Origin of the sequence: Kitasatospora phosalacinea (genome assembly GCF_000717185.1) — a bacterium.
Classification (GTDB): Bacteria; Actinomycetota; Actinomycetes; order Streptomycetales; family Streptomycetaceae; genus Kitasatospora; species Kitasatospora phosalacinea_A.
Map to the genome: position 1 here is coordinate 1 of NZ_JNYE01000088.1, position 53,624 is coordinate 53,624.

Annotated in this window: 45 protein-coding genes and 1 tRNA gene; 7 read left to right on the forward strand and 39 right to left on the reverse strand. The window is 74.3% G+C overall.

Features of this window, described 5'->3' with window-relative positions:
* Positions 1 to 91 precede the first annotated feature (91 nt).
* The 15 genes from OO57_RS29255 to OO57_RS29325 form a co-directional block, all read right to left on the reverse strand.
* Positions 92 to 1,483 carry an aspartate aminotransferase family protein gene (locus tag OO57_RS29255; RefSeq protein WP_033255715.1) on the reverse strand — a complete coding sequence of 464 codons (1,392 nt, stop codon included), beginning with the start codon at positions 1,481 to 1,483 and terminating at the stop codon, positions 92 to 94.
* Between the two features lie 22 nt (positions 1,484 to 1,505).
* Positions 1,506 to 3,431: a 1-deoxy-D-xylulose-5-phosphate synthase gene (gene dxs, locus OO57_RS29260; RefSeq protein ID WP_033255716.1), complete on the reverse strand. Its 1,926-nt coding sequence runs from the start codon at positions 3,429 to 3,431 to the stop codon at positions 1,506 to 1,508.
* 114 nt (positions 3,432 to 3,545) lie between these two features.
* The gene (gene hpnH, locus OO57_RS29265) at positions 3,546 to 4,571 is read right to left on the reverse strand and encodes an adenosyl-hopene transferase HpnH (protein ID WP_033255717.1); all 1,026 of its coding nucleotides are present in this window, start codon (positions 4,569 to 4,571) and stop codon (positions 3,546 to 3,548) included.
* 3 nt (positions 4,572 to 4,574) lie between these two features.
* Positions 4,575 to 5,243: a hypothetical protein gene (locus OO57_RS29270; RefSeq protein ID WP_063737671.1), complete on the reverse strand. Its 669-nt coding sequence runs from the start codon at positions 5,241 to 5,243 to the stop codon at positions 4,575 to 4,577.
* Positions 5,240 to 7,123, reverse strand: coding sequence for a squalene--hopene cyclase (shc, locus tag OO57_RS29275; protein WP_234337554.1), 1,884 nt, complete (start codon positions 7,121 to 7,123; stop codon positions 5,240 to 5,242). The genes OO57_RS29270 and shc overlap by 4 nt, the downstream gene beginning before the upstream one ends.
* 82 nt (positions 7,124 to 7,205) lie before the next feature.
* Positions 7,206 to 8,279, reverse strand: coding sequence for a polyprenyl synthetase family protein (locus tag OO57_RS29280; RefSeq protein ID WP_033255719.1), 1,074 nt, complete (start codon positions 8,277 to 8,279; stop codon positions 7,206 to 7,208).
* A gap of 86 nt (positions 8,280 to 8,365) precedes the next feature.
* Positions 8,366 to 9,763, reverse strand: coding sequence for a hydroxysqualene dehydroxylase HpnE (gene hpnE, locus OO57_RS29285; RefSeq protein WP_033255720.1), 1,398 nt, complete (start codon positions 9,761 to 9,763; stop codon positions 8,366 to 8,368).
* 94 nt (positions 9,764 to 9,857) lie between these two features.
* Positions 9,858 to 10,715, reverse strand: a complete 858-nt coding sequence (gene hpnD / locus OO57_RS29290; RefSeq protein WP_051778389.1) for a presqualene diphosphate synthase HpnD — start codon at positions 10,713 to 10,715, stop codon at positions 9,858 to 9,860.
* A gap of 41 nt (positions 10,716 to 10,756) precedes the next feature.
* Positions 10,757 to 11,683, reverse strand: coding sequence for a squalene synthase HpnC (gene hpnC, locus OO57_RS29295; RefSeq protein WP_051778390.1), 927 nt, complete (start codon positions 11,681 to 11,683; stop codon positions 10,757 to 10,759).
* Between the two features lie 186 nt (positions 11,684 to 11,869).
* Complete coding sequence (locus OO57_RS29300; protein ID WP_051778391.1) at positions 11,870 to 12,682, reverse strand: ABC transporter ATP-binding protein; 813 nt, start codon at positions 12,680 to 12,682, stop codon at positions 11,870 to 11,872.
* The gene (locus OO57_RS29305; protein ID WP_033255723.1) at positions 12,675 to 13,646 is read right to left on the reverse strand and encodes an ABC transporter permease; all 972 of its coding nucleotides are present in this window, start codon (positions 13,644 to 13,646) and stop codon (positions 12,675 to 12,677) included. Before OO57_RS29305 ends, OO57_RS29300 begins: the two co-directional genes overlap by 8 nt.
* 118 nt (positions 13,647 to 13,764) lie before the next feature.
* Positions 13,765 to 14,649 carry a glycosyltransferase family 2 protein gene (locus OO57_RS29310; protein ID WP_033255724.1) on the reverse strand — a complete coding sequence of 295 codons (885 nt, stop codon included), beginning with the start codon at positions 14,647 to 14,649 and terminating at the stop codon, positions 13,765 to 13,767.
* Positions 14,646 to 15,476, reverse strand: coding sequence for a CDP-alcohol phosphatidyltransferase family protein (locus OO57_RS29315; RefSeq protein ID WP_081974045.1), 831 nt, complete (start codon positions 15,474 to 15,476; stop codon positions 14,646 to 14,648). The genes OO57_RS29310 and OO57_RS29315 overlap by 4 nt, the downstream gene beginning before the upstream one ends.
* The gene (locus tag OO57_RS29320; RefSeq protein WP_033255725.1) at positions 15,454 to 16,515 is read right to left on the reverse strand and encodes an iron-containing alcohol dehydrogenase family protein; all 1,062 of its coding nucleotides are present in this window, start codon (positions 16,513 to 16,515) and stop codon (positions 15,454 to 15,456) included. Before OO57_RS29320 ends, OO57_RS29315 begins: the two co-directional genes overlap by 23 nt.
* On the reverse strand, positions 16,503 to 17,258 hold the full coding sequence (locus OO57_RS29325) for a sugar phosphate nucleotidyltransferase (RefSeq protein ID WP_033255726.1): 756 nt from the start codon (positions 17,256 to 17,258) through the stop codon (positions 16,503 to 16,505). The genes OO57_RS29320 and OO57_RS29325 overlap by 13 nt, the downstream gene beginning before the upstream one ends.
* A gap of 451 nt (positions 17,259 to 17,709) precedes the next feature.
* On the opposite strand from OO57_RS29325, the gene idi reads away from it, so the two are divergent.
* Positions 17,710 to 18,315 carry an isopentenyl-diphosphate Delta-isomerase gene (gene idi / locus OO57_RS29330; RefSeq protein WP_106974143.1) on the forward strand — a complete coding sequence of 202 codons (606 nt, stop codon included), beginning with the start codon at positions 17,710 to 17,712 and terminating at the stop codon, positions 18,313 to 18,315.
* 27 nt (positions 18,316 to 18,342) lie between these two features.
* Here the strand turns inward: idi and OO57_RS29335 are convergent, their stop codons facing one another.
* The gene (locus tag OO57_RS29335) at positions 18,343 to 18,885 is read right to left on the reverse strand and encodes an ATP-binding protein (protein WP_033255728.1); all 543 of its coding nucleotides are present in this window, start codon (positions 18,883 to 18,885) and stop codon (positions 18,343 to 18,345) included.
* A gap of 466 nt (positions 18,886 to 19,351) precedes the next feature.
* Between OO57_RS29335 and OO57_RS29340 the strand changes: the two genes are divergently transcribed.
* Positions 19,352 to 19,439 (forward strand) — tRNA-Leu (locus OO57_RS29340).
* A 128-nt stretch (positions 19,440 to 19,567) separates the two neighbouring features.
* Here OO57_RS29340 and OO57_RS29345 read toward each other — a convergent pair.
* The 4 genes from OO57_RS29345 to OO57_RS29360 all read right to left on the reverse strand — a co-directional run bounded on the left by OO57_RS29345 (position 19,568) and on the right by OO57_RS29360 (position 22,758).
* A complete protein-coding gene (locus OO57_RS29345) occupies positions 19,568 to 20,395 on the reverse strand; it encodes a hypothetical protein (RefSeq protein ID WP_158715263.1) in 828 nt (275 codons plus the stop codon).
* On the reverse strand, positions 20,385 to 21,419 hold the full coding sequence (locus OO57_RS39930; RefSeq protein ID WP_051778392.1) for a hypothetical protein: 1,035 nt from the start codon (positions 21,417 to 21,419) through the stop codon (positions 20,385 to 20,387). Before OO57_RS39930 ends, OO57_RS29345 begins: the two co-directional genes overlap by 11 nt.
* Complete coding sequence (locus OO57_RS29355; protein WP_033255731.1) at positions 21,419 to 22,126, reverse strand: hypothetical protein; 708 nt, start codon at positions 22,124 to 22,126, stop codon at positions 21,419 to 21,421. The genes OO57_RS39930 and OO57_RS29355 overlap by 1 nt, the downstream gene beginning before the upstream one ends.
* Before the next feature lie 203 nt (positions 22,127 to 22,329).
* The gene (locus OO57_RS29360) at positions 22,330 to 22,758 is read right to left on the reverse strand and encodes a MerR family transcriptional regulator (protein WP_033255732.1); all 429 of its coding nucleotides are present in this window, start codon (positions 22,756 to 22,758) and stop codon (positions 22,330 to 22,332) included.
* A gap of 91 nt (positions 22,759 to 22,849) precedes the next feature.
* Here OO57_RS29360 and OO57_RS29365 point away from each other — a divergent pair, with 91 nt between their 5' ends.
* Positions 22,850 to 24,442, forward strand: coding sequence for an MFS transporter (locus tag OO57_RS29365; RefSeq protein ID WP_063737672.1), 1,593 nt, complete (start codon positions 22,850 to 22,852; stop codon positions 24,440 to 24,442).
* Here OO57_RS29365 and OO57_RS29370 read toward each other — a convergent pair.
* Positions 24,412 to 24,822 (reverse strand): Fur family transcriptional regulator, encoded by a 411-nt coding sequence (locus tag OO57_RS29370; RefSeq protein ID WP_033255733.1) that lies wholly within the window; start codon positions 24,820 to 24,822, stop codon positions 24,412 to 24,414. The two genes, OO57_RS29365 and OO57_RS29370, sit on opposite strands and share 31 nt — an antisense overlap.
* 193 nt (positions 24,823 to 25,015) lie before the next feature.
* On the opposite strand from OO57_RS29370, the gene katG reads away from it, so the two are divergent.
* Entirely contained in the window at positions 25,016 to 27,238 is a 2,223-nt protein-coding gene (katG, locus tag OO57_RS29375) for a catalase/peroxidase HPI (RefSeq protein ID WP_033255734.1), read from the forward strand.
* Positions 27,239 to 27,304: 66 nt separating this feature from the next.
* On the opposite strand, the gene ddaH is transcribed toward katG, so the two are convergent.
* The 16 genes from ddaH to OO57_RS29455 all read right to left on the reverse strand — a co-directional run bounded on the left by ddaH (position 27,305) and on the right by OO57_RS29455 (position 47,998).
* Positions 27,305 to 28,114 (reverse strand): dimethylargininase, encoded by an 810-nt coding sequence (gene ddaH / locus OO57_RS29380; RefSeq protein ID WP_033255735.1) that lies wholly within the window; start codon positions 28,112 to 28,114, stop codon positions 27,305 to 27,307.
* 78 nt (positions 28,115 to 28,192) lie between these two features.
* Positions 28,193 to 29,569, reverse strand: coding sequence for an FAD-binding oxidoreductase (locus OO57_RS29385; RefSeq protein ID WP_033255736.1), 1,377 nt, complete (start codon positions 29,567 to 29,569; stop codon positions 28,193 to 28,195).
* Positions 29,566 to 29,913, reverse strand: coding sequence for a hypothetical protein (locus OO57_RS29390; protein ID WP_033255737.1), 348 nt, complete (start codon positions 29,911 to 29,913; stop codon positions 29,566 to 29,568). Before OO57_RS29390 ends, OO57_RS29385 begins: the two co-directional genes overlap by 4 nt.
* A complete protein-coding gene (locus tag OO57_RS29395) occupies positions 29,910 to 30,260 on the reverse strand; it encodes a cupin domain-containing protein (protein ID WP_051778393.1) in 351 nt (116 codons plus the stop codon). The genes OO57_RS29390 and OO57_RS29395 overlap by 4 nt, the downstream gene beginning before the upstream one ends.
* An 85-nt stretch (positions 30,261 to 30,345) precedes the next feature.
* Complete coding sequence (locus OO57_RS29400; protein ID WP_033255738.1) at positions 30,346 to 31,026, reverse strand: response regulator; 681 nt, start codon at positions 31,024 to 31,026, stop codon at positions 30,346 to 30,348.
* A 114-nt stretch (positions 31,027 to 31,140) separates the two neighbouring features.
* On the reverse strand, positions 31,141 to 32,868 hold the full coding sequence (gene tsrT / locus OO57_RS29405; RefSeq protein WP_033255739.1) for a tryptophan 2-C-methyltransferase: 1,728 nt from the start codon (positions 32,866 to 32,868) through the stop codon (positions 31,141 to 31,143).
* A gap of 34 nt (positions 32,869 to 32,902) precedes the next feature.
* Positions 32,903 to 33,943 (reverse strand): acyl-CoA dehydrogenase family protein, encoded by a 1,041-nt coding sequence (locus tag OO57_RS29410; protein ID WP_033255740.1) that lies wholly within the window; start codon positions 33,941 to 33,943, stop codon positions 32,903 to 32,905.
* A gap of 38 nt (positions 33,944 to 33,981) precedes the next feature.
* Positions 33,982 to 35,016, reverse strand: coding sequence for an acyl-CoA dehydrogenase family protein (locus OO57_RS29415; RefSeq protein WP_033255741.1), 1,035 nt, complete (start codon positions 35,014 to 35,016; stop codon positions 33,982 to 33,984).
* Positions 35,013 to 36,329 carry an ATP-grasp domain-containing protein gene (locus tag OO57_RS29420; RefSeq protein ID WP_033255742.1) on the reverse strand — a complete coding sequence of 439 codons (1,317 nt, stop codon included), beginning with the start codon at positions 36,327 to 36,329 and terminating at the stop codon, positions 35,013 to 35,015. Before OO57_RS29420 ends, OO57_RS29415 begins: the two co-directional genes overlap by 4 nt.
* Entirely contained in the window at positions 36,326 to 37,609 is a 1,284-nt protein-coding gene (locus OO57_RS29425) for an ATP-grasp domain-containing protein (RefSeq protein WP_033255743.1), read from the reverse strand. The genes OO57_RS29420 and OO57_RS29425 overlap by 4 nt, the downstream gene beginning before the upstream one ends.
* Complete coding sequence (locus tag OO57_RS29430) at positions 37,606 to 38,880, reverse strand: MFS transporter (RefSeq protein WP_033255744.1); 1,275 nt, start codon at positions 38,878 to 38,880, stop codon at positions 37,606 to 37,608. Before OO57_RS29430 ends, OO57_RS29425 begins: the two co-directional genes overlap by 4 nt.
* Positions 38,877 to 39,974, reverse strand: a complete 1,098-nt coding sequence (locus OO57_RS29435) for an NAD(P)/FAD-dependent oxidoreductase (RefSeq protein ID WP_234337555.1) — start codon at positions 39,972 to 39,974, stop codon at positions 38,877 to 38,879. The genes OO57_RS29430 and OO57_RS29435 overlap by 4 nt, the downstream gene beginning before the upstream one ends.
* On the reverse strand, positions 39,971 to 41,518 hold the full coding sequence (locus OO57_RS29440) for a class I tRNA ligase family protein (RefSeq protein WP_033255745.1): 1,548 nt from the start codon (positions 41,516 to 41,518) through the stop codon (positions 39,971 to 39,973). Before OO57_RS29440 ends, OO57_RS29435 begins: the two co-directional genes overlap by 4 nt.
* Positions 41,518 to 42,804 carry a lysine N(6)-hydroxylase/L-ornithine N(5)-oxygenase family protein gene (locus OO57_RS29445; RefSeq protein WP_033255746.1) on the reverse strand — a complete coding sequence of 429 codons (1,287 nt, stop codon included), beginning with the start codon at positions 42,802 to 42,804 and terminating at the stop codon, positions 41,518 to 41,520. The genes OO57_RS29440 and OO57_RS29445 overlap by 1 nt, the downstream gene beginning before the upstream one ends.
* A 200-nt stretch (positions 42,805 to 43,004) precedes the next feature.
* The gene (locus tag OO57_RS29450; RefSeq protein ID WP_033255747.1) at positions 43,005 to 44,411 is read right to left on the reverse strand and encodes a hypothetical protein; all 1,407 of its coding nucleotides are present in this window, start codon (positions 44,409 to 44,411) and stop codon (positions 43,005 to 43,007) included.
* A 332-nt stretch (positions 44,412 to 44,743) separates the two neighbouring features.
* Positions 44,744 to 47,998 carry a DUF4132 domain-containing protein gene (locus tag OO57_RS29455; RefSeq protein WP_051778394.1) on the reverse strand — a complete coding sequence of 1,085 codons (3,255 nt, stop codon included), beginning with the start codon at positions 47,996 to 47,998 and terminating at the stop codon, positions 44,744 to 44,746.
* Between the two features lie 223 nt (positions 47,999 to 48,221).
* On the opposite strand from OO57_RS29455, the gene OO57_RS29460 reads away from it, so the two are divergent.
* Entirely contained in the window at positions 48,222 to 49,790 is a 1,569-nt protein-coding gene (locus OO57_RS29460) for an alpha-amylase family glycosyl hydrolase (protein ID WP_033255748.1), read from the forward strand.
* Positions 49,791 to 49,796: 6 nt separating this feature from the next.
* On the opposite strand, the gene OO57_RS29465 is transcribed toward OO57_RS29460, so the two are convergent.
* The gene (locus OO57_RS29465) at positions 49,797 to 50,768 is read right to left on the reverse strand and encodes an ArsR/SmtB family transcription factor (protein WP_033255749.1); all 972 of its coding nucleotides are present in this window, start codon (positions 50,766 to 50,768) and stop codon (positions 49,797 to 49,799) included.
* Positions 50,769 to 50,853: 85 nt separating this feature from the next.
* Between OO57_RS29465 and OO57_RS29470 the strand changes: the two genes are divergently transcribed.
* Both OO57_RS29470 and OO57_RS29475 read left to right on the forward strand, forming a co-directional pair.
* Positions 50,854 to 52,209 (forward strand): MFS transporter, encoded by a 1,356-nt coding sequence (locus tag OO57_RS29470; RefSeq protein WP_081974047.1) that lies wholly within the window; start codon positions 50,854 to 50,856, stop codon positions 52,207 to 52,209.
* 83 nt (positions 52,210 to 52,292) lie between these two features.
* The gene (locus tag OO57_RS29475; RefSeq protein ID WP_033255750.1) at positions 52,293 to 53,039 is read left to right on the forward strand and encodes an SDR family NAD(P)-dependent oxidoreductase; all 747 of its coding nucleotides are present in this window, start codon (positions 52,293 to 52,295) and stop codon (positions 53,037 to 53,039) included.
* A 46-nt stretch (positions 53,040 to 53,085) separates the two neighbouring features.
* On the opposite strand, the gene OO57_RS29480 is transcribed toward OO57_RS29475, so the two are convergent.
* A complete protein-coding gene (locus OO57_RS29480) occupies positions 53,086 to 53,505 on the reverse strand; it encodes a VOC family protein (protein ID WP_033255759.1) in 420 nt (139 codons plus the stop codon).
* Positions 53,506 to 53,624 lie beyond the last annotated feature (119 nt).

Genomic DNA, 53,624 nt, shown 5'->3' on the forward strand with positions numbered 1-53,624 from the left:
GGCTCCACACCTACAATCACCACCGCGGACACACCGCACTCGCCGGCCAACCACCCGCCAGCCGCGTCCCCAACCTCACAGGACAGAACAGCTAGCGCGAGCCGACCGCCTGCTTGACCAGGGTGCGGCCGAAGTCCCACATCAGGCCGCTGCCGCGGTGGGCGTCGTCCATCACCTCGGTGAAGGCGTCCACGAAGCGGTCGACCTCCTTCTCGGTGACGATCAGCGGCGGGATCAGCTTGATCACCTCCAGGTGGTCGCCGGAGACCTGGGTGAGGATCCGGTGCCGCTGGAGCAGCGGGACGACCACCATCTGCGCGAACAGGCCCTTGCGGGCGGCCTGCAGCGCCGTCCAGCCGGTGCGCAGCTTGAGCGACTTGGGGCGGCCGAACTCGATGCCGATCATCAGCCCGCGCCCGCGCACCTCGGCGAGCAGCTCGTACCGCTCGGTGAGCGCCGCCAGCCGGCTCCGGAACAGCTCGCCGACCTTCGCCGCGTTCTCCACCACGCCCTCCTGCCGCATCACGTGCAGGGTGGCCAGGCCCGCGGCCATCGCCTGGGCGTTGGAGCCGAAGCTGGCGGAGTGCACCAGGACGCGGTCCATCGAGGAGTACACCTTCTCGAAGATCCACGACTTGCCGAGCGTCGCCCCGATCGGCACGTACCCGCCGGAGAGCGCCTTGGCCGCGCACACCAGGTCGGGCCGGACGCCCTCCTCCGCCTGGTAGGCGAAGAAGGTGCCGGTGCGGCCGACGCCGGTCTGCACCTCGTCGCAGATCAGCAGCGCCTTGTGGGCGTGCAGCAGCTCCTGGGCGGCGGCCAGCCAGCCGGGCGGCGGGGCGAGCACGCCCTTGCCCTGGACCGGCTCGACGATCAGCGCCGCGACGTCGCCCTTCCTGAGCTCCCTCTTCAGCGCGTCCAGGTCGCCGAGCGGGATCGCGGTGTCGGGCAGCAGCGGGTCGAAGCCCTTGCGGAAGCCGCCCTCGCCGTTGACGGAGAGCGAGCCGGCGGTGAGGCCGTGGAAGGCGTGGTCGCAGTACAGGACGCGGCGCCTCCCGGTGGCGTACCGGGCGAACTTGAGCGCCGTCTCGACCGCCTCGGTGCCGCTGTTGCCGAAGAACACCCGGTCCAGCCCGGGGGCCAGGGCGATCAGCTGCTCGGCGAGCAGGCCGGGCAGCGGGGAGCAGTCGAAGCGGGTCAGGTCGGCCGTCTCCAGCTCCATCACCTGCTCGATCGCGGCCCGGACGGCGGGGTGGTGGCGGCCGAGCGCGAAGATGCCGAACCCGGCGAGCATGTCGAGGTACTCGTTGCCCTCGGCGTCGTAGAAGTACGGGCCCTTGGCGCGTTCGTAGTACCGGTCGAAGCCGATGGTGTGCAGCATCCGGGGCAGCTGCGGGTTGAGGTAGCGGGCGTGCAGCTCGTAGCGCTCGCCGCCCCGGGCGGCGAGCAGGGCGGCGAGGTCGAGCGGTTCGGCCTGGGTCACGCTGGTTCTCTCCGATCGGTGGCTACTTGCGCGGCACCCGGGGCCGGTACTCCTGGGCGCCGCTCCGCGTGCCGGGCAGCAGGCGGCGGGCGTAGGCGGCGGTCTGGGCGGCGACGCCGGTGCCGGTGAGTCCGACCTCCTCGAGGATCTCGCCGCGCGAGGCGTGCGCCAGGAACTCCTGCGGGATGCCCAGGTCGCGCAGCGGGGTGTCGACCTCGGCGTCCCGCATGGCCTGGGCGACGGCGGCGCCGACGCCGCCGGCCCGCCCGTTGTCCTCGACGGTGACCACCATCCGGTGCGCGGCGGCCAGCGCGACCAGCGCGGGGTCGACGGGCTTGACCCAGCGCGGGTCGACGACGGTGGCGGTGATGCCGTCGGCGGCGAGCAGCGCGGCGGCGTCCAGGCAGGCGGGGGCCATCGAGCCGACGGCGACCAGCAGCACGTCGGGGCTGGGGCCGGTGCGGGCCAGCACGTCGACGCCGCCGATCCGCTCGATCGCCGGGACGTCGGGGGCGAGCTCGCCCTTGGGGAAGCGCACCACGGTGGGGGCGTCCGTGACGGCGACGGCCTCCCGGAGCTGTTCGCGCAGCCGGTCGGCGTCGCGCGGGGCGGCCAGCCGCAGCCCGGGGACGACCTGCAGGATCGACATGTCCCACATGCCGTTGTGCGAGGCGCCGTCGTTGCCGGTGACCCCGGCCCGGTCGAGCACGAAGGTGACGCCGAGCCGGTGCAGCGCCACGTCCATCAGGACCTGGTCGAAGGCCCGGTTGAGGAAGGTCGCGTACACCGCGACGACGGGGTGCATCCCCCCGGTGGCCAGGCCCGCGGCGGACGCGACGGCGTGCTGCTCGGCGATCCCGACGTCGTAGGTGCGCCCGGGGTGGGCGGCCGCGAACGGGCCGAGCCCGACGGGGTGCAGCATCGCGGCGGTGACGGCGACCAGGTCGGGGCGCTCGGCGCCGAGCGCGAGCATCTCCTGGCTGAACACGGACGTCCAGGAGGCGCCCGCGGACGGGGAGGTCGGCAGGCAGGTGTACGGGTCGATCGGGCCCACCGCGTGGAAGCGGTCGGCCTCGTCCTGCTCGGCGGGCCGGTAGCCGCGGCCCTTGACGGTCAGGCAGTGCACGATGACCGGGCCGCCGAAGTGCCGGGCCTGGCGCAGCGCCTGTTCGACGGCGGCGATGTCGTGGCCGTCGATCGGGCCGAGGTACTTGAGGCCGAGGTCCTCGAACATGCCCTGCGGGGCGAAGGCGTCCTTGAAGCCCTTCTTGGCGCCGTGCAGCGCGTCGAACAGCGGCGGGCCGACCACGGGGGTGCGCTGCAGGGCGTCCTTGCCCCAGGCGAGGAAGCGCTCGTAGCCGCGGGTGGTGCGCAGGGTGGCGAGGTGGTGGGCGAGGCCGCCGACGGTCGGCGCGTAGGAGCGCTCGTTGTCGTTGACGACGATGACCAGCGGGCGGTCCTCGGCCTCGGCGATGTTGTTGAGCGCCTCCCAGGCCATGCCGCCGGTGAGCGCGCCGTCGCCGATCACGGCGACGGTGCAGCGGTCCACGCCGAGCAGCTGGTTGGCCTTGGCGATGCCGTCGGCGTAGCCGAGGGCGGTGGAGGCGTGCGAGTTCTCGATCAGGTCGTGCTCGGACTCGGCGCGCGAGGGGTAGCCGGAGAGCCCGTCCTTGGCGCGCAGCCGGCTGAAGTCCTGCCGGCCGGTGAGCAGCTTGTGGACGTAGGCCTGGTGGCCGGTGTCCCACAGGACGCGGTCGTGCGGGGAGTCGAAGACCCGGTGCAGGGCGATGCTGAGTTCGACCACGCCGAGGTTGGGGCCGAGGTGGCCGCCGGTGCGGGTGACGGCGTCGATCAGGAAGTCGCGGATCTCGTCGGCGAGCAGCGGGAGCTGCTCGGGGTGCAGTCGTCTGAGGTCGGCGGGCCCGGTGATCCGGCTCAGCAGTGGCATGGCGTACCCCTCACGGCCTGGTTCGGTGTGCGTGGCTGTCGTGTCCCAGCCTGCGGCCCGGCGGGCGCGGTCGCCTGTCGGCGTGGGCCGCCCGCGCCGGGCCCTGACGCGCTGTCAGACCACCTTGGGCGGGGCGAGGGTCTCGCGGGCGGCGCGGATCGACTCCTTGAGCGAGCCCATGGTGGCGAGCACCGCGGTCGGTTCGTACCCGCAGTGGGCCATGCAGTTCTCGCAGCGCGGGTCGCGGCCGCGGCCGTACTTGTCCCAGTCGGTCTTCTCGATCAGCTCGCGGTAGGTGGGGACGTAGCCGTCGGACATCAGGTAGCAGGGGCGCTGCCAGCCGAACAGCGAGTAGTTGGGGATGCCCCAGGCGGTGCACTCGAAGTCGACCTTGCCCTCCAGGAAGTCCAGGAAGAGCGGGCTGTGGTTGAGCCGCCAGCGCCGCCGGTTGCCGCCGGCGAAGGCCTTGCGGAACAGCTCCCGGGTCTGCTCGACGCCGAGGAAGTGCTCCTGGTCGGGGGCCTTCTCGTACGCGTAGGCCGGGGAGATCATCATCTCGTCGACCTTGAGGTCGTCGTTGAGGAAGTCCAGCACCTCGACCACGGTCTGCGCGGTGTCGGTGTTGAAGAAGGTCGAGTTGGTGGTGACCCGGAAGCCCCGCCGCTTGGCCTCCTTGATCGCCTCGACGGCCTCCGCGAACGTCCCCTCCTTGGCCACCGAGGCGTCGTGCCGCTCCTCCAGGCCGTCGATGTGGACGGCGAAGGTGAAGTACGGCGAAGGGGTGAACTTGTCGAGCTTCTTGCGCAGCAGCAGGGCGTTGGTGCACAGGAAGACGTACTTGCGGCGCTCCACCAGCTGGCGGACGATCTCGTCGATCTGGGGGTGCATCAGCGGCTCGCCCCCGGCGATGGAGACCATCGGGGCGCCGCACTCCAGGACGGCGCCGACCGCCTGGGCCACCGGCATCCGCTGCTTGAGGACGCCCGCCGGGTGCTGGATCTTCCCGCAGCCCTCGCACTTGAGGTTGCAGGCGAACAGCGGCTCCAGCTCGACGATGAGCGGGAACTTCTTCCGCCCCCTGATCTTCTGCTGCATGAGGTAGGTGGACACGCGGATCGTCTGACGCAGCGGCATGGCCATGGCTTAGCTCGCCTCCTGGGGGAGCGTCGAGGGCTGTGGGTTCGTCAGCGGGTCGGGCGCGGCGGCGACCTGCCGGTGCCACGCGGTGAGGGCGGGGACGGCGGCGCGCAGGGCCTGCCAGGCGCGCACCCCGGCCGGCAGGGTGCCGGGGCGGAGCAGTTCCCGTTCGGGGGTGTCGACGACCACCCGCAGCACGGCCGCGGGCAGGTCGGGGGCGTGCGCGGCGCGGGCGGCGAGGACGGCGGCGGCCTCCATGTCGACGGCGAGCGCGCCCTCGTGGTGCAGCCGGGCCCGTTCGGCACCGCGCACCACGTGGTCGGCGGTGCGGTGGGTGCCCAGGTGGGCCCGGAGTCCGGCCTCCTCCAGGGCGGTGGCGAGCGCGGGCGCGGAGGGCAGCGGGTGGTCGCCGCCCTCGGCGTCGGTGACCCGGTCGGCGACGATCACCTCGCCGGGCCGCACGCCGGGCCCGAGCGCGGCACCGAACCCGGCGACCAGCAGCGCGCCGTAGCCGCCCGCGTCGAGCAGCGCGGCGGCCTTCTGCCCGGCGGCCCGGCGGCCCATGCCGGTGCGGGCCAGCACCGGCGGCCCGCCCGCCGCGCCCGACCAGTCGCCGCCGCGCAGCGCCCAGGCCTCCGGCCCGAGCGCGCACAGCACCAGCAGCGGCCCGTTCACCCCTCACCGCCCCGGCCGAGCGGGGCGTCGTGCACGTAGCGGCCGAGCGCGGTGACCGGGAAGACCAGGCGGTACAGGTGGTAGTTGATGGAGAAGTCCCAGGGGAAGCCGGTGCCGGTGAACTGCGGTTCGTCCCACGTCCCGTCGGGGCGCTGGGTGGCGGTGAGCCAGCCGACGCCGCGCTCGACCGCCGCGGAGTCGCGCTCCCCGGCGGCGAGCAGCGCCATCAGCGCCCAGGCGGTCTGCGAGGCGGTGGACTCGCCGCGGCCGGCCCAGGTGGCCGGGTCCTCGTAGGAGCGCATGTCCTCGCCCCAGCCGCCGTCCGGGTTCTGCCGGTCGGTCAGCCAGGCGACGGCCCGGCGGACGGCCGGGTGGCCGGGGGTGATCCCGGCGGCGATCAGCGCGGGCACCACCGAACCGGTGCCGTAGATGTAGTTGGTGCCCCAGCGGCCGAACCAGGAGCCGTCGGCCTCCTGGTGGCGCAGCAGCCAGGCGACGCCGCGCCGGGTGCGCGGGTCGCGGGTGCGGCCCGTACCGGCGAGCATCTCCACCACGTGCGCGGTGACGTCGGCCGAGGGCGGGTCGATGACCTCGCCGAAGTCGCAGAACGGCAGCTTGTTGGGGAGCTTGCTGGTGTTGTCGGCGTCGAACGCGCCCCAGGCGCCGTCCTTGGACTGCATGCCGAGGTTCCACTCGACGGCCCGTTCGACGGCGCCGACCAGCCGGGCGGTCTCGGGGTGGTCGATCCGGCGCAGTGCGAGGACCACCTCGGCGGTGTCGTCCACGTCCGGGTAGGTGTCGTTCTGGAACTCGAAGGCCCAGCCGCCGGGGGCCAGCCGGGGGCGCTTGACGGACCAGTCGCCGCGGGTGGTGACCTCCTCGTCGAGCATCCAGCTGCCGGCCCGGACCAGGGCGGGGTGGTCGCCGGGCAGCCCGGCGTCGCGCAGCGCGATGGCGGCCAGGCAGGTGTCCCAGACCGGGGACTGGCAGGCCTCCAGCCAGCGCTTGCCGTCCTCGGTGTGGACGGTGAAGGAGTCGAAGGCGGCGAGCCCGGCCTTCATCACCGGGTGGTCGAGCCGGTAGCCCATCAGCCGCAGCGCGATCAGCGAGTAGACGGCGGGCGGCTGGATGCCGCCCCAGCAGCCGTCGGCCTCCTGGCGTTCGACGATCCAGGCGGCGGCCTGCCGCAGGGCCAGCCGGCGCAGCGGCTTGATGGCGTGCCGGTGGTAGCGGTGCATCAGCTGGTCGAGCCGCTGGAACAGGCCGTCCCAGGTGTGCGGCGGGGCGAGCGGCCGCCGCGGGTGCGGGTCGGCCGGGTCGGCGTGCAGTTCGGTGAGGCCGAACGGGGCGGGGCGGACCGGGCGGTGCGCGGACACCACGGTGAGCGGGACGATGGTCTGCCGGGCCCACTGGCCGAAGGAGTAGATGTTCAGCGGCGCCCAGCTGGGCAGGAACAGCACCTCGGGCGGCAGCTCGGGGAGCTCCTCCCAGGGCCACCAGCCGAACAGGGCGAGCCAGATCCGGGTGAACACCCGGCTCGCGGCGATGCCGCCGCGCTCGCGGACGAAGGCGGCGGCGGCCCGCATGTGCGGGGCGTCCGCGGCGTCCCCGGCGAGCCGGAGGGCCACGTACGCCTCGACGGTGGTGGAGAGCTCGGGCGGGCCGCCGTGGAAGGTGGCCCAGGTGCCGTCCTCCCGCTGCCGGGAGCGGATCCAGGCCGCGGTGGCCCGGGTCTGCTCCTCGGTGCGGATGCCCAGGAACTCCCTGAGCAGCAGGTCTTCGGCGTCCATGGTGACGTTGGTCTCCAGGTCGCCCTTCCACCAGCCGTCGGCGTGCTGGAGTGACAGCAGGTGTGCGGTGGCGCGGCTGAGCGCCGCCACTGGTGAGGAATCGTCAGATCGTGTTACTGCAACTGAGGTTTGGGGTCCGAGCCTTCCACCCGCGGTTGCTGTCACTCTTACGTCACCTCTCTCTGACCACCACGAATTCGGCGAGTGCGACGAAGTGCTCGCGCACCTCGTCGGCCATGGGCACCTCGCCGAGGGCGGCGAGGGCGGTGTCGTACTGGCGGCGGGCCTCTTCCTGCGTCCAGGCCCGTCCGCCGGCCTGCTCGATCAGCGCGGCGCGGGCGGCGAGCACCTGCTCGCTCTCCTCGCCGCGGCCGGTCGGGTCGGCCAGCTGCGCGGCCAGCTCGCGGGAGGCGGTGCCCCCCTCGGCCAGCGCGGCGCACACCGGCAGCGACTTCTTCCGCGACTGGAGGTCGCTCCAGTGCGGCTTGCCGGTCACTTCGGTGGCGCCCCAGATGCCCAGCAGGTCGTCCACCGCCTGGAACGCGAGGCCCAGGTGGTAGCCGTACCGCTGGAGCGCGTCGGACACCCGGTCGTCGGCTCCGGCCAGCACCGCGCCGATCGCCGCCGAGGCCGCCAGCAGGGCTCCGGTCTTGCCGCCCTCCATGGCCAGGCACTCCTCGACCGTCACCGCGTCGCGCTGCTCGAAGGAGACGTCCAGCGCCTGGCCGTCGATCAGCCGCCGGGTGGCGGTGGTGATCAGGCGGACGGCGCGGGCGGCGTCCGCCGGGGCGGCCCCGCCGGTCACCGCGGCGTCCAGCAGGACCTCGGTGCCGAGGGTGGCCAGCGCGTCGCCGACCAGTACGGCCTGCGCCGGGCCGAACACCGTCCAGGCGGTGGCCCGGTGCCTGCGCGTCTCGTCACCGTCCATCAGGTCATCATGGAGGAGGGAGAAATTGTGCACCAGCTCGACCGACACGCCGCCGGGTACGCCCACCTGCGCGTCCGCGCCCACCGCCTCGGCCGAGAGCAGGGCCAGCGCCGGGCGCACGGCCTTGCCCCCGTCGCCCGCGGCGGGCTTGCCGTCCCGATCGATCCAGCCGAAGTGGTAGGCGGCGACGGTGTCCATCGGTGCCGCCAAACGGGCGACGGCCGCGCGCATCGGCGGCGTGCAGAGCGTGCGTCCGCGCGCCAGCAGGTCGAGGACGGTCGGGGTGTCCTCGACCGTCGAGCCGGTGCGTGCCTCCACGGGCGTTCCCTCTCGGTGCGTCCGTCCGGCCGCGGCGGGCGGCCGGACGGTTGTGGTGTCGGTGGTCGGGGGGAGGGGGCTCGGTGTCATCGGGGCCACCGCCCGTCCCCCCGGTCGACCGGGAGCCGACCGTGGCCGGCCAGGGCGGCGTCGGCCGCCGCGTGACCGCTGCGCACCGCACCCTCCATGGTCGCTGGCCAACCGGTGGCCGTCCAGGACCCGGCGAGCAGGACGCCGGGCGCTCCGGTGCGCGCGCCGGGGCGCAGCGCGGCGGTGCCGGGCGCCGGGTCGAAGGTCGCGGTGCGCTCCCGGGTGACGAAGAAGTCCAGCACCCGGGCGCCGCGGGCGGCGGGCAGCAGCCGCTCCAGCTCCGGCAGGTAGCGGGCGCGCAGCTCGGCGACCGGCAGGTCGATCTCGTCCTCGACCGCGGACTGCGAGACCGCCAGGTACTGGGCGCCGGGGACGGCCAGCCCGGAGTGCCGGGTGCGGTCGAAGACGAACTGCACCGGGGAGCCGAGCGCCGCGAAGAACGGGCGGCGGATCAGCGGCCGGTCGTAGACCACGTGCACGTTGAGGATCGGGGCGGTGCCGAGGTCGGCCAGCCGGTGCTGCTCGGGGAGCGCGCCGGGCGGCAGCAGGGCGGCCGCGGCGTCCTGGGCGCCGGCCAGCACCACGGTGTCGGCCGTGAGCAGCTCGCCGCCCTCCAGCCGGACGGCGTTCTGCTCGGCGGCCTTCAGCTCGGCGGCCCTGGTCCGCAGCAGCACCCGGACCCCGGCCCGCTCCAGCTCGGCCAGCGCCCGGTCGTGGTGGATCTCGCCGAGCGGGACGTTCGCCGCCCCGATGTCGGCGGCGCCCGGCTCGGAGAGCAGGCCGGTCTTGAAGACCATCGCGGCCAGCGCCAGCGAGGTGCGGTCGGCGGTGGCGTTCAGGGTGGCCACGCCGACCAAGTCCCAGACGGCGGCCACGGCGGCCGGGGTCTGGCCGTGCCGGCGCAGCCACTCGCCGAAGGAGAGGTCGTCCAGCGCCGGGTCGGCGAGGTCGAGCCGCTGCAGGGCGAGCGCGCCGCGCACCACCCGGAGCCGGTCGGCCGGGGAGAGGTGCCGGTAGGTGGCGAGGCTGCCGGCCAGGTGCAGCGGGACGGGCAGGTCGGCGCGGCGCAGCCGGCCGAGGCGGCGGGTGCCGTCGGCGGCGACGGAGAGCACCGGCACGTCCAGCCGGGGCTGGAGGTCGACCAGGCCGTTCGCGCCGAGCCGCTCGACCAGGCCGCGGTAGGCGGTGCAGCAGCGCAGGTAGACGTGCTGGCCGTTGTCGACGGTCAGTTCGCCGCGCTTGAAGGAGAAGGCCAGGCCGCCGAGCCGGGGGCGGGCCTCCAGCAGGGTGGTGCGCACCCCGGCGTCGGCGAGGCGGAGGGCGGCGGTGATGCCGGCCAGGCCGCCGCCGACGACCACGGCGCTGCGGTCCCGCTGCGCTGTCGGCGTGCTCATCGGCCCTCCCGGGTCGCAGTGGACTGTGGGCACGACAACGTGCGCATGCGTCGTGACCCCCCGTTGACACAGCGTGACAGAACTGGCGCGAGAATCAAGAACGCCCTCCGGCGAGCCCGGACAGCGCCACGTACGCCTTCTCCCAGCCGGGCAGCGAGACCCGGCCGCGGAGCACCGACTGGGGGTCGGCGGCGATCCGGCCGAGCAGGCGGTGGTAGATGCCGGCCATCGCGGCGGTGGCGGCGCGGCTGCGGCGGTCGAGCATCGGCAGCAGGCGCAGGCCCTCCTCGAAGGCGGCCCGGGCGCGTTCGGCCTCGAAGGCGACCAGGCCGGTGAAGTCGGCGCCGACCGGGAGGACGGGGAGGGCGAAGCCCTGCTGGCAGCCGAACCGGACCAGGTCCTCGGTGGGCAGGTAGGTGCGGCCGTTCAGGGCGTCCTCGCGCAGGTCGCGCAGGATGTTGGTGAGCTGCAGGGCCAGGCCCAGGGTGTCGGCGTACTCGGCGCCTCGCTCCCGGTCCTCGCAGCCGTAGACGCCGAGCGAGAGCCGGCCGATCGAGCCGGCCACGCAGCGGCAGTAGACCTTGAGGTCCTCGAAGGTGGCGTACTCGACGCCCTTGAGGTCCATCTCGACGCCGTCGACCAGCTCGTCGAAGCCGCCGAGCGGGATCGGGAAGCGGCGGGCCGCGTCCGCCAGCGCGACCTTGACCGGGTCGGTGTCGTCCTCGCCGACCGCGCCCGTGCGGACCTCGTCCAGCAGGGCGCGGGTGCGGGCCAGCGCCTCGGCCTTCTGCTCGGCGGGAAGCTCGCCGTCGCCGATGTCGTCGACCCGGCGGGCCAGCGCGTAGAGCGCCGACATCGCCAGCCGCTTGGCCTCGGGCAGCAGCCGGATGCCGTAGCTGAAGTTGCGGGCCTGCAGGGCGGTGACCGCCTCGCAGTACCGGTACGCCGCCATGACCGGCGCGGACGCCAGTGGTGATGCCCCCACGCGGGCGCTCACCTTCCCTTCGCGAAGAGTGCCGCCGCCCGGCCGGCCAGGCGGCGCTTGTCGGGCTTCGCCCGGTGCGCGAGCACGTCGAACCCGGCCGCCTCGATGGCGTCCAGGGCCGCGTACCCGCCGGCGGTGAATCCCGCCAGCAGCAGTCGGAGCCTCCCGTGAACCGTACCCACCAGCGGCGCGCCGCGGTCGAGCAGGGTCCGGGCCCGGCTCGCCTCCCAGGCGATCAGCTGGCGCACGCCGCGGGAGGCGGTGTCGGCGGCGAGGTCGTGCTCGGTGACGCCGAAGGAGGCGAGGTCCTCCAGCGGGAGGTAGATCCGGCCGCGCCGGAGGTCCTCGGCGACGTCCTGGAGGTGCTCGACGACCTGCAGCGCGGTGCAGATCGCGTCGGACAGCTCGATCCGGTCGGGGGTGGCGCGGCCGGCCAGGGCGAGCACCAGGCGGCCGACCGGATCGGCGGAGAGGGTGCAGTAGTGGCGCAGGTCCGCGTAGGTCGGGTAGCGGGTGGTGGTCTGGTCCACCCGGTTGGCCTCGATCAGGCGGCGGAAGGGCTCGGGGGTGACGGCGTGCCGCTCGATCAGCGGGACGAGGCGGCGCACCAGCGGGTGCCGGGGCTCGCCGGGGTCGGTGCCCAGGACGGTGCCGTGCGGGGCCGGGTCGTCGCCGAGGGCGGTGGCGAAGGCGCGGTCGAGGTCGCGCTCCAGGCCGTCCAGCAGGGCGAGCCGGAAGCCCGCGTCCGCGGGGTCGCCCGGGACGTCCAGCAGCCGGGCGGCGGCGGCCGGGTCGGCGAGGTCGCCGTCGCCCGCGTCGTCGACCAGGCGGGCGTAGCCGTAGACCGCCATCAGGTCGCCGCGCCAGGCGGCGGGCAGGAAGCCGGGGGCGACCGGGAAGTTCTCCAGGTCGGCCTTGTCCAGCGTCACCGCCATTGTCTGGTTATCTGACTTAGTTGAATCCGACACTGCCGTCACTCCCCCGTTCTACACCGGGCCGCACCGCCTCCGCGCCACGGACACGCGTCCGTCGACCCGCCTTCACCCGCCGCACGGCGCAGGGCCGGTGCCCGGGGATCCGCTCCCCGCGCACCGGCCCTGCGCCGTGCGACCCGCTCCCGCTCAGGGGCGGTCGCCCTTCTCGTACCGGCGGACCACCTCGTCGGTGTGCCCGTCCATGATCATCTCGCCGTGCTCGATCCAGATGGTCCGCTCGCAGACCTCGCGGATCGCGTTGTTGTCGTGGCTGACCAGGAAGACCGTGCCGGCCTCCTTGCGCAGCTCGTTGATCCGGGCCTTGGAGCGCTGCTGGAAGCCCTGGTCGCCGGTGGCGAGGGCCTCGTCGATCAGCAGCACGTCGTGGGTCTTCGCCGCCGCGATGGAGAACCGCAGGCGGGCGCCCATGCCGGAGGAGTAGGTGCGCATCGGCAGCGAGATGAAGTCGCCCTTCTCGTTGATGCCCGAGAAGTCGACGATGTTCTGGTACCGCTCGCGCACCTGGGCCGGGGACATGCCCATCGCCAGGCAGCCCAGCACCACGTTGCGCTCGCCGGTCAGGTCGTTCATCAGCGCCGCGTTCACGCCCAGCAGCGAGGGCTGGCCGTTGGTGTAGATGGCCCCCCGCTCGGTCGGCAGCAGGCCGGCGATGGCCGCCAGCATGGTCGACTTGCCGGAGCCGTTCGAGCCGATCAGGCCGACCGCCTCGCCCTTGTACGCGGTGAAGCTGATGCCGCGCACCGCGTGCACCTCGCGGATGGTGGGCGACTTCTTGCGGGTGATGATCCGGCTCAGCGCCGAGGTGGCGCTGCCCTTGCCGGAACCGGCGCCGTGCACCTTGTAGACGATGTGCACGTCGTCCACCACCACGGTGGGGACCCGGGCCTGGTTGTCCACCGCGGTGGCCTCCTTGAGGGTGTCGAGAGCTGCGTCAGCCACGGCCGTACTCCTCCTCGGCCTTCCAGAAGAACACGAACCCGAGCACGAAGGCGACCAGCGCCCACGTCCCGGCCATGATCCAGATGTGGTCCGGCAGGATCAGCGCCTTCGGCAGCGCGTGGCCCTGGGCGTCGTAGCCGCCCGGGTACTTGTGCGGGTCGAAGCTGTCCGGCATGAACGCGTAGCGCATCAGGTCCATGTAGACCGTGGCCGGGTTCCAGGAGTAGACCGTCTGCCAGACCGTCGGCCAGCTCTGGATGTAGCCGGAGACGGAGTACATCACGCCGGAGACGTACATCCAGGTGCGCAGCAGGAACGGCATCAGCTGCGAGATGTCGGAGGTCTTGGCGCCGATCCGGGCCATCACCATGGCCAGGCCGGTGTTGAACATCGACTGCAGCAGCAGCGCCGGGATGATCAGGAACCAGGTCATCGCGGGCATGATGTCGTTCGCCAGCACGATGGCGACCAGCACCACCATCGAGATCAGCAGCTGCTGGAGCTGGATCACGGTGAAGGCGATCGGCAGCGAGGCGCGCGGGAAGTGCAGCGCCCGGATCAGGCCGAGGTTGTCGGAGACCGACCGGGTGCCGGCCTGGATCGCGCTCTGCGAGAACTGGAAGACGAAGACGCCGATGCACAGCCAGGCGATGTACACCGGGACGCCGTCCCGGCTCTTCATGATCACACCGAAGACCAGGTAGAACACCGCGCAGTTCAGCAGCGGGGTGAGCACCTGCCAGAGCTGGCCCAGCTTCGCCGTGGTGTACTGCGCGACCAGGCGGGCGGTGGCGAAGGCGCCGATGAAGCTGCGCCGGGCCCAGAGCTGGCGGATGTACTGGGGCAGGCTCGGCCGCTTGCCGCTGACGGACAACCCGTACTTGTCCGCGAGCTGCTTCGGGGTCAGACCCGCGTCGGAACCCCTTGGTGCGGAGAGGTTGACCGGGTCACTCAGTGTCGACACATTCGTCCTTCAGGGGGTCGTCATCCCCAGCCCCGGGGGGACGGGGCGGGGACCGGGGCGTACCACGGGAGCTCTGGTGCGTTCGCGGTCGGTCCGGGGAGGGCCGATCCGGCCGCGATCAGATGATTGGCGGTCTGCCGAGCCTGGTCAAGCGCCAGACGGTGGACCACTTCATCGGTCGGCGCGGGCCGCAGGGCTCGCTCCAGCCGGCCCGGAACCCGCCGAACCAGGCCCGCAGCCCCTCCTTGGGGGGGCGGCGGAGCACGGTCAGCAGGAACCAGGTTCCCAGGTAGAGAGGCACCAGGGGGGCCGGGAGGTTCCGCCGGGCCAGCCACACCCGGTTGCGGGCCACGTTGTGGAAGTACGAGGCGTGCCGGGCCGGGGAGGTCGCCGGGTGGTGCAGCACCACGTCCGGGCGGTAGTCGATCGACCAGCCGGCGTCCAGCGCGCGCCAGGCCAGGTCGGTCTCCTCGTGCGCGTAGAAGAACTCCGCGGGCAGCTGCCCGGCCTGCGGGAAGACCGCGCTGCGCACCGCGCTGGCGCCGCCGAGGAAGGTGGTGACCCGGGAGCCGTGCAGCGGGTCGCTGGCGCGCAGCCGGGGCACGTGGCGGCGCTGGGTGGTGCCGGTCTCGGGGTCGGCGATCCGGAACGAGACGATGCCCAGCGCCGGGTCGGCCGCGAAGGCCTCGCGCAGCAGCCGCGCCGAGTCGGTGTTCGGCAGCAGGCCGTCGTCGTCCAGGAAGAGCACCGCGTCGACGTCCCGGCCGTCCGGGCCGAACAGCTCGATGCCGACGTTGCGGCCGCCCGGGATGCCGAGGTTCTCCGGCAGCTCGACGGTGCGCACGCCCGCGGGCAGCGGGGGCAGCGGGGCGCCGTTGCCGACCACCGCGAGCTCCACCGGCGGGCCCTGCTGGGCGCGCACCGACTCGATCAGGGCGTTCAGCTCGGCGGGCCGGTTGCCCATGGTGATGATCACCGCGCCGAGGCGGAAGTCGTCGCTCATCGCAGCCTGCTGGAGAGCACGATGGACAGCAGGTGCAGGACGGTCTGCAGCACCGCGATGGCGGCCAGCACCGCGACCGCGAGGCGGGTGAAGAACAGGTCGCCGCGGACCGCGTCGGCGATGCCCGCCGCCAGGATGAACAGCGAGGCCTCGACCGCGCCGACCAGGCGGTGGAACTTCAGCAGCGAGGCGGCCCGGCGGGCCTTGGCCACCGCGGTCGAGCGCGGCACCGAGGCGCTGTCCTCGACGGCGGTCATCCCGGAGCGGGCCCGGGCCACGTCCACCAGGTCGGTCTCGGACTTGATCAGGATCGCGCCGAGCGCGGCCAGCGTGCCGAGGAAGGCCCACTGCCAGGCGGCGTGCGCGCCCTCGCGGTGGAACAGGTCGGCGGCGCGCAGGCCCAGGCCGGTGAGCAGCGCGGCCTCGGAGACGTAGTGGCCGACCCGGTCCAGGTAGACGCCGGTGAGCGAGGTCTGCCGCCGCCAGCGGGCCACCTCGCCGTCCACGCAGTCCAGCAGCAGGTAGACCTGGATCAGCAGGGCGCCGAGGACCGCTCCGGTCAGGCCCGGCACCACCAGCGCGACGCCCGCCAGGACGCCGGTGAGCATCATCAGGTACGTCAGGCCGTTGGGCGTGATCACCGTGACGGTCGACAGGACCCGGGTGATCCGCAGCGAGATCCGCCGCATGTAGAGGCGGCCCGCCCAGTGCTCGGCGCTGCGGCGCTGCAGCATCCCCTCGGGGTGGATCACCGCCCGCAGTTCCTCGATCGACGGGCGCCGGGTGAGGTCGACCGGCGGGCGTTCAGCTGTTGACGGCTTGGACATAGTCGGCGTACGCGTCCCTGATGTCTGTGGCGGAGAGGTCGAGGTGTTCGAGGATGGTGAAGCGCCCCGGTCTGGTGTTCGGAGCGTAGTGCACCGCTTCGGTGAACTCCGCCCCGGTGAATCCGATCTGATCGGCGGTCACCGGGAGGCCGTGGAAGCGCAGGCGCTCCACGATCAGTCCGGACAGTTCCCGCTCGCCCCGCAGGTGGCAGGCGAAGGCGGCGCCGAGGCCAACCTGCTCGCCGTGCTGCGCGGACCGCTTGGGGTACAGCACGTCCAGGGCGTGCGAGATCTCGTGGCAGGCGCCCGAGCTGGGCCGGGTGCTGCCCGCGATGTTCATCGCGATGCCGGACAGTACCAGGGCTTCCGCCAGCGTGGTCAGCAGGTCCGGGTCCTCCAGGGTGCCCGGGTGCCGGAGCAGGTTCTCCCCGGCCGAGCGGGCCATCGCGACGGCCAGCCCGTCGACCGGCTCGCCGGTCACCGCGTGCGAGAGCTCCCAGTCCGCGCAGGCGGAGATGTTGGAGACCGCGTCGCCGATCCCGGCGGCCACGAAGCGCTTCGGGGCCTTGGCGATGACGTCCAGGTCGACCACGATGCCGATCGGGCCCGGCACCCCGTAGGAGCCGCGCCCGGCGTCGTTGTCGAGGGTGGAGACCGGGGAGCAGATGCCGTCGTGGGCCAGGTTGGTGGCGACCGCGACCACCGGCAGGCCGACCCGCGCCGCGGCGTACTTCGCCACGTCGATGATCTTGCCGCCGCCGAGGCCGACCAGGGCGTCGTAGTGGCCGCGGCGGATCTCGTCGGTCAGCCGGACCGCGCTGTCCAGGTTCCCGTCCTCGACCAGGTACCAGTCCGCGCCGGGCAGGGCGGGCTCCAGGCGCTCGCGCAGCACCGCGCCGGAGCCCCCGCTGATCGCCACCGCGATCCGGCCGGCGGCGGACAGCCGCTGGTCGGCGAGGATGCCGCCGAGGGAGTCCAGGGCGCCCGCGCGGATCTCCACGAAGACCGGCGAGGGCACCAGGCGGGTCAGTACCGGCACGCGATCTCCCGGGCCTTGGCGAGGTCGTCGTGGTTGTCGACCTCGACCCAGGAGACCTCGCCGATCGGCTGCACGTCGATGGTCAGGCCGCGGTCGACCATCTCCTGGTAGCCGTCCTCGTAGTACAGCTGCGGGTCGCGCTCGAAGACCGTCTGGAGCGCGTCGGCCAGCGCACCGGCCGCGGACGGGTTGATCACGGTGACGCCGATGTACTCGCCGGTGGCGTCCAGCGGGTCCATCAGCTTGGTGATCCGGCGGACGCCCAGCTCGGGGTCGACGACGACCTTCATCTCCTCGTCGGCGAGCTTCTTCACGGTGTCCAGCGCGAGCAGGATGCCGGGGGCCCGGCCCTCCTTGGCCCGGCGGTCGTTGCCGTCCAGCATCGTGCGCTGCACCGAGGCCGGGTGCACGGTGTCGCCGTTGGCGAGCAGCAGGCCCTCGGCGAACAGCTCGCGGGCGCACCACAGCGAGTAGGCGTTGTTCCACTCCTCGGCCTTGTCGTTCTCGACCAGGGTGAGCCTGACGCCGTACTTCCGCTCCAGCGCCTCCTTCCGCTCGGCCACCGCCTCCTTGCGGTAGCCGACCACGATCGCGGCCTCCCGCAGCCCGACCTCGGCGAAGTTCCCGAGGGTCAGGTCGAGCACCGTCCGCTCCCCGTCGACCGGCACCAGCGCCTTGGGCAGGGTGTCGGTGTAGGGGCGGAGCCGGCGGCCGGCGCCGGCGGCCAGGACGAGGCCGATCATGCGGGACTCCAAGGGGTCTCGGTGCCGCGCGGCGCCGATCCGGGGAGGTCGTACCGTGCGGGCCTGGTGCGGCCGCGGCTGCGGCGCGCCGAGCGGGCGGCCGCTGCGGGCCGCCCGGTGCCACTGATGGTAGGCGACCCCGGCGACCTGCCAGAACGCGGCCCCGCGCGGTTCGGTGATCGTTCCGGGCGGTCCGGTGAACGTCCGGTGACCGGGCCCGACCGCCGCTCGAACACTTCTGCCAGTGGTGCCGTCCTCCGACCCCGGGGTGTGCGTCGCGGCCCCGCGGCGGGCGGGCCATGCGGCAGACTTGGGCCCCGACGCCGTCGGCGGACCGGCCGGTCCGGGCCGACGCGCGCGCTGCCGACCCCACGGAGCGGGGCGGGCCGCCCCGGAGCCCCCGGCCCGGGCGGGCGGCCCCGGTCCACCTGCCGAAAGGGGCATTGTGCCCATGAGCCCTGCTGTCAGCCCGACCGAAGCCCTCTCGCCGGAACTCGCCGCCCCGTCCGGGACGGCGCCGGGCGGGATCCTGCTGGAACTGGTCGACGACGACGGCGTGACCATCGGGACCGGCGAGAAGCTCTGGGCCCACCAGCAGCCCGGCCGGCTGCACCGGGCCTTCTCGGTCTTCCTGTTCGACCGCCAGGGCCGACTGCTGCTGCAGCGCCGGGCGCTCGGCAAGTACCACTCGCCCGGCGTCTGGTCGAACACCTGCTGCGGCCACCCCTACCCCGGCGAGCAGCCCTTCACCGCCGCCGCCCGCCGCACCGCGGAGGAGCTCGGCGCCGCACCGGCCCTGCTGTGCGAGGCGGGCACCGTCCGCTACGACCTGCCGGACGAGGCGTCCGGGCTGATCGAGCGGGAGTGGAACCACCTGTTCGTCGGGCTGGTCACCGCGGACCTGGAGCCGGACCCGGACGAGATCGAGGACACCCGGTTCGTGACCGCCGCCGAGCTGCGCGAGCTGCGGGCCGAGAAGCCGTTCTCGGTGTGGTTCGAGACCGTCTTCGAGGCGGCGCTGCCGGGCATCCGGGAGATCGCCGGGCACGACTGGTAGGACCCGGGGCGCCGGCGGGCGTCCGGTTCAGTAGTCGGGATCGTCGTCGGGGTCGGCCTCCGGGCCCGCCCCGGCGGCGCCCGGGCCCGGCAGCGGCAGGCTGGCCCAGATCACCTTGCCGCCGTCCTCGGTGCGCTCCACGTCGCACTCGCCGCCCGCCTGCAGGGTGACGCTCTTGACCAGCAGCAGCCCGCGCCCGCCCGGGCGGGCCGGGTCGTTCTCCTGCGCCCTGGGGCGGTACGGGTGGCCGTCGACCACCGAGATCCGCACCCGGTCGGGGGCGATGGCGAGTTCGCAGACCACCTCGGGCGAGAGCACCGCCGCGTGGGTGACCGCGTTGGAGACCAGCTCGGAGACGATCAGCAGCAGGTCGTCCACCAGTTCCTGGTAGCGCTCCCCCGCCATCCCCTGGGCCAGCAGCCGGTCCCGCACGGCGTGTCTGGTGCGCGGCACCGACGCCTCGTGGGAGACCGCCGAGAACCGCCACACGCCCGGTTCCGGGCCCGGTGCGGGCTCGCGGCCGGGCCACCAGGTCGCGGTGACCGAAGCCGCCTTGTCCGTCTGTTCCACTGCACGCCGCCCTTCACGCGGTGACGGGAGGCTCCCGCGCCGGGGTCCGGCCGGCGGCGGCTGTCGGGAATCGGGCGTTCCGCTCAAGGCTCCCTGGTCCACAGAGGCTAGGAGAGCACCCCCCGTCGACCCGCACCGGGACTGGAACTACGCGTGTCGTGAAGGTTCCCGACCGATTCGGTGCGTGTTGTGCGCCGTCCTGGCCGGTCGCGGCGCGCCCCCGGCCCACTGTTGCCGCCAGAACGCCCGTCCGAAATCGCCGCCGCCCCCCGCGACCAGCGCAATCGCCCCCGCGGCGGCCGACCGGGCGCCCGGGTTGTCCGGTTCCGTCCCGGTCGGGCGGGACGGGCGTGCGGGGCGGGTGCGCGGGGTGCCGAAAACGCAGGTGAGAAGCACTCGCCGGGCCTGGTAGTGTTCTCTCTGTCGCCAGGGGGCAGCCGAAAGGGAGCCCCGAGGTGAACACCCGGTCCGGGTGGCGGAATGGCAGACGCGCTAGCTTGAGGTGCTAGTGCCCTTTATCGGGCGTGGGGGTTCAAGTCCCCCCTCGGACACCAGTGTGGGACCCCTGCTTCGGCAGGGGTCTTCTGCGTTTTCCGGTGCGGCACCTCCGCCCGGCGGCCGCGGGGCCGCCGGGCGGGGGCGTCGGTCGGTACGGGGCAGCCGGTCAGTACGGGGCAGCCGGTCAGCGCGGGGGCAGCAGGTCGGTGCGGTGGGGGGCGAGGTCGGTGACGCTGTCCAGCTCGGCCTCGACCGTGTACCGGGTGTGCGTGCCGTCGGGGGCGCTCTCCTCGTCCAGCTGGTTGGCGTCGGCGAAGCCCCAGCTGCCGCCGGTGTAGACGCCCTTGATCCGGCCCTCGACCGTGCCGACGGCCTCGAACGGGCCGCCCCGCCAGCGGAACGTCCAGTGGGTGCGGTACCAGGCGTCGAGCTGGGCCGGGGGGACCGCGCCGCCGTCGGCGAGGGCGACCAGGCCCTGCGGGTCGGTGGCGGGGGCGGCCCGGTGGACGGTGCCGCCGAGGACGGCGCGGCAGCCGGGGCGGAAGTGGTCGGCCTCGGCGAGCCGCCGGACCAGGTCGAGGTGCGGGGCCAGCAGGTCCCGGCGGTGCTCCTCGGGCTCGGTGACCTCGGCCAGCGGGAAGACGCCCCGGTAGCCGGTGACCCGGCGCTTCAGGTGCTGCCGGGCGAACTCCCGGTCCTCGCCGAGGTAGTTGCCGGAGACGGTGGCGTCGACGCGGTCGGTGCACTCGAAGGGCTCGCCCCGCCAGTGGAAGGTCCAGTGCACGGCGTACCAGGCGTCGAGCCGCTCGGGCGGCAGCGGGTAGCCGAGCACCGAGCCGTCGGCGGCGAGCCGGGGGGCGACGCCCTCGGGGGCGGGGACGCCGGGGGCGGGGAGCAGCTCCACGCAGGGCCACCGGCCGGCGGCCGGGCGGGCCGGGTGCACCACCCCCCGGAAGGCCGCGAACTCGCCCTTCACCGGCTGGTGGTGACGGCCCGAAGGGTCAGTTGTCATAGTACTTCCACAGCCCATCGCTCTTGTCGAAGCGGCCGACGGCCTCTTCCGTCCCGTCGGCGTTCATCCGCCAGATCTCCGCACCGTGCGGGAAGCCGGTGGGCCTGGCGTCCCACTCCGGGACGCCGCCGCCGGTGTAGCCGGTGCCCAGGAACGGTGCGTCCCAGTTCTTGCCTGCATTCTGCCCGGCCATGCCCGCGATGCGGTCGGCCAGGGCCTGGTCGTTGACCGCGCCGAGGGTCGGGTCGGCCTCCATGCCGTGCGGGGCGGGGAAGCGCAGCTGGTACGCCTCGGACGCGCCGGGCGGGACCGGGGTCCAGCCCGCGCCGCCGTCGTCGAGGGCGAGACCGTTGCGCAGGTCGTCCATGCTGCGCAGGTCGGCGGTGTCGGAGCCGCGCGCGATGGAGCCGCGGAACTCGCCGGGGTCGAAGGCGCGGCCGCCGAGCGTGGTGGAGTTCTCCAGGTAGGCCTCCGCGACGTCGGGCTTGACGATCTTGGTGACCATGCGGCCCTCGTCCAGCTTGATCGCGTCGCGGACCTGGACGACCTGGCGGGCCTGCTCCTCGGTGAGGGTGTTGGTGGGGCTCATGCGCAGCCGGTCGTGCTCGGCGCGGTCGAGGCCGCGGGGGGCCAGTTCCTCGTCGATCTGCTGCTGGTAGCCGGTGCCGTCGCGGAGCGCCCCGTTGCCGTACTGCTCGGCCTCCGGCGGGCCGGGGGCGGGCCCGGTGCGCGGGCCGGGGACCGCGCCGGCCTCGCCGGCCAGTGCGGACTCCTCGCCCGCCAGGCGCGGGCCGGCCCCTTCCAGGCCCTTCGGGCCCGCCACCTTGAGGTCCCGCGGGGCCACCGCCTTGAGGTCCTCGGCGATCTTCGCCTCGGTGGCGGCGTGCGCGGCGAGGTTGCGGGCGCCCTTCTCGGCGGCCTCCTCGACGACGGCGGCGTGCTTCTCGGCGATCTTCGGCAGCGACTCCACGGCGTCGTTCTTGAGCGCCCGGAAGACCGCCTGCTCCTCTCCCCCGGCCGCCATCAGAACGCCAGCCCGGCGAGTCCGCCGCGCAGTTCCTGCGCGTGGCCGCGGAACGCCTCGGTGTGGGCGCGCATCGTCCGCAGGTGCTGGTCGGCCAGGTCGGCGTCGAGGCTGAAGCCGTCCGCGGCGCCGGACGCGGCCGCGGTCCGCCCCCAGTCCAGGCCGGACATGGCGTGCTCGATCTTGGCGAAGAGCGGTTTGGCCGCGGCCTCGATGATCTCGCCGATGACGTACTGGATGATCTGCTGCTTGAGCGTCTCCAGCAGCTTCTTCCCGGCCTCCACGATCACCGGCACGGCGGCCTCGGCCAGGCCGAGGGTGGCCACGGCGGCGGCCTGGTCGGCGATGAAGGTGGCGGCCATGACGCCGAGTTCGACCAGGGCCTCGACCTTCTGGGCGACGATCACCTCGGCGCCGACCTCCAGCGCCTCGGCGAGCAGGGTGCAGCCCGTGACGAGTTCCCGGGTGTGCCGTTCGGAGAGCTGGGACCAGCCGGACTGCATCCGCTGGGTGGCGGCGCCCTGGTAGGCCTGGGCGAAGGACTCCATCGCCCGGGTCGCCTCGGCGTGCGTCCGCTCCACGGCCTGGCCGAACTGCCGCACCATGGCGGCGAAGGCGCGGACCTCGTCCTCGTTGATGTAGGGCCAGGGCACGCCGATGACGTTGAGGAACGTCACCACCGGTGCCGGTAGGTCGTCGACGGCCACTGCGCATCCCCCGTGCAGGCGTTCGGACCCGTCGCGGTCGCGGGCGGGTCGGGCGGCCAGACTGTAGCGCAGTGGCCGACGGGGGGCGGGGCGGTCGGCATCGGCGGCCTGACCTGGGGTAAAGGCTTGTTCAAGGGTGCACCGGAGACCGGTGCGCGGACGGCCCCCGCGGTGCGGTGACCGGGGTCGGGGTCAAGGTTTGTTCAAGGCCGCGGGGCCCAGAGCCCTTCCGCGCTGCCCTCGGCGAGGCGGGCCCGGTAGGTGGCCACCTTGTGGTCGATGCCCGCGAGGTGGCCCCGGAGTTCGGCGAGGCGTTCGGCGACCTCGGCGCGGTGGGCTTCGAGCAGGGCGAGGCGCTCGGCCTCGTTGCCGTTGCCCGCGGCGACGAGGTCGGCGTAGCGGCGCAGGGTGCGGATCGGCATGCCGGTGGCGCGCAGCCGGGTGCAGACGTCGATCCAGCGCAGGTCGCGGCGGTGGTAGCGGCGGCGGCCGCCCGGGGTGCGGTCGATCCCGGTGACCACCAGCCCGGCCCGTTCGTAGTAGCGCAGGGTGTGGACGCTGACGCCCGTCCGCTCGGCGGCCTCGGCGATGGTCAGCCCCTCGGCGGGGGGTTCCGGCTTGATTTCGAGCACGCTCGAAATCGTAGCGTCGGTGCCGCCGACCGGGCGGGGACGAGTTGACTCGGGGTCAACTCCCGTCGTGGCGGCGGACGGAGGCAGTGCGGTGGCCGAACTGGACGACCGGCGCAAGCGGTTGGTGCTCGCGGTGTGCTGCGTGAGCATGGTGATGGTGGTAATGGACGTCTCGGTGGTGAACGCGGCGCTGCCCGCGGTCGGCCGGGAGTGGGGGGCGTCGGTGTCGGCGCTCCAGTGGACGGTGGACGCGTACGCGCTGGTGCTGGCGGCGTTCCTGCTGCCCGCGGGGGCGGCCGCGGACCGGTGGGGGCGGCGGCGGGTGTTCGTGCTGGGGCTGCTGGTGTTCGGGCTGGGGTCGGCGCTGTGCACGCTGGCGCCGGGGGCGGGCGCGCTGGTGGCCGCGCGGGCGGTGCAGGCGGCGGGCGGGACGATGCTGAACCCGGTGGCGACGGGGATCGTGGCGACCGCGTTCCCGCAGCCGGCCGAACGGGCCCGGGCGATCGGGGTGTTCGGGTCGGTGTCGGGGCTGTCGCTGGCGCTCGGCCCGGTGCTGGGCGGGGTGCTGGTGGACGGCTGGGGCTGGCGGGCGGTGTTCTGGGTGAACCTGCCGGTGGTGGCGGCGGGCGTGGCGGGCGCGCTGCGCTGGGTGCCGGAGTCCCGGGCCGGGCGGGCCCGGCGGTTCGACCCGGTGGGGCAGCTGCTGGTGGTGGCGCTGCTGGGCGGGACGGTGTTCGCGCTGATCTCGGCGGGGCGCTCGGGCTGGTCGGCGCCGACGGCGTGGGGGCCGCTGGCGGTGGCGGTGGCGGCCGTCCCGGTGCTGGGCCGGTACGAGGCGCGGCGGGCGGACGCGCTGCTGGAGGTGCGGCTGCTGCGCCGCGGCCCGCTGGCGGCGGCGCTGGTGGCCGCGTTCGCGGCGCTGTGCGCGTTCGCGGCGTTCCTCTTCGCGGTGACGCTGTACCTGCAGGGGCTGCGCGGGATGTCGGCGCTGCGGGCGGGGCTGTGCCTGGTGCCGGTGGGCGTGCTGGTCCTGGTGCTGTCGCCGCGGACCGGGCGGGCGGTGGGCCGGTACGGGCCGCGCGGGCCGCTGCTGGTGTCGGGCGCGGCGCTGGCGCTGGCGGGGGCGCTGCTGCTGGTGGTGGTGGGGCCGCGGACGCCGGTGTGGGCGCTGGTGGCGGTGTTCGCGCTGGTGGGGGTGTTCCAGGGGACGGTGAACCCGCCGATCAGCAACACCGCGGTGGCGGGGATGCCGGGGTCGATGGCCTCGCTGGCCGCCGCACTGGCCTCGGCGGCCCGGCAGACCGGTTCGGCGGTGGGCGTGGCGGTGGCGGGCGTCCTGCTGGGCCCGGGGGCGGCGGCGGACGGTGCGCCCGGCGGTGCGCCGGGCGGCGTGTCGGGCGGCGCGGGGTTCGTCGCGGCGGCGCGCGGGGTGTGGTGGCTGCTGCTGGCGGCGGGGGTGCTGATCGCGGTGCTGGGCGCGGTGGGGTCGGGCGCCCGGCGCGGGGCGGCTCCGGCTGTTCCGGCCGCTCCGGCTGCTCCGACGGCTACGGCCGTTCCGACGGCGGTGGCCGTTCCGACGACGGTGGCCGTTCCGACGACGGTGGCCGTTCCGACGGCGGTGGCGGACGGCGCGGGGCGGGGCGGCCCGGGGCGTCAGGCGCAGTCGGGGCAGAGCCCGCGGTAGGTGACCTCGGCGGTGGCGACGGCGAAGCCGAAGCGTTCGGCGGCGGGCAGGGCGGCCAGCGGGTCACCGGTGGGGTGGACGTCGCGGATGGTGCCGCAGGCGGAGCAGACCAGGTGCTGGTGCGGCTGGTGGGCGTTGGGGTCGTACCGCTTGGCGCGGCCGTCGGTGGCGACCTCCAGCACCTCACCGAGGGTGACGAGTTCACCGAGGGTGTTGTAGACGGTGGCGCGGGAGATCTCGGGGAGGCGGTCGGCGGCGCGCGCGTGCACCTCGTCCGCGGTCAGGTGGACGTGGTCGCCGTCCAGCACCTCGGCGACCACCCGGCGCTGGGAGGTCAGCCGCCAGCCGCGGGCCCGCAGTCGTTCCAGCAGATCACTCATCTCGTTTTCACCCATTCAGCTCAACATTCGCCCGAACTGTACAGCGGACGTCATCGGACACCCGATTCGAGCGGGATCACCACCCGTTTGACCCTCTTCTTGACTTAGACTCGGTCTATCTTAGGATCGGCTCCGAAGAAGGGCCAGACGCCCGTTGCAGAGTGCGATTCCGCCCGACCCCGGAGGGACTCCCATGCCCGAGAACGACGACGCCATCGTCACCGACCCCAAGTCCGAGGGCGCGGGCGGCTGCCCGGTCGCGCACGGCCGGGCCGCGCACCCGACGCAGGGCGGCGGCAACCGGCAGTGGTGGCCGGAGCGGCTGAACCTGAAGATCCTGGCGAAGAACCCGGCCGTGGCGAACCCGCTCGGCGCGGACTTCGACTACCCGGCGGCCTTCGCCTCGCTCGACCTGCCGGCCGTCAAGCGCGACATCGAGACGGTGCTCACCACCTCGCAGGACTGGTGGCCCGCCGACTTCGGCCACTACGGCCCGCTGATCATCCGGATGGCCTGGCACAGCGCCGGCACCTACCGGATCTCCGACGGCCGCGGCGGCGCGGGCGCCGGGCAGCAGCGCTTCGCCCCGCTCAACTCCTGGCCGGACAACGCCAACCTGGACAAGGCCCGCCGCCTGCTGTGGCCGGTGAAGCAGAAGTACGGCCAGGCGCTGTCCTGGGCCGACCTGCTGATCCTGTCCGGCAACGTGGCGCTGGAGTCGATGGGCTTCCAGACCTTCGGCTTCGGCGGCGGCCGGGCGGACGTCTGGGAGGCCGACGAGGACGTGTACTGGGGCCCGGAGACCACCTGGCTGGGCGACGAGCGCTACACCGGCGACCGCCACCTGGAGGAGCCGCTGGGCGCCGTCCAGATGGGCCTGATCTACGTCAACCCGGAGGGCCCCAACGGCAACCCGGACCCGGTCGCGGCCGCCCGCGACATCCGCGAGACCTTCCGCCGGATGGCGATGAACGACGAGGAGACCGTCGCGCTCATCGCCGGCGGCCACACCTTCGGCAAGACCCACGGCGCGGGCCCGGCCGACAACGTCGGCGCCGACCCCGAGGGCGCGGGCCTGGAGGACCAGGGCCTCGGCTGGAAGAGCACGTACGGCTCCGGCAAGGGCGCCGACGCGATCACCTCCGGCCTGGAGGTCACCTGGACCGACACGCCGACCACCTGGGACAACTCCTTCTTCGAGATCCTGTTCGGCCACGAGTGGGAGCTCACCAAGTCGCCCGCCGGGGCGCACCAGTGGAAGCCGAAGGACGGCGCCGGCGAGGGCACCGTGCCGGACGCCTTCGACCCGGCGAAGAAGCACGCCCCGCAGATGCTCACCACCGACCTGTCGCTGCGCTTCGACCCGGTGTACGAGCAGATCTCCCGCCGCTTCCTGAACGACCCGGCGGCCTTCGCGGACGCCTTCGCCCGCGCCTGGTACAAGCTGACCCACCGCGACATGGGCCCGGTCGTCCGCTACCTCGGCCCCGAGGTGCCGTCCGAGGAGCTGCTCTGGCAGGACCCGCTGCCCGCCGCCCAGGGCGAGCCGGTCGACGCGGCGGACGTGGCGGCGCTCAAGGCGAAGCTGCTGGACTCCGGCCTGACCACCGCCCAGCTGGTGTCCACCGCGTGGGCCTCGGCCTCGTCCTTCCGCGGCAGCGACCTGCGCGGCGGCGCGAACGGCGCCCGCGTCCGGCTGGAGCCGCAGCGCGGCTGGGAGGCCAACGACCCGGAGCAGCTCGCGCAGGTGCTGCGGGTGCTGGAGGGCGTGCAGCAGGAGTTCAACGCGCAGGGCGGCAAGCAGGTCTCGCTGGCCGACCTGATCGTGCTGGGCGGCACCGCGGCGGTCGAGCGGGCCGCGAAGGAGGGCGGCGTCGAGGTCGAGGTGGGCTTCCGCCCGGGCCGGGTGGACGCCACCCAGGAGAAGACCGACGTCGAGTCGTTCGCCGCGCTGGAGCCGCAGGCCGACGGGTTCCGCAACTACCAGGGCAAGGGCACCCGGCTCCCCGCCGAGTACCTGCTGGTGGACAAGGCCAACCTGCTGAACCTCTCCGCCCCCGAGCTGACCGTGCTGGTCGGCGGCCTGCGGGTGCTGGGCGCCAACACCGGCGGCTCGCAGCACGGCGTGTTCACCGAGCGCCCGGGCACCCTGTCGAACGACTTCTTCGTCAACCTGCTGGACCTGGGCACCACCTGGGCCCCGGTCGCCTCCGACCACACGGTCTACGAGGGCCGGGACGCCTCCGGCGCGGTCAAGTGGACCGGCACCCGGGCCGACCTGGTGTTCGGCTCCAACTCGGAGCTGCGGGCGCTGGCCGAGGTGTACGCCTCGGACGACGCGAAGGAGAAGTTCGTCAGGGACTTCGCCGCCGCCTGGACCAAGGTCATGGAGCTGGACCGCTTCGACCTGGTGTGAGCGTGAGCGTGAACTGACGCAGGGCCCGGACCGCTGCTGCGGTCCGGGCCCTGCGGCGTCCCCCGGTCAGCGGCGCAGTTCCAGGGTGCAGCACTTGACGGCGCCGCCGGCCCGGAGCAGCTCGGTCAGGTCGACGCCGATCGGGGTGAAGCCGCGCTCGCGCAGCCGCTCGGCGAGGCGGACGGCCGCCTCCGGGAGGACGACGTGCGCGCCGTCGGAGACCGCGTTCAGGCCGAACACCCGGGCGTCGTCGGCGTCGGCGAGCACCGCGTCCGGGTAGAGGCGCTCCAGCACCGCGCGGGAGGCGGCGTCGAAGGCCGGCGGGTGGTACATGACCTCGGTGTCGCTGAGCACCGCGAGCGCGGTGTCCAGGTGGTAGTAGCGCGGGTCGACCAGTCGCAGCGGCACCACCTCGCGGCCGAGGAACTCCCGCGCCTCGGCGTGCGCGGCGGCCTCGGTGCGGAAACCGGTGCCCGCCAGGATCCGCTCCCCCGCCACCAGCAGGTCGCCCTCGCCCTCGTTGACGTGCTCGGCGTCCTTGACCCGCCAGCCGCGCGCGCGGAACCAGTCGGCGTACGCGGGGCCCTCGGCAGCCCGCTCGGGGTGCCGGAAGCGGGCGCCCAGCACCCGGCCGTCCAGCGTGGTGGCGCCGTTGGCGGCGAACACCATGTCCGGCAGACCGGGCAGCGGTTCGATCAACTCCACGGTGTGGCCGAGGCGTTGGAACAGCGCGTGCAGCTGGTCCCACTGGGCGAGGGCGGTGCCGGTGTCGGTGGGCTTCGCCGGGTCCATCCACGGGTTGATGGAGTAGTCGACGGTGAAGTGCACGGGCCGGCACATCAGGTAGTGGCGCGGGGTGGCGGTTCGCGGCGACACGGTGGTGTCTCCTTCCGGGCATGGCGGAGCGGCTGACGGTCGGTCAGTCCGATTCCGTGGCATGGGACTTGGGGTCGTTCAGCTGCCGATCGACTGCGGGAAGGCGAAGAGTCCGTCCGGGTCGTGGCGGCGCTTGGTGACGACCAGCCTGGGGTAGTTCGCACCGTAGTAGGCCTCGCGCCAGTTCCGCAGGTCCGGGTCGGTGAAGTTCAGGTAGGCGCCGCCGGTCGCGTGCGGGGCGACCAGGTGGTCGAGCCCGGCGAGGTGGGCGAGGTGCGGGGCCGGGTCCTCGCCGGGCAGCCAGGAGGTGTCCAGGCTGACCAGGTACTGGGCGTCGCGGTGCGCGAAGGCGGTGGCCGCCGGGTCGACGCGGTTGATCGCCCCGCCCCAGCCGAACAGCGCCAGGCCGCAGCCGTCGGCGTTGCCGCTGGGCGGCGCGGCCGCGAGGTGGGCCAGCGCGGCGGCGAGGGCCTCCGGCGGCAGCGGGCGGGCGGCGAAGTGGGTGCGGACGGCGAACGCCCCGCCGCTGGTCTCGTGCTGGAGGTGGTCCATCGCGTCCCAGAAGTCCCGGTCGGCGAGCTCCGCGCGCAGCGGCGCACCGGCCGCGAACGCCGGGGCGAGCAGCTCGCGCAGCTCGGCGGCGGGGCCGAGGTGCAGGCCCACCGCGGAGACCAGGGTGCGGCCGCCGGAGCGGGCCGCGCCCAGCCGGAGCGAGGTCTCCTCGGGCGCGGTCAGCATCAACTGCTGGACGGCGGTGAGGACTTCGACGGCGTCTTCGGCCTCCCAGAGCAGCAGGCAGGTGGACGCGGCGGGGGCCGGTACGGCCTGGAAGGTCAGGTCCAGGTTGATCCCGAAGTTGCCGCCGCCACCGCCGCGGCAGGCCCAGTACAGGTCCTCGTTCTGCTCGGCGTCGCAGGTCAGCACCGCCCCGGCGGCGGTGGCCAGGGTGGTGGCGCGCAGCGTGTCGGCGGTCAGCCCGAACCGGCGGGAGGTCGCGGCGGAGCCGCCGCCGAGCGCCAGCCCGGCGATCCCGACGCCCGCGCCGTTGCCGAGCGGCAGCGCGAGCCCGTGCGGGCGCAGCGCCGCGTACAGCGCACCGGTCAGGACGCCGCCGCCGACGGTGACCCGCGCGGTGGCCGGGTCGACGGTGACCGCGTCCAGGGCCCGCAGGTCCACCACCAGGCCGGAGTTGACCGAGTGCCCGGCGTACGAGTGCCCGCCCCCGCGGGGGACGATCGGCACCGCGTGGTCCCGCGCCCACTCGATCGCGCGCAGCACGTCCGCGGCGTCGGCGGCGCGCAGCACGGCGGTGGGCTCGCGGTGCGCCCAGCGCTCGTTGAAGGCGGCGGAGGACTCGCGGAAGTCCGCGTCCGCGGGGCGCAGCAGGGGGCCGGTGGTGTGCTTGTCGAGCAGTGCCCAGTCGGCGGGGGCTCCGTGCTGCGGGGCGGGGGTCACGGGGCGACCTCTTCGATGGTGGAGGTGCCGGTGGTGGGGTGGGGGCCGTAGCGTTCCCAGGTCTCGTGGAGGCGGATCCGGCCGTCGGGGGTGAGGGCGGGGGTGTTGTGGGTGCGGCCGCAGACGACCTGGCCGTCGGTGAGGACGAAGGTGTAGCCCATGGTGAGGGTGCCGTCGGGCTGGCGGGTGCCCGCGGTCCAGCCGCGCTGGATGCTGCCGCCGGCGATCTCGCCCCAGACCAGGTCGCCCTGCTGGTGGTAGACGGCGACGGTGCGGTGGTCGCCGTCGGGGGCGTGGAAGCGGCGGCCCTCGTAGTCGAGGCGGTGGAGGTTCGGCCGGGTCACGCCTGCCACCAGATGGCGTAGTAGGCGAAGTCGGTGTCGTGCGGGTTGGCGACGGCGTGGTCGGTGTCGGCGGGGAGGAGGACGAGGTCGCCCGCGGCGACGGGGTGGCTGGCGTCGGCGGTGCGGACCTCGCCGCGGCCGCTGATGCAGATGAAGAGTTCGCGTTCGGTGTGCTGGTGGGTGTCGGTGAGGTCGCCGGGGCGCAGGACGCACCAGGCGCCGTGGAAGGGGGTGGTGAGTCCGTCCCAGGGGTGGAGGAGGCGGAGGTCGAGGCCGTGGGCGCGTTCGAGGTGGTCGGGTTCCTGGCGGCGGATCACCAGGCCGGGCGGCGGGCCGGTTTCGGGCACGGTGGGGCTCCGTTCGTTCGGAGGAGCGGCGGATGGGGGCGGCCGGGAGGACGGCCGGGGGCGGCCGGGGGCCGGGGCGGTCGCGTCAGCGGGCGGCGGCGGCCTGGCCGAGGCCGGCGTCGCGGGCGAGGACCAGGGCCTGGGCGCGGTCGGCGACGCCGAGTTTGCCGAGGATGTGGGAGATGCGGTTGCTGACGGTCTTGGAGGCGAGGGCGAGTTCCCGGGCGATGGCGCTGTTGGAGCGGCCGGCGGCGAGGTGTTCGAGGACCTCGCGTTCGCGGTCGCTGAGCTGCGGGAACGGGTAGCTGCGCGGGCGGGGGCCGGTGCCGATCAGGGTGCCGAGCCGGGCGGCGATGGTGCGGTCGAGGATGGCCTCGCCCGCGCCGACGGCGTGGATGCCGCGGACGATCTGGTCGGCGGTGGCGCGTTTGACCAGGTAGCCGCGGGCCCCGGCGTGGAAGGCGGCGGCGACGGCCTTGTCGTCGTCGAGGGTGCTGAACACCAGGACGCCGGTCTCGGGGGCGAGGCGCAGGACCTGGCTGATCACCCGCATGCCGGTGCTGTCGTCCATCTGCGGGTCGAGGACCAGGACGTCGGGCCGGTACCGGGAGGCGGTGGCGAGGACCTCCCCGGTGGTTCCGGCCTCGCCGACCACCGCGGCGGCGGCGCCCGTGGCCTCCACCATGGAGCGGACGCCCTGCCGGACGGCGGGTTGGACGTCGGCCAGCAGCACGGTCAGCGGCGCGGTGATCCCGTGCTGTTTCATCGTCCCCTCGCGGCGTGTGGTGGTGCGCGGTGCGGGCTACGGACCGGTCACCGGTAGTGATGATTCCGTGACCTCATCATGATCTGATCAAATCGCCACCTCAAGTGCGCAATGTCATACAGGAGTTGGCAGATGTGAGGATTGGGCGGCGGCTTCCCGGGCCTTGCGCATGATCTCCTCGCGGCCGCGCCAGTGCGACCAGAAGGCGCCGGTGTAGCCGAGGCCGCCGAGGCTGGTGAGGAAGGGGTTGTCGGCGTAGTTGTTGTCGTGCTCGCTCATGCCCTCGACGGTGGGCAGCATGACCCGGTGGTGGTCGGCCGGGTCGATCAGCGCCCACAGGTCGGCGACGGCGCCGTGCCAGCGCTCGGCGGGGTCGGCGGCGCGGGCCGGGTCGGGCAGCAGGCCGGGCGAGAAGTAGCAGACCAGCCGGAAGTTGCCGTGCTCGTCGAACATGAACTGCCGCTCGTACTCGGCCGGGGAGGAGCACATCCGCAGCGGCTTGAGCACGATCGGGCCGTCGGCGGTGTTGGACTGCAGGCCGGGGACGGTGCGCACGCCCGCGCACTGCTCGGCGATGTCGATGCCCATCGGGGTGTACGGGAACAGGCGCAGGCCGAGCGAGAAGCCGGTGACGGTGGCGTCCAGGGCCATGAAGGCGTCCACGCAGGCGCGGACCGTCTCGGGGGTCTCCCCCGGCATGCCGAACAGCGCCTCGACCATGGTGAGGATGCCGCGTTCGTGGCACAGCCGCACCAGCCGTTCGGTGTCGGCGAAGGTGTAGTAGGTGCCGCCCTTCTCGGTGACCTTCCAGCCGCTGAGCACCTCGGGGCGGATGTGGTCGCTGCCGACGTTGACGCCGCGGCAGCCCGCCTCGGCCAGCAGGTCGGCGAACTCCTCGTCGAACGGGCTGGGTTGGCAGTAGACCCAGAGCCGCAGCTGGTTCAGCGGGTTGGCCGGGTCGGCGTGCCGGCGGCGGACGACCTCCCGCAGCAGGTTCTTGGCGTGCACCACGGAGAGGTTGAACTCGCTGTCGGTGGTGTGCTGGTCCAGGATGCCCTGGGCCGCCAGCGACTCCATCTCGTCGACCACGGAGGCGAGTTCGCGCTGCCCGTAGCGGGTGCCCTTGGCGTCGGGCTCGACGCAGTGCGAGCAGCGGTAGGCGCAGCCGTTCTTGGTCAGGATGGAGCCGAGGCCGCCGCGCCGGTAGTACTCCAGGTTGTCGACCCGGCGCGGCACGCCGGAGCGCCGCCGGTAGACCGAGAGCCGGTCGACCTGCCACACCCGGGGCTCGAACTGGCCGGTGGGCTCGGCCGGTTGGGGCTGCCCGTGGCGGACGGTGAGCACCGCGGGCGGGACCCGGACGGCGCCGCGCCCGGTGTTGCGGATCAGGCCGGGGATGGTGGCGGTGTCGCGGCCCTCGGCGATCGCGGTGGCCAGCTCGCAGAGGATCTTCTCGCCGGGGCCCTTCACGCCGTAGTCGATGCCGAAGTACTCGACCAGGGCGAACGGCATGGTGGAGAAGCCGATCCCGCCGCCGACCACGGGCGCGTCGGTGAGCCGCCGGATCTCAGTGATGATCTCCCGGTGCTCGCCGACGAACGGGCGCTGCTCGAAGGCGTACACGGTGTCGGTGTTGCGGACGGTCACCCCGACCAGCATCGGGGAGCGTTCGGCGAAGTACTCGTGCAGGCAGGTCTTCCAGTCGTCGCGGCGGAAGGTCAGGTCGAGCACCTCCACCTCGAAGCCGTCGTCCTCCAGTGCGGTGGTGAGCACGTCGAGGGCGTACGGGGCGATCGGCGGATGCACCTTGTTCGGGTTGACCAACAGGACGAGTCTGCTCATCGGGGTTGCCTCCCTTGGAAGTTGGGGCGGGTGCTCAGACGAGGCCGAGGCTGATGCCGAACTCGGGCTCGGCGCCCAGCAGGTAGGCCCCGGCGGACTGCAGGATGCGGTCCTGGGCGACCAGGTGCTGGGCGAGGACGGTGGTGTCGCGCAGCCAGCGGTCCATCGGCGAGCTGCGGTTGATCGACCAGGTCTGCAGCAGGTCGTAGGTGCGGGCGACGATCGTCCGGGCGCTGCGGAAGGCGTGCAGCCAGGACAGCGGGGAGGCGGCGCGCTCGGTCGGGGTGAGGTCGTCCAGGGTGCCGCCGGCCGCCAGCACCGCCCACTGGCGGCGCATCGCGCCGTACACGCCCTCCCGGGCCACCCCGAGCGGGACGCCGCACATCGCCCGGGTGAAGGAGTCCGGCTGGGTGAGCGGGCCGGGGCGGCCCTGCGGGGTGGCGAAGGTGTAGGTGTGCTCCTCGGGGACGAACACGTCGGTCATCGTGTAGTCGCAACTGCCGCTGCCGCACAGGCCGGTGGTGTCCCAGTTGTCGATCACCTCGACCTGTTCGCGGCGCACCAGGAACTGCCGGGAGTCGTGCCGGTGCTTGCTGCCGGGGGCGGCCCAGGGCTCGCCGCCGTCGTAGATGAACGCGCCGGAGGTCACCCAGTCGGCGTGCTTGATGCCGGAGCCGAACGACCAGCGGCCGCTGAGCCGGAAGCCGCCGGGGACGCGCTCGGCCCGGCCGGAGGGCTGGAGCAGGCCGGCCACCACCAGGTCGGGGCGCGGGAAGACCTCCTTGGCGACGGTCTGGTCCAGGAAGTTGGCGTAGATGCCGGTGTTGGCGCCGATCACGGCGCACCAGGCGGCCGAGGCGTCGCCGTACGCCAGGGCCTCCACCACCTCGGTCTGCTCCATCGAGGTCAGGCCGGGGCCGCCCCACTCGGGGCCGTAGCACATGCCGAACACGCCGGTGCCGCGCAGCAGTTCGACCACCTCGGCGGGCAGCGTGCGGTTGGCCTCGATCTCCGGGGCCCTCTCCCGCAGCACCGGCGCCAACTCCCGGGCGCGGCGCAGGATCTCCGTTGTCATGCTGGTCACTTCTCCTTCTGCGTCGGGTGGTCGGCGGGTCAGCGGTCCAGGCCGAGGCTGATCCGGAACAGCGGGGGTCGGCCGAGCAGGTAGGCGCCGACCGACTCCAGCACGGCGTCCTGGGCGGTCAGGTTCTGGCACATCACGGCGGTGTCGCGCAGCCAGCGGTCCATCGGCGAGCTGCGGTTGATCGACCAGGTCTGCAGCAGGTCGTAGAGCCGGGTGACGACGGTGCGGGAGGCCCGGAAGGCGTGCAGCCAGGCGAGCGGGGAGGCGGCGCGCTCGGTCGGGGTGAGGTCGTCCAGGGTGCCGCCGGCCGCCAGCACCGCCCACTGGCGGCGCATCGCGCCGTACACGCCCTCCGAGTCCGGCTGGGCGAGCGGGCCCGGGGTGCCGCGGACCTCCCAGAAGGTGAAGGTGTGCTCGTCGGGGACGAACACGTCGGTCATCGTGTAGTCGCAACTGCCGGTCCCGCACAGTCCGGTGGTGTCCCAGTCGTCGACCACCTCGACGGCGGAGCGCGGCACCAGGAACTGCCGGGAGTCGTGCGCGTGCGGGCTGCCGGGCTCGGCCCAGGGCTCGCCGTCCTGGAACAGGAAGGCCCCGGAGGTCACCCAGTCGCTGTGCTTGATGCCGGAGCCGAACGACCAGCGGCCGCTGAGCCGGAAGCCGCCGGGGACGCGCTCGGCCCGGCCGGCCGGGGCGAGCACACCGGCGGTGACCAGGTCCAGGCTCGGGTACACGTCCTTCACCACGGACTGGTACAGGAAGTTGGCGAGCAGCCCGCTGTTGGCGCCGATCACGCCGCACCAGGCGGCCGAGGCGTCGCCGTACGCCAGGGCCTCGACGACCTCCAGCTGTTCGACGGAGGTGAGCTCGGGGCCGCCCCACTCGCGGGCGAAGCACATCCGGAACACGCCGGTGCCGCGCAGCAGTTCGACCACCTCGGCGGGCAGCGTGCGGTTGGCCTCGATCTCCGGCGCCCTCTCCCGCAGCACGGGGGCGATCTCCTTCGCCCGGCGCAGCACCTCGGCGGCGTCCTGGGGCGGTCCGGCCCAGCGCGCGGCGCTCACCGGTCCACGTCCAGCAGCCCGGCGGGCATCGCGAACGGGGCCCCGGGGTCGGCGGGCCCGACCTCGGAGGTGACGGTGCGCACCAGCGCGGCGGCGGCAGCCAGGCGCTGTTCGCAGGCGGTGACGCTGTCGGCCTCGCAGACCACGAAGGAGTGCCGGGCCAGGTAGCCGCCGGGGGGCAGCCGCAGCACGGTGCCGGGCGGGGCCATCGGGGCGGCGTGCAGCAGGCCGGGTGCGTCGCCGGGCTGCGGGAGCTCCAACTCGTCCAGGCGGCAGTCCTGTTCGGGGCAGCCGAAGCTGATCCCGGCCACCGCGGAGCGGGTCGGGGCGATCTCCGGGCGGCGGCCGGTGGCGACGTCGAACAGCACCTCGCCGGGTTCGATCCCGGTGGCGATCCGGCCGAGCAGCGGGATCAGGTCGCCGCCGAGCCGCCCGTTGACCTCGACGATCAGCGGGCCGCGCGGGGTGAGCCGCAGCTCGGTGTGGGTGATGCCGTCCTCGACGCCGAGCGCCCGGTGCGCGTCGGCGAGGTGGGCGAGCAGGGCGGGGTCGGCGAGCAGCGGGTCGGCGGCGTCGACGACGTGGCCGACCTCCTCGAAGTACGGCTCGTCGCTGCTGTACTTGCGGGCCAGGAACAGCGGCAGGTACTCGCCCTTGTGGACGGCGCCGTCCACGCTGATCTCCGGGCCGCCCGCGTACTCCTCGACGATCACGCTGGCCCGGTACGGCCCGGGGTCGACCTCGCTGGCGGACAGCGCGGTGTCGAAGGCCGCGTCGAGCTCGTGCTCGTCGGCGGCGAAGACCACGCCGATGCTGGCGCCCATGGCGCGCGGCTTGAGCACCACCGGGTAGCCGATCCGGGCGGCGGCGGCCCGGGCCTCGTCGCGGTCGGTGGTGAGGGCGAAGCCGGGCTGGCGCAGGCCGGCGGCGGTGAGCACGGTGCGGGTGCGCTCCTTGTCGCGCACGCCGCGCACGCCGCGCTCGGACAGGCCGGGGACGCCGAGCTCGGCGGCCAGCAGGCCCGCGTCCAGCACCAGCGGCTCGTCCCAGCAGAGCAGGCCGACGACGTGCTTGCGGGCGGCGATCTCCCGGACGGTGGCGTTCATGGTGGCGGTGTCGAAGACGTCGGCGACCACGATCTCGTCGAAGTACTCGCGCTGCCAGGTCGGCCGCAGGTTGTTGACCAGTAGCAGTTCCAGCCCGGCGGCGCGGGCCCGGCGGCTCATCGGGCCGACCAGGTACTCGCGGTACTCCTTGAGGCCGCTGCCGATCACCAGCAGCGTTCCCGGCGTTGCTTCCCGGTGTTCCGTCATGATTCCTCCTCTGCGTGGGCGTCGATGTCGAACCGGACCAGGGCGGCGGCCGCGTCGGCCAGGCGGCGGGCCTCGGCGGGGGTGTCGGCGCGGGTGGTGACGATGCCGACCCGGTCCCAGGAGCTGCGCAGTCCGGCGCTGCGGTGGCCGGGGGCGATGCCGACCACGGCGAGCTGCACGCCCTCGGCGGCGGCGGCCGCGTCCAGGCCGTGCACGGCGGTGACGGTGCCGGGCCGGTCGGGGGCCAGGAAGGCGGCGGCGGTGGCGCGTTCGGCCTTCGCGGGCAGCTCGCCGGTCGGCTCGCCGCGCATCAGGGCGTAGTAGGCGCGGGTGAGCTCGACCGGGTAGGCGGCCTCGATCAGGTCGGTGATGGAGTCGCCGGGCAGCCGTCCGGCGCACTCGACCAGGACGGGGACGCCGTCGGCGAGGATCCACTCGCAGTGCAGCACGCCGGTGCCGAAGCCGACCGCGGCGACCAGCCGTTCGGTCTCGGCGGCCAGCAACTCATGTGTCTCGGGCGGCAGTTCGGCCGGTACGGTGTGCCCGGACTCGATCGGGTACGGGCCGGGGTAGAGCAGTTTGCCGGTGGTGTTGGCGAACACCGGGCGGCCGTCGCGGACCAGCATCTCGACGCTGAACTCCGGCCCGGCGACGTACTGTTCGGCCAGCATGGCGGGCGCGATCGGCCGGTCCGGGACGAACGCGCCCTCGTCCTGGGCCTGCCCGAACGCCCAGGCCGCCGCGACCTCCTCGGGGCCGCGGACCACCAGGGTGCCGACCGAGGCCTGCCGGTTGGCGGGCTTGAGCACCGCCGGGCCGGGGTGCCGGTCCATGAAGGCGGCCAGCGCGGCGGCGTCGGCGACCGGCTCGGAGGCCGGGTTGGCGATTCCGGCGGCGGCCGCGACCACCCGCAACTGGTGCTTGTCGCGCAGCAGTTGGGCGGCGCCCAGACCGGCGCCGGGCAGCCCGTAGCGTTCGGCGAGCCGGGCCGCGAACGGCACCGCGTACTCGACGGCGGGGATCACCGCGACCGGGTCGAGCCCGGGGTGGGCGGCGAAGAAGGCGTCGGCGCGGCCGGGCAGGTGGTACTCCCACTCGATCAACTCGCGGGCGTAGTCGATGCCTTCGACCGCCTCGGCGAGGTGCCGCTTGCGGGCGACGTCCGGCTCCTCGACGTAGACCACCGAGTCGGCGTCCTGGAAGGCGGCGACGGTGGCGACCGCGAAGGCCACGTAGCCGACGATCAGCACCGGCCGCGGGCCGGTCGACGGGGCGTTCATACGGTCTCTCCCACGGGGTCCTGGTCGGTGGCCGCCCCGGCGGCGGTCCGCTGCTGCGCCCGGTGCTTGATGCCGTACACCGCGAGCACCCCGGCCAGGCCGTTGACCACGGCCATCAGCACCCAGAACCCGGCGTGCAGGTGCGTCCAGGCCCACACGCCGAACAGCGGTCCGACCGCCGAGGCCAGGCCGGCCGCGGCCTGCATGGTGGCCAGGTAGCGGGCCTTCGAGCCGTCCGGGAAGGTGGCCGGGTGGGCGAACATGCTGGGCCCGGCGATCATCAGCCCGCTGACCGCGAGCACCGCGCCGAACAGCACGAACGCCCCGGAGTGCACGGCCAGCCCGTAGGCGGCGAGGCCGACCGAGTTGACCAGGTGGCCGACGCCGACCGCCAGGTAGGTGGGGATCCGGGTGATGTACGCGGTGATCTTCAGCTCGCAGGTGATCAGCACCAGCGAGGAGGCGGTGAGCACCGCGCTGTACAGCCAGGTCGGGTAGTCGTCGTGCACGATCTCCAGCGGCAGCGAGATCGAGGACTGCACGTAGGCGATCGTCCCGAGCACCACCGCGGCCAGGTAGGCGAGGTACGCCCGGTCGCGGAGCATCGCCGCGTACGCGGCCCGGCCGTCGGAGCGGCGTTCGGCCTTCGTCCGCGGCGCCTGCTCGGGCACCGCGTGCCGGGGCAGCAGCCGGTGGGCGAGGAGCGCGTAGAGGAGGGTGGTGGCGCCGTCGATCCAGAACAGCAGGTCCCAGTCGAGCAGGATCACCCCGGCGGCGATCAGCGGGGCGACGGCCGCGCCGGTGTTCAGGGCGATGCGCATCATCGAGAACGCCATCACGTGGTAGCGCTCCGGCATCAGGTCGCTGAGCAGCACCGAGGCGGCGGGCCGGTACGCCTGGGCGGCCAGGCCGGCCAGCGCGATCGTCACCAGCAGCACCGGGACCAGCCCCGGCCGGGCCAGCAGCGGCAGCACGGCCACCAGCGGCGCCGAGCCGGCCATCGCCGCGACGATGGTGGCCCGCGCCCCGAAGCGGTGGGTGATCTCCCCGCCGAGGACGGTGCCGAACACGGTGCCCAGGCTGTACGCGCCGAGCGCGAGGCCCGCGGTGCCGTCCGACATGTCCTTGTGCGTCAGGTAGAGCACCAGGAAGGTCTGGACGAACGCGCCGAGCTGGTTGACCAGGACGCCGCCGAGCAGGTAGCGGACGGTGGCCGGGGTGGCCCTGAGCGTGTCGAGGACGCCGATCGGGGGCCCGTCGTCGTCGGTCATGCCGCCTCCTTCACTGCCGTGGCGATGCGTTCCGCGACCAGCGGAGCGGTGGAGAACCCGCCGCCGCCGCACGCGGCGCGGGTCCACAGGCCCGGGGAGACCCGGGTGAGCAGCGGGCCGCCGGTGGCGGCGTCCGCGGTGTAGTGGCAGACCCGGACGCCCGCCACCGGGTAGCGGTCGAGGTCCGGCAGGACGCCCTCGGCGGCGAGCCGCTCCAGGTACGGCCGCTGGTCCTCGCCGCTGCTGTCGGTGTCCGCGACGGGGCGGCACACCGTGTCGGAGCTGAGCTTGAGCAGGGTGCCGACGCCGGGCGGCAGCACCCAGCCGCGGCCCGCGCGGCCGAGGCCGCCCGCGGCGGGCGCCCCGTCCCAGCGGTCGCCGCCCGCGGGCCGGCCGAGGTAGAGCATGGTCTGCCGGTGCAGGGTGACGGGGCTGTCGGCGAGGCGGCGGGTCCAGGGGCCGCCGGCCAGCAGGGCGAGGTCGCCGCGGAGCACCTCGCCGGTGTCCAGCACGATCCGCCCGGAGCCGGTGAACACCGAGCGGACGGTGCTGTGCGGGCGCAGCACCACGCCCGGCCGGGTGGCCAGCCAGCGGGCGGCGGCGTGCAGCACCCGGTCGGCGAGCAGCACGCCGCCGGTGCGCTCGCGCACCCCGACGGTGCCGGGCGGCAGGCCCAGCGGCGGGAGCGCGTCCGCGGCGGGCAGGTCGACCGGGACGCCCGCCCCGTCGGCCTCGGCGAGCAGTTCGTCGAGGCGGTCGGCGGGGTGGGCGGTGAGCGTGCCGACCCGGCGGTAGAGCGGGGTGCCGAACAGGGCTTCCAGGTCCTGCCAGTGGCGGTGCGCGTCGAGCCGGCGGGCGGTGCCGCCGGGGTCGCCGGGCAGCAGGGTGCGGATGGCGCGGTGCTGGTCGTGCGAGGTGGCGTCGGGGTTGGGCAGCGGGCCGCGCTCCAGGACGGTGACCCGGTGCCCGGCCCGGGCGCAGGCGACGGCGGTGAGCAGGCCGGTGACGCCCGCACCGACCACCACCACGTGCGCGGCGGCGCTGCCCGCCGCCCGCGCGGGGGCGGTCGGTGCGAGCCCGGTGGTGCTGCTCACCGTCCGCCGCCGCGGAGTCCGGTCGCCAGCCTGGGCAGCGGGCGGGGGTGGACGGTGGTGGCGGTGTGCTCGGCGGGGATCGCGGCGTCGGGCAGGCCCTCGGCGGCGAGGTCGACCAGCAGCGGGGCGGCGCAGCGCAGGAACAGGTCGAGTTCGTGCCAGAAGTCGCCCGCGTCGGCGTCGGTGACCTCCCAGCGGTCGAGCCGGCCGAGCTGTTCGGTGAGGGTGAAGGCGGCGGCGCTGAGGCTGAAGCGGCGCGGGCGCAGGGCGGCCGCGAAGCGTTCGGCGATCAGGGCGGCGGCGTGCCGGGAGCGGGCGCTGACCGGCAGCGGGCCGCGGTCGAGGTGGGCCTCGGCCTTGGCGGCGACCCGGTTCCAGGGTTCGACCAGGCGCTGGCCGCAGACCCGGTCCATGGCGGCGCGGGTGAAGTTGGTGCGCTGGAAGTCGGGGCCGGTGGCGGCCAGGTAGTAGCGGGCGAGGTCGCGCGGGACTTCGGCGGTGAGCTGGCGTCCGGTGACGACGTGGCCGCGGCTGGTGGAGAACTTGTCGCTGTCGAGCTCGTAGAACTCGTTGGTGACGAAGTGCGCGGGCAGGGCGAGTCCGCCGAGGGCGAGCAGCATCGCGGTGCCGGCCAGGGCGAAGGCGAAGCTGGCGTCGGAACCGAAGAAGTACGCGACCTCGGGCCCGGCCTCCAGGGCCCAGTGCCGTTCCTCGTCGCCGGGGACCTCCCCGCGGGACTCGGCGGCCAGCGCGATGGCGTGCAGGCTCCAGGCGACGGTCTCGGTGTCGGAGTACAGCACCTGGCCCGGGGTCTCGGCGAACGGGGCGGGGATGCCCCAGTCGATGGGCAGGGTGATCGGGTAGTCGGGCAGCCGCCGGGCGGTCAACTCCTCGACGAGCTGGGCGAGTCGGGGCCGCATGGTGGGGGCGAGCCGGGCGAAGTAGCTGGCCAGGGCGGCCCGGTGCTCCTCCAGCGGGAGCACCAGGACCTCCTTCTCCCGCAGTTCGACCGGGAGTTCGGGGTGCCGGGTGGAGCGCGGGTCGATGAGGTCGCCGGAGGCGATCCAGTGGCCGCAGTTCTCGCACAGCCCGGCGCAGCCCTCGGCCAGGCAGACCGGGCAGCCGCCGCGGACGTACGCGTCGGTGAGGTACTCGCCGGTGGCGTGCAGGTACGGGAACCTGACCTTGCGCAGCCTCAGGTGCCCTTCGCCGTGCAGCCGTTCGAAGAAGGTGCGGACGGTCTTGAGGTAGCGCTCGTCGAAGCGGACGAAGCCGTCGGGGACGATCCCGGCCGAGGCGAGGGTGGCCTCGACCTGTTCGGCGGCGCGCAGCCGCAGCGCCTCGGGCTGTTCGCCGAGGCGGCGGGCGGTGGTGACGATGTAGTTCTGGGTGAAGTGGACGCCGGTGCCGAACAGGGCGTCGCGGCCGGTGGCGCGGGCGTAGCGGGCGCACACGTCGGCGGACAGGAACGGGCCGGCCAGGTGGCCCAGGTGCAGGTCCCCGTTGGCGGTGGGGCCGGGGGCGATCACCAGCAGCGCGGCCATCAGCGGCCGCCCGCCGCGGCGGTGGCCAGGCCGTGGCGCTCCAGCAGGTCGCCGGTGATGTCGCGGGCCCGGTGGGCGAGCACGCTGATCAGCGAGTCGGCGATGCCGTGGGTGGCCTCGTTGACGCCCTGCAGGTAGAGCGCGGCGTCCGTCCCGGCGCCCAGGTCGACCCGGTAGTCGCGGCTGACGGTGACCTCCTCCAGCCCGGCCTTGCCGGTCAACTCCCGTACCAGGGACGGCATCCGGCTGTCGTAGCCGGTGCCGAGCAGGACGAGGTCGCAGCGCTGCTCGGTGACCTTGCCGGTGCGCCGGTCGCGCAGGTCGAGGACGACCTCGCCGTCCTCCTCGCGGGCGGCGAGCACCTCGGTCATCGGGCGGACCTCGGCCCGGCCGGTGCCGATCATCTTCTCCCGGTAGAGCAGCATGTAGAGTTCGTCGAGGAACGGCGGGGCGAGGGCCGCGTAGTTGGTGAACCGCATCTCGTCGAGGAGCTGGGCGCGGGTCTCGGCGGGGGCGTCGAAGAACTCGTCGACGAAGGACGGGTAGAACAGCTCGTTGACGAACTTGCTGGTCTGGTAGTTCTGCAGGCCGATCGAGCGGACCAGCATGGTGACGGTGGAGTTCGGCAGGTTCTCGTACAGCGCCACGAACATCTCGGCGGCGCTCTGCGCGCCGCCGATCACCACGGTGCGCAGCGGGGCGTCCTTGTCGACGGCGTTGATCCGGCTGCGGAAGCGGGCGCTGTGGATGACCTTCTCGGCGGGCAGGTCGGCGAAGACCTCCGGGATGTGCATGTCGCGTCCGGCGCCGACGACCAGGTCGCGGCAGCGGATGGTGTCGCCGTCGGCGAGGGTGACCTGCCAGCCGGTCAGCTTGCCGTCGGCGTCGTGCCGCGGTGCGGCGGCGACGACCTTGGCGTCGTAGCGGATCCGCACCTTCTCCAGCGAGTGGGCGACCCACTGGAGGTAGTCGGAGAACTCCCAGCGGTGCGGGTGGAAGGTGCCCAGGTTGATGAACTGGTCCAGCCGGTCGTGCTGGTGCAGGAAGTTGAGGAACGAGAAGCGGCTGCGCGGGTCGCGCAGCGTCACCAGGTCCTTCAGGAAGGACACCTGGCTGCGGGCCCAGGGCATCAGCAGGTCGCGCTGCCACTTGATGTCCGGTGCCTGCTCCAACAGCAGGGTGCGCTCGGCCAGTTCGGCCGATCCGCTCTCCTCGATCGCGGCGGCGAGGGCCAGGTTCGCCGGTCCGGCGCCGATCGCCAGCACGCCCACCTCTAGGTCAGCCACAGTTTCCCCTCGTGAACTCGGTTTGGTCCAGGGCCGGTTGTCGCGGCGTCGTCACGGCGTCGTCGCGTCGAGGAATCTAGGAAGCCGACCTTCCCGCCGGGTAGGGCGTGCTTCCCGGCGGTGGGGGAAATTCCGGAACGGGTGTGCGAAGGGCCCCGGGGGAGGTTCCCCCGGGGCCCTTCCGGTGCTTCCCGCGGCGCCTACTTCCGGGTGATCCGCAGCACGCCGGTCTCGGTGCCCTGGTAGAGGGTGCCGTCGGGCGCGGTGGTGCCGGTCATCTGCAGCGGGTTGTACAGCAGCCCGATGCCGAAGGCCGTCCCGGCGACCTTGGCGCCGGTGTCCGGGTCGACCACCGCGTGCGCGTAGCCGGCGAAGGTCTGGGCGCCGACCGGGTCGGTGGGCCCGCTGACGGTGACGGTGTAGATCAGGTCGTCGCCGAGCGAGAGCCGGGGCAGCGCCGCCGACTTGACGTCGCTCTCCCACACGGTGGAGCAGCCGGTGCCGGTCGCGTTCAGGTCGATCCGGGCCAGGCCGCCCTGGAAGGAGGCCGAGGACGGGACGCTGGCGGGCGCGCCCTCGGGCAGCGCCGGGTACGGGTAGCCGTAGGTGTTGGTGACGAACACGCTGCGGCCGGAGGCGATCACCGCGTCCTCGGTGCCGCTGGCGGCCCACTTGGTGAGCACGGGCGTGGTGCAGACCGGCACCGGACCGGCGTCGACCTTGTAGACCAGCAGGTTCTCGTGCGGCGCGGCGTTGTCGGTGAGGGTGACGTACTCGGTGCCGCTGCCGGGCCCGAAGAAGCTGGGCGTGGCGCCGGTGCCCCAGCTGAGCTGGCCGGGCTTGCGGCCGGGGCCGCGGTCGTACGGGGCGCGCCACTGCACGACGGGCGTGCCGTCGTCCGTCTGGCCGAGCAGGTAGAGGGCGTGGTCGGTGGCGACGGCGGTGTGGCCGGGGACGGTGGAGATGCTGTTGGCGACGCCCTCGCCGGTGGCGAGGGTGCGGACCGCGCCGGTGGTGGTGTCGGCGGTGCCGATGACGCCGCCGCCGGTGGCGAACCAGACCTTGCCGTCCCAGCCGGGGCTGAGGCCGACGATGTTGTCGCCGGACGGTACCGCGCCGGCCAGCGGGGTGCTCTGGTCGATCGTCAACTGCCAGGCCCCGCTGCTGTTGCGGTGGTGGCCGATCCGCAGCAGGTTGTCGTCGCCGTCGACGCCGACCAGCCGGTCGTTCTGGTCCAGGTAGGCGTACACGCCGCCGAACAGGGCCCCCTTGGGGAGCTCCAGCGAGGCCAGGTCCTTGCCGTCGGCCGGGTCGAGCAGGTGGACGGTCGGGGTCTGGCCGAAGATCGTGGTGCACAGCGCGACCGGGTAGCCGTCCTGGCCGACCGTGACGGTGGGGCAGGCCGAGGCGAGCGCGGTGCGGCTCCAGTTGACGGCGCCGGTGCCGGGCCCGGCGTACGGGGTGGTGTCGCTGGAGGCGGAGTCGCCGTGCATGCCGGCGTTGCCGTTCGGGGCGGTCGCCGGGTTCTGCGGCGGCAGCGGGCCGAAGGCGGTGGCGGCGAGCGCCGCGGCCAGGGCGAGGGCGGGGAGCAGCGGACGGGTGCGCATGGCGGGGTCCTGTTCCGGGAGTCGGAGTCCTTCCGCCGCGAGCGGAAGGAAGGGACGCCGAACGGCGGCCGGTCCCGGGGACGGGGGGGGAGGCGCGGGGCCGCTCGGCGGAGTGCGTGAGCGGCCCTCGACGGGAGGGGAGGGGTGCGGGCCGCGTCAGCCGACGCGGCGACAACCCGTCGTGGTGGCACGGCCATGGTCGACATGGCGGCGGCTCACCAGCAGGGTCATGCCACGCACCTTAGCGACCGCGCGCCGCCCACCGCTGCCCCCTTCTCACTCCTCGGACGGCCGGGCGGACGCACCGGCCCGGCCGCTTCGGTCGTCGTCCGTCATTCGGCGGTCAACTCCTGGAGGTCGGCGAGGAGTTCGGAGACGGCGACCGGGCCGAGATCGCCGAGGCGCTGGCGGTAATCGCGGCTGTTCGGCCAGTAGCGCCCCAGTGCGTCGTCCAGCCAGACCGCCTCGAGGGCCTGTTCGTCGTACTCGTTGGGGAGGCCGACCGCGATGCCGGGCCGGATCTCGACCACCAGGTGGCGGCCGTTCGGCAGTGGCTTGTGGAACCACCATTCCAGGCCCGCGTCCTGCGGTTCGCCTCGCCGCCAGCCGCGCTTGGTCAGCCCGAGTATCCGGCTCGTCGGGACGGTGTGCTTCTCGAACCGGTGCAGCCGGTGCCCGGCGGCCTCCTCGGCGGTCAACGCGGCCACCGGACGGCCGAGTTGAGGGAACGGCTGGACGATCTCGTAGTCCGCGAACAGCTCCGCCCAGGCGGCCAGCTCGGCGGGGGCCAGGCGCAGCGGGTGGACGAGCCGGACGGTGGCGTCCCGGGGCAGTGCGAAGGACTGGTCGTGGACGTCGGCGAAGGTGCGGTCCTCGGCGACCCGGAAGGCGGTGTGGTCGGCCGTCCAGACCAGGCGGCGCACCAGGTGGCCGAGCAGCGGGTGGGCGACCAGCAGGTCGGTGAACTCGTCGGTGGTCCACGTCCGTTCGGCGACCATCGCGGCCTCCAGCCGGACGGTCTGGTCGGCGGCCAGGGTGCGGGCGTCCTTCTTCAGCGCGGCGAAGCGCCTGCGCTCGGCGGGGGCGAGCGCCTGGTCGTCGCGGGCACCGGGTGCGGGCAGGTCCTTGCGCCGCTTGCCGTCGGCGTCCAGCACGTACGGGCGCCACTCCTCGTCGAAGCCGACGGTGAACGTCCGCGCGCCGTAGTCGATCACCGTGGTGCCGTCCGGGTCCAGGCCCAGGTCCGGCACCAGGCGGTCGCCGAGCTGCTCGCCCGTCAGGCCCAGCGCCTCGGCGATCTCGGCGATCTTCTCCTGGGCGCGGACCTTGAGCGCCTTGAACTTCACCCGCTGCGCGATGCCCTGGAGTTGCAGCAGGGCGGCGTCGGTGCCGATCGCGGCCAGCACGTCCAGGCCCTCCACCGCCCGCTGGTGGGCGTTCTGGCCGGGCCACTCGCGCAGCAGCGGCGCCAAGCCCGGGTACGGGTCGCGCAGCTTCCCCAACTGCAGCACCGTCAGCAGGTGGTGCACCGACTTCAGCGGCAACGCACCGCTCCCGTCGGCCAGTTGGATCTGCGGAAGCGCCTCCGGCCGCAGCCAGGAGGGCAGTTCGGGCAGCTTCGCGGGCAGCGCGGCCTCCAGCGGGTCGGAGCCCAGCGCGTCCGCGACCACCGCCGCGGCCTGCTCGCCGTAGCGCTCGGCCACCGCCGCCGTCAGCACCTCCGCCCCCTGCTGGGCGGCCACCAGCCGCAGCGCGTGCTCCGCCGCGGCCCGCGCCCGACCGGCCTTGCCGACCGCCGCCGGAACCAGCAGCAGCGCCCCCGCCACGCCGTGCCGCTCGAACCACGAACGCGCCACCGCCTGAACCGACTTGAGCCGCAGCAGCGCGTCCGCCATCACCCCCGCCGCGACCGCGCCCCGCACCGGCAGCAGCACGGGTGCGACCTGGGCCGGACGGGCCACGGCCGCGCCGAGCACCAGCCGCAGCGCGGCCGTGCCGAACCTGGCCAGCACCGGCGCCAACTGCTCGCCGCAGGTCGCCAGCTCGCGCGGGTCCCAGGACTCCAGGTACGGCGCCATCAGCTCCGCCGGAGCGATGGCCAGCAGCCGGCAGCACTGGTCGGTCCAGCCGTTCTCGTCGGAATTCCGCACCTTCTCCGCCCAGCCGATGTTCGCCGAGTACTCCCAGGAGCGGTAGGGGGTGGCCGCGAACGCCGCCGACTCGCCCTCCTCCCACAGCAGTTGGACCTCCTGATCGGCCACCTGCCCGGTCAGCACCCGCGGCTTGCGGACGGTGCGCCGCCGCGTCCACGGCGGGTCGACCAGCAGCGCGGGCAGCCGCTCCGGCGCCGCCTCGGGCAGCGGCTCCCGCGCCCCCGCCAGGCCCCGCACGTACGCGGCGCTCTCCTCGTCCAGGGTCGGCAGGATCTCCGGCAGCCGCGGGCGCAGCAGCGCCACCTGCCGGTCGAGCAGGTACCGGACCGCCGCCGCGTCGGCGCCACCGCGCCGCGCCGCCGCCGACAGGACCCGCACCGACCGCACCGGGAAGCGCTCCACCATCGTCAGCAGGACCAGCCGGAAGGTCTTGTCGGCGATCCGGTCGACCAACTCGACCATCGCCTCGTCGGTCGGGAACTCCGCCACGTACTCGGCGCACCCGCGCGTCCAGTCGTCGTCCCACCGGCGCTGCTCCAGCGCCCCCGCCACCAGCGGCGCCGCGGCCCGCCCCACCCCGTCGGTGAGGGTGGCCACCACCTGGCGCGTCCAGTACGTCCACGCCCCGCGGTCCGCCGCGCCGAACCGCTGCGCCTGCTCGGCGCTGCCGAGTGCGGGCAGCAGCAGCGCGCGCAGCAGGCCGCTCGTCTCGCGCGAGTGCCCGAACATCTCGGCCAGGCACTCGTCGACCCACTCCGCCCGCTCCGGCACCAGGAACGCGGTGGCCGCCCGGCGCACCAGGGTGTCCCGCAGCCCTGCCAACTCCGCCACCACGGCGGCGTACTCGGGCTCCGGCGCGGCGGCCAGCGCCCGGCGGGCGGCCGCCAGCACCTGGAGGTCGAACTCCGTACCGGAATCGTCGTGGACGGTCACCCTGGCCCGCCGCCCGTAGGACGCGTGCAACTGGGAGGTGTCCACCCCCAGGGACACCAGGGCGGTCCGCACCGCGAGGCTCAGGCCGAAGCGCGCCGTCCAGCCCGCGAACTCCCGTTCCGCCCGGTCGGCGTCCTTCCGCTCCCGGACCGTCGCGGCGACCACCGCCAGCCCCACCGGGTCCGGCTCCCCGTCCAGGTACGCCCGGGCGGCGGCCACCGCCCCGGGGTCGGACCCCGGGGAGGTCAGCACCTGCTCGATCGCCCCGTGCTGCTCGGCCACCTGCCGGGCCTCCGTCGCGGCCGCCTCCGCCGCGTCCACCCGCGGCCACGTCGCGGGCAGCGGCACCGGCGCCCCGCCCCGGCGGCGCGGCAGCACGTGCTCGCGCCACGCCTCGGGCGGCACGAACCCGTCCTCGTCGGGGAACCCGGTGCCGGGGGCGGGCCCGCCGGCCTCCCGGAACTTCGCCGAACCGCCGCCGACCAGCTCCCAGCGCTGCACTCGCCCCTCCGGACCCGCCCATCGACCGACCACGAACCGGCCGACCACCTGGCGGAACCCTAGCGACCGGCCAGGACACTCCCGGACCCGGCGGGCGTCCGGTCCGCGGGCGCCGGGCCCGGGAGTGTCCTGGCCGGGCCGGTTGGTTCCGCGGGGGCCGGGCGGGGCATGGCTTGGGGGGACAGCGGTGTGCGGTGCGGGACGGTTCGTGGCGAGAGGGGCCGTGGTGGGTACGGAGTGGGCGAGTGACGCGGTGCTGTACCAGATCTATCCGCAGAGCTTCGCGGACGGGGACGGCGACGGGACCGGCGACTTCGCGGGGCTGACGGAGCGGCTGGAGTACCTGCAGTGGCTGGGAGTGGACGCGGTCTGGCTGAACCCGTGCTTCGCGTCCCCGTTCGGTGACGCGGGCTACGACGTGGCGGACTTCCTGACCACCGCGCCCCGCTACGGGACGCCGGAGGACCTGGCGAAGTTCACCGACGCGGCCCGCCGGGTCGGCATCCGCGTCCTGCTGGACCTGGTGGCGGGCCACACCTCGGACCGGCACCCGTGGTTCGTCCGCTCCGCCGCCGACCCGGACGACCACCGGTACGTGTGGGCGGACCGCCCGGCGCCCGGGTACGTGGCCTCGCCGGGCAGCCGCCCGGGCTGGTACCGGCCGAACTTCTTCGACTTCCAGCCCGCGCTGAACTTCGGGTACGCCCGCACCGACCCGGCCGAGCCGTGGCGGCAGCCGGTGGACGCCGAGGGCCCGCGGGCCAACCGGGCGGCGCTGCGCGAGATCATGGCGCACTGGTTCGGCCTCGGCGTCTCCGGCTTCCGGGTCGACATGGCGTCCTCGCTGGTCAAGGACGACCCCGGGTTCACCGAGACCGGCCGGCTGTGGCGCGAGACCCGGGCGTGGATGGACGCGCACCACCCCGACCGGGTCGTCCTCGCCGAGTGGGGCGACCCGGCCCGCTCGGTGCCGATGGGCTTCCACGGCGACTTCTTCCTGCAGTTCGGCGACCCGACCGAGGGCGGGGCGCTGCGCTCGCTGTGGAACAACGGCGCGGGCACGGTGCACGAGGAGTGGCCGGACGAGCCCTGCTACTTCGACGCCGAGGGGCGCGGCTCGATGCGCCCGTTCCTCGCCGAGTGGGAGCGCGCCGCGACGGCCGCGGCCGGGCACGGCTTCGCCTCGCTGCCGACCGCCAACCACGACTTCTCCCGACTGGCCTGCGGCCCGCGCACCCGCGAGCAGCTCGCGGCGGCGTTCGCGTTCCAGCTGACCTGGCCGACCGTCCCGGCGATCTACTACGGCGACGAGATCGGCATGCGCTTCGTCCCGGGCCTGCCCGACACCGAGGGCAGCGTGCTGGGCCCGCGCTACAACCGGGCCGGTTCGCGCACGCCGATGCAGTGGGACGCGACGGTCGACGCCGGGTTCTCCTCCGCGCCCACCGAGAGCTTCTACCTGCCGCTGGACCCCTCCCCCGACCGTCCGGACGTCGCCTCCCAGCGCGCCGACGAGTCCTCGCTGCTGCACCAGGTGCGGGAGTTGATCGCGCTGCGCCGCGCGCACCCGGGCCTGGGCCCGCACGCGCCGGTCGAAGTGCTGCACAGCGGCTACCCGTTGGCGTACCTGCGGGGCGAGCGCTACCTGGTGGTGGTCAACCCGCGGCGCACGCCCGCCTGCCTGCCGGTGGAGCGCGAGCTGCCGGGGCGGCTGCTGCACGGGCGGGGAGTGTCGCTGACCCACTCGGTGCTGCGCGCGGAGGGCTTCTCGTACGCGGTGTTCATCCGCTGAGTCCGGCTACTCCCGCTCCTCGCAGAGGAGTTCGGCCGCGGCCGTGCGCAGGTAGAGCACGCTGCGGCCGGTGCGGTGGCGGGCGACGAGGCCCGCGTCGTGCAGGGCGGACAGGTGGTGCGAGACGGTGGGCGCGGACAGGGCGGTGCGGGCGGCGAGTTCGGTGGTGGTGGCGGGGGCGTCGAGTCCGGCGAGCAGCCGGGCCCGGGCCCGGCCGAGCACCCGGGCCAGGCCGTCGGGGGCGGGCGCGGGGGCCTCCCAGAGCGTGGCGACGCCGCGCGGCGGGTAGACCAGGCCGGGCTGCCAGGGCGGGTTGAGCTGGGAGAACACGCCGGGCCAGGCGAACACGGTGGGCACCAGGACGAGTCCGCGCGCGCCGTCGAGGCGGCGGTGCGCCTCCAGGTGCCGGTGGCCGATCCGCAGCAGGTCGTGCTCCCAGCTGACCGACGGGTGCAGGTCGGCGAACAGCCCGGCCGGTCCGCCCGCGGCCAACTGCCGGGCCCGGCGCAGGACCTCGCCCTCGGCCAGCCGCTCGATCCGCCCCCAGTGCGGGGCGATCGCGGCCTGCCAGTACACCCGCGCCTCGGCCGCCAGCCGCCGCATTCCGGCCTCCGGGTCGGCGTGCAACTCAGCTACCAGCGGCGGGAGTTCGCCGCTGATCCGGTCGAGGTCGCGGCGGACGGCGGCCGGGTCGAGCGCGGTCAGTTCGGCCAGTTGCCGCTCCAGCGTCGGGCTGCTGTCAGCGGGCACGGGGGTGAGGAAGTCCGGCACGTACACCGTGGGCAGCCGCACCAGCTGGGAGAGCAACTCCCACTGCACACCCGCGAGTTCGCGCCGGGCCCGGCGCACCCAGGGGAGGTGGACGGCCCGTCGGCCCGGATCCTTCAGCACCTCGACGCTGGTGGTGAGCTCGCACAGCGGCGAGCGGGCGAACCTGGTGCGGGCCAGGTCCTGCGCGGAGAACTCCCAGGTCAGCACGGACCCTCCCGGTCGCGGCGGCGGCGAGGATTCGACCGTGGTCGAATCCGTGGGCGGCCACGATCATCGCAGGCAGCCTCGGGCCATGACCACTGCCACCGACCCGGCCGGCGACCCCGCCGCCGCCCCGGCCACCGACCCCGCGGCCGCCACCCAGGCCGCCACCGACCCCGCCGCCGGCCCCGCCGCCGACCCCGCCGCCAAGCCCGTCCCGCTCCGGGACCGCCTCGGGCTGCCCGCCTCCGCGGGCCGCCACCGCCCGCTGATCGGCGCCCACCTGGTCGACAGCCTGGGCACCGGACTGGTGCTCGCCTTCACCCTGGTGTTCTTCACCCGGACCACCGCACTGCCGCTGACCACCGTCGGCGCGGCCGTCACCGCCGCCCGGCTGCTGGCCCTGCCGGTCGCGCCCGCCGTCGGCCCGCTGATCGACCGGTACGGCGCGCGCCGGGTGGCGGCCTGCGCCAACGTGCTGTCCGCCCTCGCCCACGCCGCCTTCCTGCTCGCCGACCGCCCCTGGTCGATCGTGGCGGTCTGCCTGCTCGCCCAGGCCGGGCAGGCCGCGTACTGGACGGCCAGCACCGGCCTGGTGGTGCTGGCCGCCCCGTCGCCCGGGGAGCGCACCCGCTGGTTCGCCCTGGTGCAGACGCTGCGCAACGCCGGACTCGGCCTGGGCGCCGCGGCGGGCGCGCTGCTGGTCGGCGACGGCGGGACGGGCGGACTGCGGCTGCTGGTGGCGCTGAACGCGGCCTCGTACCTGGCGGCGGCGGTGCTGCTGGCCCGCTGGCGGCCCGACCCGGCGCCCGTCGTGGCGGCCGCGGAGACCGGGCGCGGCGGCTACCGGGCGGTGCTGGCCGACCGCCGCTACCTGCTGATGGTGGCGGTGAACCTGTCCTTCGTCCTGGCCTCGATGGTGCTGAGTGTCCTGCTGGCCGTGCACGTGACGGCCGCGCTGCACCTGGGCGCGCCGCTGGCGGGGGCGCTGCTGGTGCTCAACGGCGTGCAGGTGGTGCTGACCCAGGGCCCGGTCTCCCGCCTGCTGGAGGGCCGCCGGGCGACCCGGACCGCGGCGGCCGGGGCGCTGCTCAACGCGGCGGCGTTCGCGCTCCTGGCCGTGCTGCCCGGCGGCGGACCGCGGTGGCTGGTGCTGCCCGGACTGGTCGCGGCGGTGCTGGTGTACAACCTGGCGGAGACCGTCGCCACGCCCGGCCGCGAGGAGTTGAGCGTGGCGCTCGCCCACCCGGCCCGGCGCGGCCGGTACCTGGCGGTCAACCAGCTGTCCTGGAACGTCGGGCAGGCGCTCGCCCCCGGCCTGCTGACCCTGCTGTTCGCGCACGGCCCGGCCTGGCCCTGGCTGCTGCTGCTCGCCGCCTCGCTGGCCGCCGTCCCCGGGCTGCTCCGGCTCGAACGCCCGTCCGCCGTACTTCCCGACCCGCGCTGACCGCCCGGTACCGGACGCACCGGCCGGACGCACCGGCCGATAGCCGCCAGCACCCGCCGACCGGCCGGACGAAGCTCTCCGGCATGGACAACGAGCGACTCGAAGGACGCGTGGCCCTGGTGACCGGCGGCAGCCGGGGCATCGGCGCCGCCGTGGCACTGCAACTCGCCGAACAGGGCGCCGACGTCGCCCTGACCTACCACCAGGACGCGGAACGGGCCCACCAGGTGGCCCGGAAGGTCGAAGGACTGGGCCGCCGGGCGCTGGCGCTCCGGGCCGACAACGCGGACGAGGCGGCCCTGACCGGGGCGGTGCGGCGCACCGTGGAGACGCTCGGGCGGCTGGACGTGCTGGTCGCCAACGCGGCGCTCTTCCCGTCCGGCCCGCTGGAGGACGTGGACACGGCGCAGCTCGACCGGGTGCTGGCCGTCAACGTCCGCGCCCCGTTCGTCCTGGCCCGGGCCGCGGCGGAACACCTGCCGCCCGGCGGGCGGATCATCGGCATCGGCAGCAACATCGCCGACCGGGTGCCGTTCCCCGGCCTCGCCCTGTACGCGATGACCAAGACCGCACTGGTCGGGCTGACCAAGGGCCTGGCCCGCGAGCTGGGCCCGCGCGGCATCACCGTCAACCTGGTGCACCCCGGCCCGACCGACACCGACGCCAACCCCGCCGACGGACCGAACACCCCCGCGATCAGCGGCCTGACCGCACTGGGCCGTTACGCCGCACCCGCCGAGATCGCCGCCGTCGTCACCCACCTGGCCGGCCCCGCCGCCGGGTACGTCACGGGGGCGGTGGTGCCCGTCGACGGCGGCTTCTCGGCCTGACCGGCCCGGCCTGACCGGCCCGGCCGGAGTGGCCCGGCCGGAGTGGTCAGAGCACCAGGTCGTCGTGCTCGTCGAAGACCCAGCCGTCCTCGTACAGCACCTCGAACAGGTGGCCGTCGGGGTCGGTGAAGTAGCCGCTGTGCCCCCAGGGGTTCGGGCCCGCCGGGCGGGTGACGGTGGCGCCCAGCTCGGCGGCCCGGGCCATCACGCGGTACACCTCGTCGGCGCTGCGGGCCACGTACGCCAGGGCGAAGCCCGCGAAGCCGCCCGGGCCGCGGTCGGGCAGCCCGGCGTCGGCCGCGAAGGCCTCCCGGCTCTGGAACCCGACCGCGACGCCGCCGAGTTCGAACAGCACGAACCCGTCCGAGCCCGCGGCGGACCGCCGCCAGCCGAGCTCCTGGTAGAACGCGACCGAGGCCGCGACGTCGCGCACCCCGAGCAGGATCAGGTTGAGCCGTTGCCGCACGGTGTTCCTCCGGGTGCCGTCGTCCGTCCGGCCCGCCATCCTGCCGCAGCCCACCGACAACGCCCCCGCCCAGCCCTCCGCTCGCCCCGCCCCCGCCCCCGCTCAGCCCCGCCCCCGCC

What these genes read in the sequence shown, in the direction of transcription:
- dxs (WP_033255716.1), bottom strand. Translation starts at nt 3,431, where the DNA reads ATGCCACTGCTGAGCCGGATCACCGGGCCCGCCGACCTCAGACGACTG.
- hpnH (WP_033255717.1), bottom strand. Translation starts at nt 4,571, where the DNA reads ATGGCCATGCCGCTGCGTCAGACGATCCGCGTGTCCACCTACCTCATG.
- hpnE (WP_033255720.1), bottom strand. Translation starts at nt 9,763, where the DNA reads ATGAGCACGCCGACAGCGCAGCGGGACCGCAGCGCCGTGGTCGTCGGC.
- hpnD (WP_051778389.1), bottom strand. Translation starts at nt 10,715, where the DNA reads ATGGCGGCGTACCGGTACTGCGAGGCGGTCACCGCCCTGCAGGCCCGC.
- hpnC (WP_051778390.1), bottom strand. Translation starts at nt 11,683, where the DNA reads ATGGCGGTGACGCTGGACAAGGCCGACCTGGAGAACTTCCCGGTCGCC.
- OO57_RS29310 (WP_033255724.1), bottom strand. Translation starts at nt 14,649, where the DNA reads ATGAGCGACGACTTCCGCCTCGGCGCGGTGATCATCACCATGGGCAAC.
- OO57_RS29315 (WP_081974045.1), bottom strand. Translation starts at nt 15,476, where the DNA reads ATGTCCAAGCCGTCAACAGCTGAACGCCCGCCGGTCGACCTCACCCGG.
- OO57_RS29325 (WP_033255726.1), bottom strand. Translation starts at nt 17,258, where the DNA reads ATGATCGGCCTCGTCCTGGCCGCCGGCGCCGGCCGCCGGCTCCGCCCC.
- idi (WP_106974143.1), top strand. Translation starts at nt 17,710, where the DNA reads ATGAGCCCTGCTGTCAGCCCGACCGAAGCCCTCTCGCCGGAACTCGCC.
- OO57_RS29345 (WP_158715263.1), bottom strand. Translation starts at nt 20,395, where the DNA reads ATGACAACTGACCCTTCGGGCCGTCACCACCAGCCGGTGAAGGGCGAG.
- OO57_RS39930 (WP_051778392.1), bottom strand. Translation starts at nt 21,419, where the DNA reads ATGGCGGCCGGGGGAGAGGAGCAGGCGGTCTTCCGGGCGCTCAAGAAC.
- OO57_RS29370 (WP_033255733.1), bottom strand. Translation starts at nt 24,822, where the DNA reads ATGAGTGATCTGCTGGAACGACTGCGGGCCCGCGGCTGGCGGCTGACC.
- katG (WP_033255734.1), top strand. Translation starts at nt 25,016, where the DNA reads ATGCCCGAGAACGACGACGCCATCGTCACCGACCCCAAGTCCGAGGGC.
- OO57_RS29400 (WP_033255738.1), bottom strand. Translation starts at nt 31,026, where the DNA reads ATGAAACAGCACGGGATCACCGCGCCGCTGACCGTGCTGCTGGCCGAC.
- tsrT (WP_033255739.1), bottom strand. Translation starts at nt 32,868, where the DNA reads ATGAGCAGACTCGTCCTGTTGGTCAACCCGAACAAGGTGCATCCGCCG.
- OO57_RS29410 (WP_033255740.1), bottom strand. Translation starts at nt 33,943, where the DNA reads ATGACAACGGAGATCCTGCGCCGCGCCCGGGAGTTGGCGCCGGTGCTG.
- OO57_RS29420 (WP_033255742.1), bottom strand. Translation starts at nt 36,329, where the DNA reads ATGACGGAACACCGGGAAGCAACGCCGGGAACGCTGCTGGTGATCGGC.
- OO57_RS29425 (WP_033255743.1), bottom strand. Translation starts at nt 37,609, where the DNA reads ATGAACGCCCCGTCGACCGGCCCGCGGCCGGTGCTGATCGTCGGCTAC.
- OO57_RS29430 (WP_033255744.1), bottom strand. Translation starts at nt 38,880, where the DNA reads ATGACCGACGACGACGGGCCCCCGATCGGCGTCCTCGACACGCTCAGG.
- OO57_RS29440 (WP_033255745.1), bottom strand. Translation starts at nt 41,518, where the DNA reads ATGGCCGCGCTGCTGGTGATCGCCCCCGGCCCCACCGCCAACGGGGAC.
- OO57_RS29450 (WP_033255747.1), bottom strand. Translation starts at nt 44,411, where the DNA reads ATGCGCACCCGTCCGCTGCTCCCCGCCCTCGCCCTGGCCGCGGCGCTC.
- OO57_RS29470 (WP_081974047.1), top strand. Translation starts at nt 50,854, where the DNA reads ATGACCACTGCCACCGACCCGGCCGGCGACCCCGCCGCCGCCCCGGCC.
- OO57_RS29475 (WP_033255750.1), top strand. Translation starts at nt 52,293, where the DNA reads ATGGACAACGAGCGACTCGAAGGACGCGTGGCCCTGGTGACCGGCGGC.